The sequence below is a fragment of the Paenibacillus protaetiae genome, from assembly GCF_004135365.1.
Classification (GTDB): Bacteria; Bacillota; Bacilli; order Paenibacillales; family Paenibacillaceae; genus Paenibacillus_AP; species Paenibacillus_AP protaetiae.
Map to the genome: position 1 here is coordinate 3,682,501 of NZ_CP035492.1, position 55,411 is coordinate 3,737,911.

The window sequence follows — 55,411 nt, forward strand, 5'->3', positions numbered from 1 at the left end:
GCGGAGTAACTCTCGTTAAGGAACTCGGCAAAATGACCCCGTAACTTCGGGAGAAGGGGTGCCTCGGTAGGGTGAATAGCCCGAGGGGGCCGCAGTGAAAAGGCCCAAGCGACTGTTTAGCAAAAACACAGGTCTGTGCGAAGCCGCAAGGCGAAGTATACGGGCTGACGCCTGCCCGGTGCTGGAAGGTTAAGGGGAGCGGTTAGGGGTAACCCGAAGCTGTGAACCGAAGCCCCAGTAAACGGCGGCCGTAACTATAACGGTCCTAAGGTAGCGAAATTCCTTGTCAGGTAAATTCTGACCCGCACGAATGGCGTAACGACTTGGGCGCTGTCTCAACGAGAGATCCGGTGAAATTTTAATACCTGTGAAGATGCAGGTTACCCGCGACAAGACGGAAAGACCCCATGGAGCTTTACTGCAGCTTGATATTGGACTTTGGTACGATCTGTACAGGATAGGTGGGAGCCTGGGAAGCATGAGCGCCAGCTTGTGTGGAGGCGACGTTGGGATACCACCCTGATCGTATCGGAGTTCTAACCCGCTACCGTGAATCCGGTAGGGGGACCGTGTCAGGCGGGCAGTTTGACTGGGGCGGTCGCCTCCTAAAAAGTAACGGAGGCGCCCAAAGGTTCCCTCAGAATGGTTGGAAATCATTCGGAGAGTGCAAAGGCATAAGGGAGCTTGACTGCGAGACCAACAAGTCGAGCAGGGACGAAAGTCGGGCTTAGTGATCCGGTGGTACCGCATGGAAGGGCCATCGCTCAACGGATAAAAGCTACCCTGGGGATAACAGGCTTATCTCCCCCAAGAGTCCACATCGACGGGGAGGTTTGGCACCTCGATGTCGGCTCATCGCATCCTGGGGCTGAAGTAGGTCCCAAGGGTTGGGCTGTTCGCCCATTAAAGCGGTACGCGAGCTGGGTTCAGAACGTCGTGAGACAGTTCGGTCCCTATCTGTCGTGGGCGTAGGAAATTTGAGAGGAGCTGTCCTTAGTACGAGAGGACCGGGATGGACGTACCGCTGGTGTACCAGTTGTTCCGCCAGGAGCACCGCTGGGTAGCTATGTACGGACGGGATAAGCGCTGAAAGCATCTAAGCGTGAAGCCCCCCTCAAGATGAGATTTCCCAGTATGTAAGACCCCTTGTAGACGACGAGGTGGATAGGTTCGGGGTGGAAGCGCAGCAATGCGTGCAGCTGACGAATACTAATCGGTCGAGGGCTTATCCTAAATCAAGCTAAAGATTCATTGCATACCCTTTCGCATCCAGTTTTCAAGGCGCAAAACCTTGAAGGTTTACGCTGTAAACCACGTTTGGTGGCGATGGCGGAGGGGAACCACGCGTTCCCATACCGAACACGACCGTTAAGCCCTCCAGCGCCGATGGTACTTGGACCGCAGGGTCCTGGGAGAGTAGGACGTCGCCAAGCACGAAGAACCTGTCACAGTCTTGTGGCAGGTTTTTTTGTGTCCTTAATAATTAATGGATTAAATAATGGTTTAGCATTATGGTTTGTTTCCGGTTGTGAATTGGCAAAGCATCACAAACAGCTTACTGTTGTCCACATCACGCACAATGGGGGGTAACTGGCCCTTGGTGCACCGAAGGATAAGCAGCATTGATTAACCGATGCATTACCTCCTGTGAGCAGGCGCTTTAGCAGCGAAATCGACTCGGGTTATCCCCTTGTTTGCCCACAAGTCTGCATAACTTCATGGTTAGCAGCAGCAGATCATCTAGAATAAACGGGATAACCGGCTGCATCAGCTGAAATTATGCACATGTGAATAGTTGTCTAAATTCCGCAAAAGCCTTCTTATTGAGATTTTACCCCCAGCATGCAGTTCCTCTTATACACACTTTTGTTCACAAGCTGTTTATTTATGTGAATGAACGATGCTTTCACACCACATAATAAATGAATGATCGAATAAGTTCCGGCCGGCGCTGTCTATGGGTATAAATAAGCATGGACCGCATCATGCTAGATCATAACGGCTTTCAAAATAAGGATTTGAAAATCGTCTGAAAATTTAAACTCCATCTCTTGACCTTTTTTGATTTTTGCGTATAATGAATTTAAAGTCAAAGAAAGTCAAAGTCAATTGCAGCTGCTGAATAGAGCTGTTCCGCAGCGGTAATCTTCTTGCTAAACGCAGGCGGATTACAGCCAAATCCAGGCTAAAGTTTCATTCAGCCGGTACAGCGATATTTGCAGCATTTCATGGAGGTTGGTGATATGCGCAACATTTCCGATCTCATTGAGCAGTACTTGAAGCAATTGCTGCAGAACAGTTCGGATGGAGCTGTTGAGATTCAGAGGAACGAGCTTGCTGACCAATTCTCGTGTGTTCCTTCGCAAATTAACTATGTCATCAGCACCCGTTTCACCTTGGAGAAAGGTTACATGGTGGAAAGCAAAAGGGGCGGCGGCGGTTATGTGCGCATTCAGCGGGTTGAGCTGCCGGCATTAAAAAACATTCAGTTCCACATTAATGAAACGATTGGTGATTGTGTGGAACAAAGTGTTGCCGAAGGACTCATTTATCAGCTGGAGGAAGCGGAATTGATTACAAGACGGGAAGCCAATCTGATCCGGGCAGCGATATCCAGAGACACGATTGCAGTCAAGCTTCCGCTTCGCGATGAGATTCGGGCACGCCTTCTGAAATCGATGTTAATTACGCTGCTAATCCGTTAGGCGAGTAGTGTAGCTCGAAAGGAGGGGCAACATTCGTGATTTGTCAGGAATGCGGTAAAAGGCCGGCAACACTCCATTTTACAAAAATCGTTAATGGTGAAAAAACGGAGTTTCATATATGCGAGGCATGCGCGAGGGAAAAAGGCGAAAGTTTACCCGGTGCGCCCAATGGCTTTTCCATCCATAGCTTGCTGTCGGGGCTGCTTGATTTTGAGCCTGCAGGAGCAGCAGGCGGCGGGGTAAAGCCAAAGGCTGCCCGGTGTGATGAATGCGGCCTTACTTATGCGCAGTTCAGCAAAATCGGCCGTTTTGGCTGCAGCTCATGCTATAAGCATTTTGCAGATCATTTGGATCCGTTGTTGAAGAGGGTTCACGGCAACACGGTGCACGTCGGGAAAATACCAAAAAGATACGGCGGGCAAATCCAGTATAAGCGCGAAATTGAGCAGCTTAGACGGGATATGCAAGGCCGTATTGAAAGGGAAGAGTTCGAAAGCGCGGCTTTAATCCGCGACCGGATTCGTGAACTGGAAAAAAAGATCAGCGATTTGTAAAGCAGGAAGGAGGGGCGTATCTGTGGAACAACGCCATTTCTCGCAGCAAGCGTTAAGCGAATGGATGAAGCATGATGGTCCCGATTCCGATATCGTGATCAGCAGCAGAGTTCGGCTGGCCCGCAACTTGCGGCGGCATCCTTTTCCAATGCTTGCGACCAGCAGTCAGTCCGAAGAAGTGATGAAGCAGCTGATTGAAATCGGCAAATCCGATCAGCTCGCCCAAGTGGGCAAGTTCGAGACGATTGTTTTATCGGACTTGAATGAACTGGAGCGCAGAGTGCTGGTGGAAAAACATTTAATCAGCCCGAATTTGGCCAATGATTCACGCGGCGGGGCGGTTATATTAAGCGATAATGAATCCGTCAGCATTATGATTAACGAAGAAGACCATCTGCGCATTCAATGTTTGTATCCGGGATTCCAAGTACAAGAAGCTTGGGGACTGGCTGGCAGAATTGATAATATATTTGAGGAGAAAGCGGAATACGCTTTTGATGAAAAGTTTGGTTATTTGACGACTTGTCCTACGAATGTCGGGACGGGCATTCGGGCTTCGGTCATGATGCATTTGCCGGCGCTGGTGCTGACGCAGCAAATTAACCGGATTTTGTCCGCCATTACGCAGGTAGGCCTTGCCGTTCGCGGTCAATACGGCGAAGGTAGCGAGGCGCTTGGCAATTTGTTTCAAATATCGAACCAGATTACGCTGGGACAATCGGAAACGGAAATTATCGATAACCTGTACGGCGTAGCCAAGCAAATTATCGAGCATGAACGTGCGGCAAGATCAAGGCTGCTGACAGAGTCGCGGCTGAAGGTCGAAGACCGGATCAAACGTTCCTACGGCATATTAAAATATGCGGCGATTATGGACTCGAAAGAGGCTTCGCAGCGGTTATCCGATGTTAGGCTTGGAGTAGATTTAGGATTGTTGCAGGAAGTTACGCCTACGGTGATGAATGAATTAATGGTGATGACTCAGCCAGGCTTTTTGCAGCAAACGTTCAAGGAGAAGATGAATCCGGAAACACGCGATGTAAGACGCGCCGAACTTATCCGCAAGCAATTGCGGGGGCAAACTGAATTTGGGGGTGCTTGAACATGATGTTTGGAAGATTTACGGAACGCGCACAGAAGGTATTGGCTTTAGCGCAAGAGGAAGCGGTCAGACTTGGCCATAATAATATCGGGACAGAGCATATTTTGCTTGGTCTCATTCGGGAGGGCGAAGGCATTGCAGCGAAAGCGCTCATTGGCCTAGGGCTTGGTCTCGAAAAAATACAGGATGAGGTAGAAGCGCTTATCGGCCGCGGACAGGAGCAGCCAACGAATATCGCTTATACGCCGCGGGCGAAAAAAGTGATTGAGCTGTCGATGGACGAAGCCCGCAAGCTGGGCCACACTTACGTGGGCACGGAGCATATTTTGCTTGGCCTCATCCGTGAAGGCGAAGGTGTTGCGGCAAGAGTGCTCAACAACTTGGGCATCAGCCTGAACAAAGCGCGCCAGCAAGTGCTGCAGCTGCTTGGCAGCAGCGAAGCGGTATCGAGCAATCATGGCACGCAAGCCAATGTCAGCACGCCAACGCTGGACGGCTTGGCTCGTGACTTGACTGCAATTGCCCGCGAAGGCAATCTGGATCCGGTTATCGGGCGCAGCAAAGAAATTGAGCGTGTTATTCAAGTGCTCAGCCGCCGCACGAAAAACAATCCGGTGCTGATCGGCGAACCTGGGGTCGGTAAAACCGCCATTGCTGAAGGCCTCGCCCAAAAAATTATTGAAAATGAAATTCCGGAAACATTGCGCGACAAGCGCGTTATGACGCTTGATATGGGCTCTGTTGTAGCCGGAACCAAATATCGCGGCGAATTCGAAGACCGCCTGAAAAAAATTATGGATGAAATCCGCCAAGCCGGGAACATTATCTTGTTCATCGACGAGCTGCACACGCTCATTGGCGCAGGCGGCGCGGAGGGCGCCATTGACGCCTCCAACATCTTGAAACCGGCGCTGGCGCGCGGCGAGCTGCAATGCATCGGCGCCACCACGCTGGACGAATACCGCAAATATATCGAGAAGGATGCTGCGCTTGAACGCCGCTTCCAGCCGATTACGGTCGACCAGCCTTCGCCGGAAGAAGCGATTCAAATTCTGATGGGTCTCCGTGACCGTTACGAAGCGCATCACCGTGTAAAAATTACGGACGAAGCCATTGTGCAGGCGGTGAAGCTGTCTGACCGTTACATTACGGACCGTTTCCTGCCGGACAAAGCGATTGACCTCATCGACGAGGCCAGCTCCAAAGTGAGACTTCACACGTATACGGTACCGCCTAATCTGAAACAGCTGGAAAACCGCCTTGAAGATATCCGCAAGGAAAAAGACGCGGCGGTGCAAAGCCAGGAGTTTGAGAAAGCAGCGGCGCTTCGTGATACGGAGCAAAAAATCCGCGAAGAGCTTGATACAACGAAAAACCAATGGAAAGAAAAACAAGGCCGCACCGATTCCGAAGTGACACCTGAAGATATTGCGCAGGTTGTTGCCAGCTGGACCGGTATTCCGGTCATTAAGCTGAAGGAAGAAGAAACGGAGCGCCTGCTCAAAATGGAATCCATTCTCCATGACCGCGTCATCGGTCAGGACGAAGCGGTTAAAGCGGTATCGAGAGCGATCCGCCGCGCACGCGCGGGGCTGAAAGATCCGAAACGCCCGATGGGCTCGTTCATCTTCCTTGGCCCAACCGGTGTCGGCAAAACGGAGCTCGCAAGAGCGCTGGCAGAAGCGTTGTTTGGCGACGAGAATGCCGTTATCCGCATCGACATGTCGGAATATATGGAGAAACATTCGACGTCCCGTCTGGTCGGTGCTCCTCCGGGATATGTCGGCTACGAGGAAGGCGGCCAGCTGACCGAAAAAGTACGTCGCAAGCCGTATTCGGTCGTCTTGCTGGACGAAATCGAAAAAGCGCATCCGGAAGTATTCAACATTCTGCTGCAGGTGCTTGAGGATGGCCGCTTGACGGACTCCAAAGGCCGTGTGGTCGACTTCCGCAACACGCTGATCATTATGACGTCGAATGTAGGCGCAGACCAAATTAAACGCAATTCGTCGCTTGGATTCACAGCCGTACACGATTCCGGCCGCGAATTTGCGCAAATGAAAGATAAAGTGATGGCGGAACTGAAGAAAAGCTTCCGTCCGGAGTTCCTGAACCGGATCGATGAAACAATCGTGTTCCATTCGCTGGAGCAGGAGCATATTTCGCAGATCGTTTCGCTGATGGCCGACGATCTCCGCAAACGGCTGCGTGAGCAGGAAATCGACTTTGTGCTGACGGACAGCGCGAAGGCGTTCCTTGCCAAAGAAGGCTTCGATCCGGCTTACGGGGCGCGTCCGCTTCGCAGAGCGATCCAGAAGCATATTGAAGACCGCTTGTCGGAAGAGCTGCTCACCGGCAAAATCGTCAAAGGCGATACCTTCACAATTGATGAGAAGGATGGCGAATTGACCGTCACGAAAACGGAAGCTGAAGCTGCGCCTACAGAGCCTGCGGCCCGTTAAAAACGCATAAGCACAAAAAAGCTTTCTCCCGTAAAAGGAGAAAGCTTTTTTGCATGCTGACGCGCTTTGTTTCATTGCAGCGCCTATTGCTGCCCAAAACCGCAGAACAAAGCCAAAAGCCGGAGAAAAGCATAGCTATTGCAGTTTGCGCCAGGAAAGGGAGGGGGTTTATCCCATTCGCATTAAATGGTAAAATTCAAGAGAATACGGGAGTTATGTATGCAACAGGTTGAATCGTTTGAACTGTTCATGTCATGCTCAATGCAGAAGGAGCCGGCTATGGCAAAAATAAAAATGAAATTCGTGTGTACCGAATGCGGCACCGAATCGCCTAAATGGCTCGGGAAATGCCCGGGCTGCGGCTCATGGAATTCTATGGTCGAGGAACGCGAAACGGTTATTAAAACGCAAGGGGTCGGCTTATCAAGCGTTCAGATGAAAGAAAAGCCGAAATCCATCATACATATAGAAAGTGAGCAGGAACCCCGCATTGAAACACGCATGAAGGAGCTGAATCGCGTGCTTGGAGGCGGTGTTGTTCCCGGCTCGCTTATTCTTGTTGGCGGGGACCCCGGCATCGGCAAATCGACTTTGCTGCTGCAAACTTCACATGCTCTTGCATCCAAAGGGCTTAAAGTGCTTTATATTTCGGGCGAGGAATCGGTACGCCAAACACGCATGAGAGCAGACCGGCTGGGCGCTTTGACCGAAAGCTTGTTTGTACTATGCGAGACGAATATGGAGAACATTAATGAAGCGATCGAAACGATTCAGCCGGATTTTCTCGTGATTGATTCCATCCAGACCGTATTTGATCCTAATGTGCAGTCCGCTCCGGGCAGTGTGGCGCAGGTGAGGGAATGTACCGCCCATTTTATGCGGATTGCCAAAATTAAAGGAATCGCTACAGTCCTTGTTGGCCATGTTACGAAGGAAGGGGCAATCGCGGGTCCGCGTTTGCTGGAGCATATGGTTGACTGCGTACTTTATTTTGAAGGAGAACGCCACCATACATACCGGCTGCTGCGTGCAGTGAAAAACCGGTTTGGCTCAACCAATGAGGTCGGCATATTTGAAATGAGCGAAGACGGACTGCGGGAAGTGGATAATCCTTCGGAACTGTTTCTGTCGGAAAGGCCGCTTGGCGTATCGGGTTCGACAGTTGTCGCAAGTATGGAAGGGACGCGCCCGATGCTGGTCGAATTGCAGGCACTTGTTGCAACCACGCATTTTCCTTCGCCGCGGCGGATGTCGGCCGGTCTTGACCATCATCGGATGGCGCTTATTATTGCGGTGCTGGAGAAACGGATCGGATTATTCCTGCAAACCCAGGATGCCTATGTGAACGCCGCAGGAGGAGTCAAACTGGATGAGCCGGCGGTTGATTTGGCCGTTGCAGTAAGCTTGGCTTCCAGCTTTAAGGATGCGCCAACGCGTCCGTATGACGTTATTTTCGGAGAAGTTGGCTTGACGGGCGAGGTAAGGGCTGTATCCAGAGCAGAGCAGCGGGTAAAGGAGGCGGAGAAGCTGGGGTTTAAGCGGGTCATTATGCCGGAAAAAAGCTTAAAGGGCTGGAAGCCGCCTGCAGGTATAGACATTATCGGCGTAAACACGGTTGCGGAAGCACTTTCTGCAGCGCTTGAATAGGGGGCAAATGATGAAAGAGCAGAACCAGATGGAAGTCATGAATCAATTATTGCAATTAGTCGCACCAGGAACCCCATTCCGCGATGGACTTGAGAACGTTCTTCGCGCCAAGACCGGAGCGCTTTTGGTTGTCGGCTACAGCCCGGAAGTAATGGAAGTAGTGGATGGCGGGTTTTCGATCAACTGCGATTTCTCGCCTAACTACTTGTATGAGCTTGCCAAAATGGACGGCGCCATTATTTTGAGCGAGGACTTGCGCCGGATTTTGTACGCCAATACACAACTCATTCCGAACAGCTCCATTCCCTCCATCGAGACGGGAATCCGGCACCGTACGGCTGAACGGGTCGCGAAGCAAACCGGGAAACTTGTTGTATCCATTTCGCAGCGGCGCAATATTATTACGTTGTACCAAGGCAATCTGCGTTACTCGCTGAAAGATATCGGCGTCATATTAACGAAAGCCAATCAGGCTATTCAAACGCTGGAGAAGTACAAAGCGGTATTGAACCAATCGTTCACGAACTTGTCCGCCCTTGAATTCGAAGAGCTGGTGACGCTGCAGGATGTCGCTCACGCGATTCAGCGTGTGGAGATGGTGCTGCGGGTTAAGATGGAAATTAAGCGGTATGTCAATGAGCTGGGGACGGAAGGGCGTCTGATCAGCATGCAGATGGATGAGCTGGTGGACGGCGTCGAGGAAGATGCATGGTTTTTGCTGAAGGATTATGCCAAAGACAACTCGGATGAGAAACTGAAGGAAATCCGGCTGGGGCTGAAGAAACTTGGCGCCGACGAAATGCTCGAAGCATCGCCGATCTTGCGCCTGCTTGGCTATACGCATACCGGTTCGATGGCGGAAGAAGTTGTTTCTCCGCGCGGTTACCGGCTGCTGAACAAAATTCCGCGCCTGCCGCTTGTCATTATGAATAATTTGGTGGAACGTTTTGGGCGTTTGCCGCATATTTTAATGGCAACGATTGAAGAACTGGACGAGGTCGACGGCATCGGCGAGGTGCGTGCCCGGGCGATTAAAGACGGTATGAAACGGATTCAAGAGCAAATGTTCATTGACAGGCATATCTAATCCGCTTACAATGAATGGATTGCTTGCTTGAAGCGTTAGTATACTTGGTTGAAGGCTTTTAGGGCATAGTAGAGAAGAGGTGGAACAGATGATCATTAAATCGATACCGAGCCTTCTCACGGTTGGAAATTTATTTTTAGGCGTTATTTCGATTATTCTGGTGTTTAACGATAAGCCGGAGAATGCCGCGATGATGGTCATTATTGCCATGCTGCTTGATGGCGTGGATGGGCGGGTAGCCCGTGCACTTAATGCTCAAAGCGAGTTTGGCAAAGAGCTTGATTCCCTTGCAGATGTGATTTCATTTGGGGTAGCCCCTGCGTTTTTGATGTATGTAACGGCTTTTCAGGATTTAAATCCAACGCTCGCTTGGATTATTACCGCATTGTTCCCGGTTTGCGGCGCGCTTCGTTTAGCGCGGTTTAATGTCATAACAAGCTCGGCGGGATACTTTATCGGCTTGCCGATTCCAGCAGCAGGCGGAGTGCTTGCAACGCTTGCTTTGTTTGAAGGGGATATCAGTGTTTCCGTATTGGTTGCGACGATGCTTGTGCTTGCCTTGTTAATGGTCAGCACGATTAAATATCCGAATTTTAAAAAGGTCGGCATTTCCAAAAAAGCGCTTTGGGCAGTTCCGGTTATCATTGCGGTAACGGTACTGCTGGGCTTGTTGTTCCCGGACGATTTGTCCAAAATTATTTTTATCCCGCTGTTGCTGTATGCGATTTACGGATTAAAAAAAAACGTTGAACGCCGTGTTTGGAAGCGGGAGCCGCTTGTCAGAACGGACAGTACCGACCGGAACGAAGAGCAGAACCAGTCGGAGCATACAGCTTGATTTGCATTAACATGGTTAATAACCCGGCTGCAGAAGCCAAAAAGGATGTGCCTTGATACGCTGGGATCAGCGTCAAGGCACATCCTTTTTTTTGTACTCGTTCAGGTCATGTTGAAAAGCCCAAGCGTGGAGCATCGGTTATATTCGTCTGCAACAACTTCATCCAGTTTAATATCGAGCAGGTTGCACATCGCTGCCATATAAAACAGATTGCGACCCAGCTCCGATTTGACGACATCCCGGCAGTTTTCGCACAGGTCGCCGTAGAGGTGGCTTTCAAGCGTTATTTTTGCGTTTTCCAAATTTAAATCATTGGAATACTGCTGCTTGCGTGCATGCAATTCAATGCAGCCGCAATCCGTGACAGCCTTGGAGAGGGCACGGTTGACGGATGCACCGGATTGGCCAAACTTAGACATGACATCCATCAAGCTGCGATGTCGGAGCAGCAGCTCAGACACCTGCGTTTGATACTGATCCAGCGTTGGCGTGCTCATCGGTCCACCTCTTTCATCAGTATGTTCAATCAGTTCCCATGACTATATTTACCTTGTCACCTATTATAGACCTCCAGTGGCTGCTTTTCAAAATGAAAAAAAGTTTATTTCTTTCCATACTTTATGCCTGCGCTACGATTAGGCTGCCATTTATTGGACCATAATTGGTAGTGGAGGTGAAAATGAATGATAAAACGAATAATTCAATTTATGGGGTTACTGATAGGCGGATTGTTGGGCAATGAATGGTATGGTTCAATAAATGGTTTAGGAATGTGGTCGGAAAGCGGCCTTATGCAACGGTCGGGAAGCTATTATTTATATGTGGGAGCCGGCGCGATGATCGGTATCATTGTAGCTACGCTATTTGCCGGCACCATTATCCGTCTGCTGGAACGCGGTTCGGAGAAAGCGGCTGCGATGCCGATGCAGGATTTGCTCGCCGGGGCGGGCGGGATGCTTATGGGGCTGCTGCTTGCGGTATTGCTGTATCCGGCTGTGCCGGGGCTTAAAGGCATCGGACAAGCTGTACCCGCGGTTATGGCGCTTGGATTTGGTTATATCGGCATGCGCATCGGCCTGAGGAAAAAGGAAGAGCTCGCAGCCGGTCTGAGCATGCTGCTGGAGCCGCGCAAGGCTGAACGGCCGAACGAAACGGGCAAAGGTTTTGAAGAGCATAAAATTTTGGATACAAGCGTTATTATCGACGGCAGAATTGCGGATATTTGCAAGACCGGATTTATCGAAGGCACACTTGTTATTCCGGAATTTGTGCTGGAAGAGCTGCAGCATATTGCTGACTCTTCGGATTTGCTGAAACGGAACCGCGGCCGCAGGGGCCTGGACATCCTGAACAAGATTCAAAAAGAGCTGGATGTGAAAGTGCTTATATACGAAGGCGATTTCGAGGAAATCGGCGAAGTGGACAGCAAGCTCGTGAAGCTGGCTAAAGTGCTTGGCGGCAAAGTGGTAACGAATGATTTTAACTTGAACAAGGTATGTGAGCTGCAAGGCGTTTCGGTGCTGAACATTAACGATTTGGCAAACGCTGTGAAGCCGGTTGTGCTGCCGGGCGAAGAAATTATTGTTCAAGTGATCAAGGACGGCAAGGAGCACGGGCAAGGCGTCGCTTATTTGGATGACGGGACGATGATTGTCGTCGAAGGCGGCCGGGACTATATCGGTACGACAATGGAAGTTCTGGTGACAAGCGTTCTGCAGACGTCAGCGGGCCGGATGATTTTCGCAAAGCCGAAGCTGTTGGAAAAAGCGCTGTAACGAGGTATGATAATGATATTGTCGCCGTTTGAGATACGGCGGGGAAGTACAGTGCGAGGCAGGTTGATGGCAGCATGGAAGCAAAATGGGGAGTTGTTGTCGTAGCGGCCGGCCGCGGCACGCGTATGGGCACAAGCGAAAGCAAGCAATATTTGCTGCTGGGCAATAAGCCGATATTGGTTCATACGCTTGAACTATTCGAATCAATGGCGGAAATAGCGGAAATTGTTGTCGTGACGGGAAGCGGGGAAATCGGACGCTGCCGGGAGCTGGCGGAGCAATACGGGCTGCACAAAGTGCGGCATGTCGTTGCCGGAGGAAGCGAGCGGCAGCATTCGGTCTATAAAGGTATAGCAGCGCTTGGTAATCGGGCGGACTGGGTCATGGTGCATGACGCTGTCCGTCCGTTTGTGACGTCTGAAGCCGTCCGGGCATGCTGTTCGGCTGCGGAACAGCATGGTGCCGCCGTGCTTGCTGTGCCGGTTAAGGATACCATTAAGCAAGTGAATGAAGCGGGTATCATTACGGCTACGCCTGACCGCAGCCGCTTATGGGCAATCCAGACACCGCAGGCGTTCCGGCGCGAACTGCTGGCGGAAGCGCATGAGCAGGCTGCCGCAGCGTCATTTGTAGGCACGGACGATGCGATGGTGGTGGAACGGATGGGCGTTCCGGTAGCTGTGGCTGCAGGCGACTATACAAACATTAAAATTACAACGCCGGACGATTTGCCCTATGCGGAATTTTTGCTGTCCCAGCGGGACAGGCGGGAAGCCGCGGAATAAAGCCGGCTACAGGAGAGGGGAACAGAAGGATGATACGGGTTGGTCAAGGGTTTGACGTTCATCAGCTGGTGGAAGGAAGGCCGTGTATTATAGGCGGGGTTACGATTCCGTATGAGAAAGGGCTGCTCGGCCATTCCGATGCGGATGTGCTGCTGCATGCCATTTCGGATGCCGTGCTGGGCGCGCTTGGTTTAGGCGACATCGGAAAGCATTTTCCGGATACGGATGAAGCGTTTAAAGACGCCGACAGCTTGAAGCTGCTGGACCATGTATGGGCGCTTGCGAAGGAGCGGGGCTACAAGCTCGGCAACATTGATTCTACCATTATTGCGCAGAAGCCTAAAATGGCGCCGTATATCCCCCAAATGGCGGAAGTGATCGCCAAAGCGCTTGAAGCGGACGTGACGCAGGTGAATGTAAAGGCGACTACAACCGAGCAGCTTGGCTTTACCGGCCGGGGAGAAGGCATTGCCGCTCAATCGGTTGTTTGTTTGGTCCGGGATGTGCTATAGTTACTCACATTAATGAAACAGGCAGGTAAAATTGGAAGGGAGAGCTTTGAAGATGACGCAGGAAGTGCGCGTACGTTATGCTCCGTCTCCGACGGGCCATTTACATATCGGCAATGCAAGAACGGCTTTATTTAATTATTTATTTGCACGAAACTTGGGCGGCAAGCTCATTGTCCGCATCGAGGATACGGACGTGAAGCGCAATGTGGAAGGCGGCGAGCAAAGCCAGCTGACCTATTTGAAATGGCTGGGCATGGACTGGGATGAAAGCGTGGATGTAGGCGGCGGATACGGACCGTATCGCCAGACCGAACGCCTCGATATTTACGAGAAGTATTGGCAGGACCTGCTGGACCGCGGCCTTGCTTACCGCTGCTATTGCACGGAGGAAGAACTGGAGCAGGAGCGCGAGGAGCAGATTGCAAGAGGCGAAACGCCTCGTTATTCCGGCAAGCACCGTGACCTGACGGAAGAGCAGCGCAAGGCGTATGAAGCGGAGGGCCGCGTAGCGAGCATCCGGTTCCGTGTGCCGGAAGGCAAAACATACGCTTGGGACGATATGGTGAAGGGCACGATTTCATTTGATACGGCGGAGACGGGCGATTTTGTCATTGTGAAAAAAGACGGCATCCCGACGTACAACTTTGCGGTTGTGCTGGATGACCATCTGATGCGCATCAGCCACGTGCTGCGCGGGGAAGACCATATTTCCAATACGCCGCGCCAGCTGATGATTTACGAAGCGTTTGGCTGGGAACCGCCGCAATTCGCGCATATGACGCTTATTGTGAATGAGAGCCGCAAAAAGCTGAGCAAACGCGATGAGTCGATTATCCAGTTTATCGAGCAATACGATCAGCTTGGTTATTTGCCGGAAGCGATGTTTAACTTTATCGCCCTGCTTGGCTGGTCGCCGGAAGGCGAGCAGGAGATCTTTACGCGCGAAGAGCTGATCGCCGCGTTTAGTGCCCAGCGCCTGAGCAAAAGCCCGGCTGTTTTTGATACGCACAAGCTGAGCTGGATGAACGGTGAATACATCAAGAAAACGGACTTGAACCGTCTCGTGGATATGTGCCTGCCGCATTTGCGCAAGGCCGGCCGCGCAGCGGATGACCTTGATGCCGAAGGGCGCGAATGGGTAACGAGCCTGGTGGCGCTGTATCAGGATAAGCTTCGTTCGGCAAGCGAAATCGTGCCGCTTACGGAACTGTTCTTCCAGGATGAAGTGACAGATGAAGCGGAAGCGGCGGAGGTGCTGGCGGAAGAACAGGTGCCGGCGGTGCTGGCCGCATTCCTGGCCCGTCTCGAAGCAGAGGCTTCTTCTTTTACGGTTGACGGCATTAAAGATTCGATCAAGGCGGTACAGAAGGAAACCGGGTTTAAAGGAAAACAGCTGTTTATGCCGATTCGTGCTGCCTTGACCGGACAGACGCATGGACCGGACCTGAACCAGTCGATCGTGCTGCTGGGCAGGGACAAAGTGATCTCCCGCTTGAAAAGCCGCTTGGCTTAAATGAACTTGGGCGGCCTTAACGATATGGGCGGGAAGCGGGCAATTGTTTCCAATACCCTTGTCACTTTGGATTGTATTGGCGTATACTGTATTTGAAATTGCGAGAACGTTCGTTTTCTTTACTTACAAACTTAACAGCTGTGAACAGGATAGTACGTTTATGCTGGATTTGCAGAGAGGACAACCGTCATCCAAACCGGCGCTGCTTTGCGGTGTAAGTGCAAGATGTAGGCTGTAAGTTGTCTATTCCGTATAAACCGAAATGCACCTGGGAGCTCTGTTCCGATACGTTATTCCGATGACAGCAGCCGCAGCGGACACTGCGGGGCGCGGTTGGCCCGCACGGCAACTGTCTGGCGGAAGCGGGGTAGGAAGCAGCGTCTAGCCTTCGTTACAGGCGGATAAGATGGATGGCCCGCATAGCGCCGCAGCAGGTTGTGCTGCTAGCGCTGTACGCCGGAGTGATGGGGACGGCCTATCCAAGCAGAGTGGAACCGCGTAATGTTACGCCTCTGCAGCCTATGGCTGCGGAGGCTTTTATTTTTTGTACACGCGGATGGAGAGGAGCAATGAATCATGTTTCGCCGTATCCGGTCGGATATTGAGACAGTATTTGAGAACGACCCCGCTGCCCGGAGCCGCTTCGAAGTCATTTTTACGTATTCCGGCCTTCATGCCTTGTGGGCGCACCGAATCGCTCACGCTTTTTTCCGCAAGCGCTTGTTTACTATCGCACGTATTATTTCCCAAATCAGCCGCTTTATGACCGGGATCGAAATCCATCCGGGCGCCCGCATCGGCGAGCGGTTTTTCATTGACCACGGCATGGGCGTTGTGATAGGCGAAACATGTGAAATCGGGAACGATGTTGTCATTTATCAGGGGGTTACGCTGGGCGGTACAGGTAAAGAGAAAGGGAAACGGCATCCCACTATCGGCAATAATGTGGTTATCGGTTCCGGAGCAAAGATACTAGGTTCGTTTACAGTTGGCGATAATTGCAATGTAGGTTCCAATGCGGTTGTTCTTCGTGAAGTGCCTCCCAATTGTACGGTTGTAGGCAATCCCGGACGGATCGTAAAAAGAAACGGAGAGCGGGTCAGCAGGCTTGATCATAATCAGCTGCCGGACCCGGTGGTAGAAATGTTTCGCGAGATGCAAACCCAAATCGACAGGCTTCATCAAGAGCTTGAGCTGCTGAAGAAGCAGCCTGTTCCAGGAGGAGAATTCAAACAATGACGGTTTCGATTTACAACACGATGACCCGTTCGAAGGAAGCGTTCAAATCGCTCGAACCGGGAAAAGTGAATATGTACGTATGCGGCCCAACCGTTTATGACTATATCCATATCGGCAATGCGCGCCCTGCCATCTTTTTTGATGTGGTGCGCCGGTATTTGGAGTTTACAGGCTATGATGTGAATTATGTCGTGAACTTCACGGATGTGGACGACAAGCTGATCCGCAAAGCGGAGCAGCTGGGCGAGACCGTACCGGAAGTGGCGGAGCGGTTTATTGCAGCGTTCCGGGAAGACATCGCAGGGCTGGGCATCCGCCCGGCGACTCTTAATCCGCGGGTTACAGAGCAGATTCCGGAAATTATCGCTTTCATCAAAGGGCTGGTCGACACGGATTACGCTTATGCCAGCGATGGCGATGTTTATTTCCGCACTTCCAAATTTGAGGAATACGGCAAGTTGTCCCATCAAAATTTGGAGGAGCTGCAGTTCGGCATCCGGATTGAAGTAGGCGAGCGGAAAGAGAACCCGGCCGACTTTGTGTTATGGAAAGGCGCTAAGCCCGGGGAAATCAATTGGGAAAGCCCTTGGGGGCCGGGCCGTCCAGGCTGGCATATCGAATGCTCCGCAATGGCCCGCAAGTTTTTGGGGGATACGCTGGATATTCACGGCGGCGGCCACGACTTGCAGTTCCCGCATCATGAATGCGAGGTGGCACAGTCGGAAGCGTTGACCGGCAAACCGCTGGCGAATTATTGGATGCATAACGGGTACATTCATATTAATAATGAGAAAATGTCCAAGTCGCTGGGCAACGGCATTACGGTGCATGAGCTGCTGAAGCGGATTAAGCCGCAGGCAATTCGTTACTTCATGCTGTCGGCGCATTACCGCAGCCCAATCAATTTCAGCGACGATACGATCGCACAAGCGGAAAAAAGCGTGGAGCGCATCGCCAACAGCGCTTCGAACTTGAAGCATCGTCTGGCCGCGCTGGGCGAGCAGCCGGCGGCCGCAGCTGAAGCGGGAACGATTTTGCCTTCCGGCGAAGCGGAACTGGATGCGAAGCTTGCGGCTATTCTGGAGCAGTTCCAGGCGAAAATGGACGACGACTTTAATACGCCGGATGCGATTACCGCTTTGTTCGACCTGGTAGCAGAAGCGAATCAGTACATGAACCGCAGTGAGGCTTCGGCTGCAGGACTCAAGTCGCTGCTGCACTTGCTGGAAACGCTGGACCGGGTGCTCGGCCTGCTGCCAGGCAGCGCCGATGATGAACTGCTTGACGGCGAGATCGAGCAGCTCATTGTGGAGCGCACGGAAGCGCGCGCCAGCAGAAACTGGTCAAGAGCCGATGAGATCCGTGATTTGCTGACGGCCAAAGGCATCGTTCTGGAGGATACCCCGCAAGGGATCCGCTGGCGGCGCAAATGAGCGGTAACGATCATAAGCTGACGCAGCACAAAGCGTCAGACGGAGAAGCGAAGCGGAGTGCCGCTTCGCTTTTGCCGGAGAGCGGAGTAGACCATGCGGGCGCAAGCCCGCTTCTGTTCTATCCGCCTTCGAAGCAGGTGAACCTGATGAACCCGGTAGTGCTCGCTTATGTCGGGGACGCGGTATTCGAACTGCTGGTCCGGCAATATCTCGTCGCCGGGCCTAACCATAAGTCGCATATTTTGCACAAGGATGCAACGGCGATTGTGTCGGCCAAAGCCCAGCGCGCCATGCTGGAGCGGCTGCAGCCGCTGCTGACCGAAGAAGAAGCGGAGATCGTCCGCCGCGGACGCAACTCCAAATCGGGAGCGCCGCCGAAAAACGCCGACCCTGCCGATTATCGACAGGCGACGGCGCTGGAATGCTTATGCGGCCATTTATTTTATCAAGGGAAAACGGAACGGTTGCAGGAACTGTTTGCAGCGGGATTGCCGGACTAGGACATCCCGTTATGGAGGAGGAAGAACAATGTCGAACCACGACACCGATACGCAGGAACTAATTGCGGGTAAACACCCGGTTATGGAAGCTTTGCGCTCCGGCCGGGAAATCAATAAAATTTGGATTGCGGAAAATGCGCAAAAGCATTTGACCATTCCGATCATGACCGAGGCGAAAAAGCTGGGCATCGTCGTTCAGCATGTGGACAAGCGCAAGCTGGACAGCATGGTGCAGGACGTGCCGCATCAGGGAATCGTTGCCCAGGCGGCTGCTTATCAATATGCCGAGATTGAGGATATTCTGGCTGTGGCCAAAGAGCGGGGAGAGACGCCGTTTCTGCTGCTGCTTGATGAGATCGAGGATCCCCATAACCTGGGCTCCATTCTCCGCACGGCGGAATGCACCGGCGTTCACGGCGTCATTATTCCAAAGCGGCGTTCCGCAGGCTTGACCGCAACAGTGCTTAAGACGTCGGCAGGCGCTGCCGAACACGTGCCGGTTGCCCGGGTAACCAACCTGGCCCAAACCATTGACCGCCTGAAGGAAGAAGGCGTCTGGATCGCCGGTACGGATGTTGCTGCGAAACAGGATGTATACGATACCGGTTTTGATCTGCCGCTTGCCGTAGTCATTGGCAATGAAAGCAAAGGAATGGGGCGCTTAATTAAAGAAAAATGCGATTTCCTCGTCAAGCTTCCGATGCTGGGCCAGCTGAACTCGCTTAACGCTTCCGTTGCAGCAGGTGTGCTGATGTATGAGGTTGTAAGGCAGCGGCGGCAAGGTTAGCGCATGAGCCGTCGCGACGATATTATTCTTGTTGACGGCTACAATATGATCGGGGCTTGGCCCGTTCTCGCCAAACTGAAGGACAAAGGACTGGAGGAGGCAAGGGACAAGCTTCTCGACATGCTGGCCGACTATCAGGGCTTCACCGGCAGGAAAGTTTACGTTATTTTTGACGCCCATCAAGTTCCCGGACTTGGAGCCTCCTACTCCCAGCATAAGCTGAACATTGTTTTTACAAAAGAGAAAGAAACGGCGGATGAATGCATTGAACGGCTCGTATCTGAGCTGGCGCTTCGCCGCCGTGACATCTATGTTGCCACCTCCGACCTGGTTGAGCAGCATGTCACCTTCGGAAGAGGAGCGCTCCGGATATCGGCCAGGGAACTGTTAATCGAAATTGTGCAAAACCGGAAAAACATCGAACGGCGGTTGAGCGAAGACAACAGCCAGATCAAACGCAATACGCTGCAGGGCAATGTGAAGCCGGATGTGCTGTCGCAGCTGGAGAAATGGCGGCGGGGAGATTCCTAGCAACAAAATTACCGTTTTGTTACAAAATTAGGCATAGTTTTATAGTTTATACAGCCAAATCGGTTGACGGTAAAAGGTTACATAATGTATACTGACTCTATATTTGCTAGATGCTAGCCCATCTGGCAGTGTACGCCTTGCAGGCCGGAGGGATAGTTCGTGAGCATCGACCTCAGAGAGTGGAGTACGCTGGAATACGGTTGCAGTACGGACGAGGAGATCGTCGAAGCGGTACGCAATGGCGACAGCTTAGCACTGGAATACTTGATTAATAAGTATAAAAATTTTGTTCGTGCCAAGGCTCGTTCCTACTTTCTCATCGGCGCCGACCGTGAAGATATTGTGCAGGAAGGCATGATAGGCTTGTATAAGTCTATTCGTGATTTTCGCGGGGACAAGCTTGCGAGCTTCAAAGCGTTTGCGGAGCTGTGCATAACGAGGCAGATCATTACGGCCATTAAGACGGCAACAAGGCAGAAGCATATTCCGCTGAACTCGTACGTGTCGCTGGACAAGCCGATTTATGATGAGGATTCGGACCGGACGCTTCTTGATGTCATTTGCGGCACTCGCGTTTCTGACCCCGAGGAGCTCATTATTAACCGTGAAGAGTTTACCGGACTCGAGGACAAAATGTCCGAAATTTTAAGCGATCTGGAGCGCAAAGTTCTGATGCTTTATTTGGATGGGCGATCATACCAGGAAATCGCCGTTGATCTTGACCGGCATGTGAAGTCGATCGACAATGCTTTGCAGCGCGTGAAACGGAAGCTGGAGCGTTATTTGGAAGTCCGCGATATTAGCGGTTAATGAGTTGAAATGTATAGGAATGGATCATCCAGGCTGTCTGACCATCCGCCACATGCGGAGCGGGAGGGCGGCCTTTTGTAGTTTATGATGTTGGGATTGTGACTATACTGCTAGAGAATCCCGATGTTGCCGCCGCTTCCAATAAATAGCGGGCGGTTCATTTGCATTGACAGTGAAAATGCCATGTGATAAAGTGTTTAGGTAGGCCTGAAAATCAAGGTTTTTTTTGGTTAGGCCCCAATGAGTCGAAGGTGTTATAGCAGCATCATGATTCATATTTAGTAGCAGTTCGGGAGGTGTACTTCAATGCGGGTAATTATCACGTTGGCTTGCACAAACTGCAAACAAAGAAACTATACGAGCAATAAAAACAAGCGCAACCACCCCGACCGCATCGAGTTGAAGAAGTTTTGCAAGTTCTGTAACGAGCAGACTCCTCATCGCGAGACGCGATAGTCAAATGGAGGTGTGAGCGTGGCGTTTTTTGCTAATGTGAAGCGTAGCTTCGGCAAAACGTTTGGTTTCTTTACCGACAGCTGGGCAGAGCTCAAGAAAGTCCGCTGGCCAAATCGTAAAGAGTTGACAAGCTATTCGATCGTTGTACTCTTGACGGTCCTGTTTGTGACGATTTACTTTTGGGTTCTTGACATCGGGATCTCAAGTTTGGTTGAACTGATTGTTTAAGAAGGGTCCAAAGGTGGATTGTGATGGAAAAAAGATGGTATGTCGTGCACACTTACTCTGGCTATGAGAACAAGGTGAAAGCCAATCTCGAGCGTCGCGTTGAATCAATGGGTATGGAAGACAAAATCTTCCGCGTACTCGTCCCTATGGAAGAGGAACTGGTAGACAAGGATGGCAAGAAGAAAACGGTCATGCGTAAAGTCTACCCGGGTTACGTCCTTGTGGAAATGATTCAGACGGATGATTCTTGGTATGTTGTTCGTAATACGCCGGGCGTAACGGGATTTGTTGGTTCGACAGGTTCCGGTTCCAAGCCGACTCCGCTCATGCCTGAAGAAGTGGAACAAATTCTGAAGCACATGGGTATGGATGAGCCAAAACCGAAAATCGAATTCGAATTGAAAGAAACCGTCCGCGTCAAAGTAGGCCCTTTTGCAGACTTTGTTGGCTCCGTAGAAGAAATTCTGCTCGACAAAGCGAAGCTTAAGGTACATGTGAACATGTTTGGCAGGGAAACCCCGCTTGAGCTGGATTACACTCAAGTGGAGAAGATATAAACATCCGGTTTCCGGAATACCGCTTGGATATCAAGGCAAGGAGGTGTAAGTCATGGCAAAGAAAGTCATCAAGCTCGTTAAATTGCAAGTGCCAGCTGGTAAAGCGAATCCTGCTCCTCCAATTGGTCCTGCACTTGGTCAAGCAGGCGTTAACATTATGGCATTCTGTAAAGAATTTAATGCTCGTACTGCAGATCAAGCTGGTTTGATCATTCCGGTCGTTATCACGGTGTTTGAGGATCGTTCGTTTACGTTCGAAACTAAAACTCCGCCGGCAGCTGTCCTTCTTCGCGTAGCAGCAGGAATCGAGAAAGGTTCCGGCGAGCCTAACAAAAAGAAAGTCGCTACGGTTAAACGTGATAAAGTCCGTGAAATCGCTGAACAAAAAATGCCTGACCTTAACGCAGCGTCCGTCGAAGCAGCTATGCTGATGATCGAAGGTACTGCTCGCAGCATGGGCATCACGATCGCTGACTAATGGCGTAATGCGCTGCTTTCGTCTTGGAAGCAAGCGCTCCGGGCCGAGCCGCAAGGCGCAGCCCAAACCGGCCAAGCGGATGCTTGGAAGGGTGGGAGGATTTTCCCTAGGAGGATTTTCCGCTATACCACATAAGGAGGAGAATGTATAATGGCTAAGCACGGTAAGAAATATCTTGAAGCTGCTAAGCTGATTGACAGCGAAGCAACTTACGAGCCGCAAGAAGCAATCGAGCTCGTGAAAAAAGCTGCAACTGCCAAATTCGACGAGTCCGTTGAAGTAGCAGTTCGCCTGGGTGTTGACCCTCGTAAACAAGACCAAGCCGTTCGCGGTGTAGTTGTACTTCCGCACGGTACTGGTAAAACAAAACGCGTCCTCGTATTCGCTAAAGGCGACAAAGCGAAGGAAGCGGAAGCTGCTGGCGCTGACTTTGTTGGCGATGCAGACATGATCAACAAAATCCAACAAGGCTGGTTCGAATTCGACGTCTGCGTAGCAACGCCGGATATGATGGCTGAAGTTGGTAAACTCGGTCGTATTCTCGGTGGTAAAGGCCTCATGCCTAACCCTAAAGCCGGCACTGTAACGTTTGACGTTACAAAAGCTGTGCAAGAGATTAAAGCCGGTAAAATCGAGTACCGTCTCGATAAAGCAGGTCAAATCCATGCTCCAATCGGTAAAGTATCCTTCGACGCAGAGAAGCTGAACGAAAACCTTCGTACGCTTGTTGACGCGCTGAACCGTGCTAAACCGGCTGCTGCTAAAGGGGTTTACCTGAAAAACATTTCCGTATCTTCGACAATGGGTCCTGGCGCTCGTGTTTCCACGGCTTCCTTCCGTTAAGAAATCCGGAACTGAATATCGAATATGCATACCGTAGACAGTAGGTGCCGCGAGGCTTAATTTCCTACCGAGGTGTTATGATAAAATGTTTGTGTACGGCATTGGCTAATAAGCCGATGCCGGGAAACGGACGATCATGGCCTTCGCGAGTTTGCGAGGGCCTTTCTCATGCACCCTAGTCAATCGACTTGTCATGAACGGCATGTACAACTGACCTTATAGGAGGTGTACAATTTGGCTAACGCTAAGATTATTCAAGGCAAACAACAAGCAGTTGAAGAAATCACTTCGAAACTGCGCGAAAGCTCCAGCACGGTCGTTGCTGACTACCGCGGTCTGAACGTAGCGCAAGTAACAGAACTTCGCAAACAGCTTCGTGAAGCTGGCGTTGAGTTCCAAGTTCTGAAAAACTCGCTCGTTCGCCGTGCATCGGAAGCAGCTGAGTTGTCGGGTCTGAACGAAATTCTGACAGGTCCTACAGCTATCGCATTCAGCAAAGAGGATGCTGTCGCTCCAGCGAAAATCTTGAACGATTTCGCGAAGAAGAACGAAGCGCTCAAGCTGAAAGGCGGCGTCGTTGAAGGTCAAGTCGTTGACCTCGCTCAAATCAAAGCACTGGCAGAACTTCCTTCCCGCGAAGGTTTGCTCTCCATGCTCCTCAGCGTCCTGCAAGCGCCTATGCGCAACTTCGCCCTTGCGGTTAAAGCAGTTGCTGAAAAACAAGAACAACAAGCGTAAGCTTGACGTTCCGGTTTACCTTTCTGCCGGCTAGCGCCGGACAGACCAACAAAAAACTATAAACAATTATTTGGAGGTTTATCTAATGAGCAAAGAGCAAATCTTGGAAGCCATTAAAGGCATGAACGTTCTCGAACTGAACGATCTCGTTAAAGCAATCGAAGAAGAATTCGGCGTAACAGCTGCTGCACCAGTAGCAGTAGTTGCTGGCGGCGGCGCTGCTGAAGCTGCTGCACAAACTGAATTCGACGTAATCCTGACTAACGCAGGCGCTTCGAAAATCAACGTAATCAAAGTGGTTCGCGAAATCACGGGTCTTGGCCTGAAAGAAGCAAAAGACCTGGTTGACGGCGCTCCAAAACCAATCAAAGAAAAAGTGGCTAAAGAAGAAGCTGACGCTGTTAAAGCTAAGCTCGAAGAAGCTGGCGCTACTGTAGAAGTGAAATAATAAAAGCTAACAAGCTTTGGTTTCACCATATGAACCCCTTGGAACGCTAAGTTTCAAGGGGTTCATTGTATATTACTAAGCGGGGGGTCCACGATGGCTGGCCATTATTATTCGGCAAAACCGGACGTGAAGTCGGACCGGCAAACGGTTGAAACGAAAATTCGGGATTTTTCGTTTCGTTTTGTGACGGATGCGGGCGTATTCTCAAAGTCTGCTGTAGATTACGGAAGCAGAGTGCTGCTTGAAACATTAACGATTAATCCGGACGCCAAGGTGCTGGATGTCGGCTGCGGTTACGGCCCGATTGGACTAACGGCAGCAAAACTGGCGCCGCAAGGCCATGTTACGATGATCGACATTAACGAGCGAGCTGTCGAGCTGGCCCGTCATAACGCCAAGCTGAACGGCATCGCCAATGTGACGATTGTTCAAAGCGATCTATATGAGAAAGTAAAAGATGCAGCATTTGATACTATTTTGACTAATCCGCCGATTCGTGCGGGCAAAGCCGTTGTCCACCGGATTTTCGAAGAAGGTTATGAACGGCTTGTGCCGGGCGGCCGCATGTGGGTCGTTATTCAGAAGAAGCAGGGCGCGCCTTCTGCGGAAGCTAAATTGCTGTCGCTTTTTGGCCAAGTGGATGAAATAACAAAGGATAAAGGCTACCGCATCTTTTGTGCCGTTAAATCCGGCGAGTGAAGCAGGAAAATGCGTAAATGGATCTTTTTGGGAATGAATTTAAAATCTTGACTTGACATTTGCGATGTGATAGTATTATAAAATGTCAGCATTAAATTGGGCTCAATATCTTTAGTCAGTTAAAATGTCAAGCGCGATTTTTTTGAGGCGAATGCATATTTGGCCGGCGTATGACGTATAATGTTTACATTTTGGGCAAAATTACTTGATATGAGGCCGTGGCGCCTTCGTTCGCGCGTGGCCGGCTCCCGGAACATGCTCTTTTTTCGAAGCTATTCGATAAGGGCTTTTCTTTATTTGAAAGAAGAACATGTGTCGGGAGTAAAATATCGATGCTGTGAGACAGACATGAGGGGTGAGGTAAAGTTGGCAGGACAACTTGTTCAGTATGGTCGGCGCACGCGTAGAAGCTATGCCCGAATCAACGAGGTGCTGGAAGTCCCAAACCTAATTGAGATCCAACAAAAATCGTACGAGAAGTTTCTGGAAAGCGATCTGCTAGAACTGTTCCAGGATATCTCGCCGATTCAGGACTTTACGGGGAATCTATCACTTGAGTTTATCGATTATAGCTTGGGGGAACCTAAGTATTCGGTTGACGATTCGAAAGAGCGCGATGTGACGTATGCTGCTCCATTACGCGTTAAGGTGCGGCTGTTCAATAAGGAAACCGGCGAAGTGAAGGAACAAGAAGTGTTCATGGGTGACTTCCCGCTGATGACCGAGACCGGCACGTTTATTATTAACGGGGCGGAACGGGTTATCGTCAGTCAATTGGTTCGATCCCCAAGTGTATATTTCAGCACGAAGGTTGATAAGAACGGGAAGAAGACATACACGGCTACTGTCATTCCTAACCGCGGCGCATGGCTCGAGCTTGAAACGGACGCCAAAGATATCATTTACGTTCGGATCGACCGCACGCGCAAAATCCCGGTAACGGTTCTTTTGCGTGCGCTTGGTTTCGGCACCGATGCCGAAATTTTGGAGCTGCTTGGCAATGACGAGTATATCCGCAATACGCTCGACAAGGATAACACCGACTCGACGGAAAAAGCATTGATCGAAATTTATGAACGTCTTCGTCCAGGCGAGCCGCCGACATTGGACAACGCAAGAAGCCTGCTCGTTGCGCGCTTCTTTGATCCAAAACGGTATGACCTTGCAAACGTAGGCCGTTACAAAATAAACAAAAAGCTTCACATCAAAAATCGCTTGTTCAACCAACGTCTTGCTGAGACGCTGTTTGATCCGGACACAGGCGAAATTATCGCTGAAGCTGGTCAAGTGATTGACCGCAGACTGCTTGACGAAATTTTGGACCGTCTTGAAACCAACGTAGGTTTCAAAACCTACCATGTTGCAGGCGGCGTTCTGGAATCCGACAGCATTCCGCTTCAAGCCGTTAACGTATTCTCGCCGCTGGATGAGACGAAGGTGATCAAAGTCATCTCGAACGGTATTATCGACAAAGCGGTGAAGCATATTACGCCGGCCGATATTATCGCATCCATCAACTATTTCATCAACCTGTTGCATGGCGTAGGCAACACGGACGATATTGACCATTTGGGCAACCGCCGCCTTCGTTCCGTTGGCGAACTGCTGCAAAACCAGTTCCGTATCGGTTTGTCCCGTATGGAACGCGTTGTCCGCGAAAGAATGTCCATTCAGGACGCGAATGCGATTACGCCGCAGGCTCTTATTAATATACGCCCGGTCATTGCGTCCATTAAGGAATTTTTTGGCTCTTCGCAGCTGTCGCAGTTTATGGACCAGACGAACCCGCTTGCCGAGCTTACGCATAAACGCCGTTTGTCCGCTCTTGGACCTGGCGGTTTGACGCGTGAACGGGCTGGCATGGAAGTCCGCGACGTCCATCCGTCCCACTATGGACGGATGTGCCCGATCGAGACGCCGGAAGGTCCGAACATCGGTCTGATCAACTCCTTGTCGACGTTTGCCCGGATCAATGAGTATGGCTTTATTGAAGCGCCATACCGTTGGATCGATCCGAAGACAGGTCGGGTAACGGATCAAGTTACCTATATGACTGCCGATGAAGAAGACAACTACGTTGTAGGCCAAGCGAACGCTTTGCTGAACGAAGACGGTTCATTTGTGGAAGAGACCAACATTGTCCGTTACAATAAGCAAGCCGATAACATTTTGACGATGCCGTCCAGCCGGATTGACTATATGGACGTATCGCCGAAACAGGTTGTTTCCGTGGCGACGGCTCTTATTCCGTTCCTTGAGAACGATGACTCGAACCGCGCCTTGATGGGATCGAACATGCAACGCCAAGCTGTACCGCTTCTTATTCCGAAAGCTCCGTTCGTCGGAACGGGCATGGAGCATAAAGCGGCGAAAGACTCGGGTGTATGTATTGTATCCAAGTACGACGGTATTATTGAACGGGTTACGGCAAATGAAATTTGGCTGCGTCGTGTTGAGACAATCGACGGCCGCGAAGTTCACGGTGACCTGATTAAACATAAAGTTCATAAATTTATGCGTTCCAACCAAGGTACCTGCATCAACCAGCGCCCAATCGTCCGCAAAGGCGAAGTAATCAAAAAAGGCGACATTCTGGCTGACGGCCCTTCGACGGAACAAGGCGAATTGGCGCTTGGCCGCAACGTAGTCGTTGCCTTCATGACTTGGGAAGGTTACAACTACGAGGATGCCATCCTGCTTAGCGAAAAACTTGTGAAAGAAGACGTGTACACGTCCATTCACATTGAGGAATATGAATCCGAAGCCCGCGATACGAAGCTGGGGCCGGAAGAAATTACACGCGACATCCCGAACGTTGGGGAAGAAGCGCTCAAAAACCTCGACGAACGCGGTATTATCCGTGTCGGCGCCGAAATTGGCGCGGGCGACATTCTGGTCGGCAAAGTAACGCCTAAAGGCGTAACGGAGCTTACGGCAGAAGAACGCTTGCTGCATGCCATCTTTGGCGAAAAGGCACGCGAAGTTCGCGATACGTCGCTCCGTGTACCGCATGGTACGGACGGCATCGTTGTAGACGTGAAAGTATTTACGCGCGAGAACGGCGACGAGCTGCCTCCGGGCGTTAATCAGCTTGTCCGTGTTTACATCGCTCAGAAGCGTAAAATTTCGCAAGGCGATAAAATGGCAGGACGCCACGGTAACAAAGGGGTTATCGCGCGCATCATGCCGGAAGAAGATATGCCGTTCCTGCCGGACGGCACGCCGGTTGAGGTCGTTCTGAACCCGCTGGGCGTACCTTCCCGGATGAACATCGGTCAAGCGTTTGAAGTCCATCTTGGCATGGCCTGCAAGCTGCTCGGCATTCATGCGGCAACGCCGGTATTTGACGGCGCGCGTGAAAATGACGTATTTGACACCCTTGTAGAAGCCGGCATGCAGCGCAACGGTAAAACCGTTCTGTACGACGGCCGCACAGGCGAAACGTTTGAACGTGAAGTAACTGTAGGCGTCATGTACATGATCAAACTGGCGCACATGGTCGATGATAAAATCCATGCCCGCTCGACAGGCCCTTACTCGCTTGTTACCCAGCAGCCGCTGGGTGGTAAAGCGCAGTTCGGCGGCCAGCGTTTCGGGGAGATGGAAGTATGGGCGCTTGAAGCTTACGGTGCCGCTCATACGCTGCAAGAAATCCTCACGGTTAAGTCTGACGACGTGGTTGGCCGCGTGAAGACGTACGAATCGATCGTGAAGGGCGAGAACGTACCGGAGCCAGGCGTTCCGGAATCGTTTAAGGTATTGATCAAAGAGCTTCAAAGCCTTGGCATGGACGTAAAAATCCTGTCCGAGAATGAAGAGGAAATCGAGATGAAAGAATCGGACGATGAAGATGATGCAGCGGGCGATAAACTGAATCTCAACCTTGAAGGCGCAGAAGTTGGCGCGGAATAAATAACGATTTCAGGCACGGCTCCCGACGGCAATGGTTCTCATCGGGAGTCAGCCTATGACTACAGCTATACATGACGAAGGAGGGTTGCTCCTTGTTGGACGTGAACAACTTCGAGTATATGAAAATTGGTCTGGCATCGCCGGATAAAATTCGTTCTTGGTCCCGCGGAGAAGTGAAAAAACCGGAAACAATCAACTACAGAACGTTGAAGCCGGAAAAGGAAGGGCTCTTCTGCGAGAAAATTTTTGGACCGCAGAAAGACTGGGAATGTCACTGCGGCAAATATAAACGGGTTCGTTATAAAGGCGTCGTGTGCGACCGCTGCGGCGTTGAAGTAACCCGCGCGAAAGTTCGCCGCGAACGGATGGGCCATATCGAATTGGCTGCTCCTGTATCGCATATTTGGTACTTTAAAGGGATTCCAAGCCGCATGGGTCTTGCTTTGGATATGTCTCCTCGTTCGCTTGAGGAAATTATCTACTTTGCATCCTATGTCGTAACCGACCCTGGAGATACGCCGCTCGAGAAAAAACAACTGCTGTCCGAAAAAGAATACCGCAGCTACCGTGAAAAATACGGCTACGGATTCCAAGCCGGCATGGGCGCTGAAGCGGTTAAAAAGCTTTTGCAGGACATTGATGTGGAAAAAGAGCTTGAGACGCTGAAAGAAGAGCTTCGTACGGCGCAAGGCCAACGCCGCAACCGTGCGATCAAACGTCTGGAAGTCATCGAGGCATTCCGTAATTCCGGCAACCAGCCGGATTGGATGATTCTTGATGTGCTGCCGGTTATTCCGCCGGAGCTTCGCCCGATGGTTCAGCTCGACGGCGGACGTTTTGCAACGTCTGACCTGAACGATCTGTACCGCCGCGTTATTAACCGCAACAACCGTCTGAAACGCCTTCTGGATCTTGGCGCACCGGACATTATCGTGCAAAACGAGAAACGGATGCTGCAAGAAGCCGTTGACGCTTTGATCGATAACGGCCGCCGCGGCCGTCCGGTAACTGGCCCGGGCAACCGTCCTTTGAAATCGCTCAGCCATATGCTGAAAGGTAAACAAGGCCGTTTCCGCCAAAACTTGCTCGGTAAACGCGTTGACTATTCCGGCCGTTCCGTTATCGTCGTAGGTCCGGACCTGAAAATGTTCCAATGCGGCCTGCCGAAAGAGATGGCTTTGGAGCTGTTTAAGCCTTTCGTCATGAAAGAGCTTGTTAATAAAGGTCTTGCTCATAACATCAAAAGCGCAAAACGCAAAGTAGAACGCGTAAGCGCAGAAGTGTGGGACGTTCTGGAGGAAGTTATCAAAGAACATCCGGTTCTGCTGAACCGTGCCCCTACGCTTCACAGACTCGGTATTCAAGCGTTTGAACCGATTTTGGTGGAAGGCCGCGCTATCCGCCTCCATCCGCTCGTATGTACGGCGTACAACGCCGACTTCGACGGCGACCAAATGGCCGTTCACGTTCCGCTGTCCGCAGAAGCCCAAACGGAAGCACGTCTTCTGATGCTTGCTGCAGGCAACATTTTGAACCCGAAAGACGGCAAGCCTGTCGTTACGCCTTCGCAGGATATGGTTCTTGGCAGCTACTATCTGACGATGGACAATAACGAAGCCAAAGGCGCCGGATCGGTATTCGCAACCGTAAATGAAGCAGTATCGGCTTATCAGCGCGAGATTGTCTCGCTGCATGCCCGTATCTTCATCCCTGCGCGCGTGTTGAACAAAACAGGCTTTACCAAAGAGCAGAACGAATCGCTTATCTCGACTACGGTCGGCAAGGTGATCTTTAACGAGATTTTCCCTGCAGACTTCCCGTATATTAACGAGGCAACGAAAGTTAATCTGCTTCAAGGTACACCTGATAAATATTTCGTGCATGAAAAAGGTACTGACCTGAAAAAATTTGCAGAAGCGCTGCCGATTGCCGGCGGTGTCGGCAAAGAGTACCTCGGTACGATTATCGCCGAGTGTTTCCGCAAATACCATACGACACAAACGTCGATTACGCTTGACCGCATCAAGCAGCTCGGTTTCACGTATTCCACGCGTGCCGGCGTTTCGATCGCCGTATCCGACGTTGTCGTGCCGAAAGAAAAAGCGGATATCCTGAGCGAAGCGGAAAATCAAGCGAAAGTTGTTACGAATCAATACCGTCGCGGTTTGATTACGAATGACGAACGTTATGACCGTGTTATCGATATTTGGGGTAAAGCGAAAGATCGCATTACCGACGTGCTGATGAAATCAATGGACCGCTACAACAACATCATGCTTATGGTTGATTCCAAAGCGCGCGGTAACAAATCGCAGATCACGCAGCTTGGCGGCATGCGCGGCCTGATGGCCAACCCGGCCGGCCGCATCATCGAGTTGCCGATCAAATCGAACTTCCGCGAAGGCCTGACCGTCCTCGAGTACTTCATCTCGACGCACGGTGCGCGTAAAGGTCTCGCCGATACGGCTCTTCGTACAGCCGACTCGGGTTACTTGACCCGCCGTCTGGTTGACGTTGCGCAAGACGTTATCGTTCGTGAAGACGATTGCGGTACGGACAAAGGCTTTACCGTTCATAAAATCCAGGACGGCAAAGAAGTTATCGAGGATCTGTACGACCGTATTGAAGGCCGTTACTCCTTCGAGACGGTTCGTCATCCAGTGACGAAAGAAATTATTGTGAACCGCAACGAATTGATTGATTCGGACAAAGCAGAAGCTATCGTAGATGCTGGTATCGAAAAGATCCAAATTCGTTCGATCTTGAGCTGCCGCGCCCGCCATGGCGTGTGCAAAATTTGCTACGGCCGCAACCTGGCAACAGGCAAGCACGTAGAGATCGGCGAAGCTGTCGGCATCATCGCTGCCCAATCGATCGGCGAGCCGGGAACCCAGCTCACCATGCGTACATTCCATACCGGCGGCGTTGCCGGCGACGATATTACGCAAGGTTTGCCGCGTATCCAGGAGCTTTTCGAAGCGCGTAACCCGAAAGGCCAAGCGATCATTACGGAGCTTGACGGCGTAATCAAAGAGATTCGCGAAGCGAAAGACCGCCGCGAAATCGAAGTGCAAGGCGAAGCGGAAACGAAGGTCTATGCCGTTACTTACGGCTCCCGTATCCGTGTAACCGAAGGGCAGCATGTAGAAGCCGGCGATGAGCTGACCGATGGTTCCATTGACCCGAAAGACATGCTGCGCATTAAAGGTATCCGTGGCGTTCAGAACTACATCCTTCAGGAAGTTCAACGCGTATACCGGAATCAGGGCGTAGAAATCAACGACAAGCATATCGAAGTCATGGTTAAGCAAATGCTTCGCAAAATCCGTATCGTTGATGCGGGCGATACGACGCTGCTGCCAGGCGCTTTTGTTGATATGCATGAATACGAAGAAGCAAACCGCGATGCAATCTTGGCCGGCAAAGAACCTGCCGTTGCAAAACCGGTATTGCTCGGTATTACCAAAGCTTCCCTCGAAACGGATTCCTTCTTGTCCGCTGCGTCGTTCCAAGAAACGACCCGCGTGCTTACCGACGCTGCCATCAAAGGCAAAGTCGATCAGCTGCTCGGCCTGAAAGAAAACGTCATTATCGGCAAGCTGATTCCGGCAGGTACGGGGATGACCCGCTACCGGAATATCCGTTTTGCCGGTATCGAAGAAGAGCAAGAAGCAGCGCAAGGCGAGCTGGAGTCCGAAGCGGTTACGGTTGATTAATCGACCGCTTGCTCCCTTCCTTGTAAAGCATGGCGAACGCAGCGCGGCAGCCGGATGTCTCTGACAATCGGCTGCCCGCTTTTCGCTTGCTGTGCGAAAAGTTACAAATGTTAGCAATGAGCATTTTGCAATGCCGCCTTGACATAGCAGGGCATTAGGTGATAATATATCGAAGTGTGCCTAGTGGCTAAGCCTTCTTTTTTGATAGAGGATGGTGATACCATGCAATTTAAAGTTGGCGCAAAACAGACGACGAAGATGCTCGAGCAAGGTCGTGCAATCGAAGTCTACATTGCCCGTGATGCAGATCCGAAGATGAGAGACAAGATCGCTCATCTGTGTGAACGTTTAGAGGTGCCGATCAGATGGATCGATACCATGAAGCTGCTTGGCGAAACCTGCGGAATTGACGTAGGGGCTGCAACAGCTGCACTCGTACATGCGGAACAATAAAGATGACACCTTTTTTGCTGGCTCTACAACATGAATGTGGTGTTCGGCAGAAATTTTTATTTGCTCTTTTATGAACCGCCTGGATCTGTGGGCTTAACAATTGGGTTTAATGTCTACCATTGATACAAAAAGACATCAAGATATTGGAAGGGGGTGGCACAAAATGCCAACAATTAACCAACTCGTTCGTAAAGGACGTCAAGCAAAAGTGGTAAAGTCGAAATCTCCAGCCCTGCAAAGAGGTTTTAACGCTCTGAAACGGGAAGCTACGGATATTAGCGCTCCACAAAAACGTGGTGTCTGCACTCGTGTAGGTACTATGACTCCTAAGAAACCGAACTCCGCACTTCGTAAATATGCGCGTGTACGTTTGACGAACCGCATCGAGGTGACAGCTTACATTCCAGGTATCGGTCACAACTTGCAAGAGCACAGCGTTGTACTGATCCGCGGGGGCCGCGTAAAAGACCTTCCGGGTGTACGTTACCACATCGTTCGTGGTGCGCTTGATACTGCAGGTGTGAACAACCGTATGCAATCTCGTTCGAAATACGGCACGAAACGTCCTAAAGCTAAAAAATAATATCCGCATAATATATGCAGATTATCCGATTACTAAAGAAAGGGGGACTTTATCATGCCACGCAAAGGTCCTGTAACAAAACGCGATGTGCTGCCGGATCCGGTTTACAACAGCAAACTGGTAACGCGCCTCATCAACCGCATCATGCTTGACGGCAAACGCGGTGTTGCACAAACGATTCTGTATGATGCATTCAAGCTGGTTCAAGAGCGCACGGGTAAAGATCCGATGGAAGTTTATGAAGCTGCTTTGAAAAACATCATGCCAGTACTTGAGGTTAAAGCTCGCCGTGTCGGCGGTGCCAACTACCAAGTACCGATCGAAGTTAAACCAGAACGCCGTACGTCGCTTGGTCTCCGTTGGCTCGTGAACTACTCGCGCAACCGCGGTGAGAAAACGATGGAAGAACGTTTGGCTGCTGAGATCATCGATGCATCCAACAACACTGGCGCTTCTGTTAAGAAACGTGAAGATACGCACAAAATGGCGGAAGCAAACAAAGCATTCGCTCACTACCGTTGGTAGGATAACGAAGGGAGACTATATTCATGGCAAGAGAGTTCTCCTTGAAAAATACGCGTAATATCGGGATTATGGCGCATATTGACGCTGGTAAAACCACAACGACTGAACGGATCTTGTTCTATACGGGCCGTACCCACAAAATCGGCGAAGTGCATGAAGGCGCTGCGACGATGGACTGGATGGAACAAGAACAAGAGCGCGGCATCACGATTACGTCTGCCGCAACGACCGCTCAGTGGAAGGGTCACCGCATTAATATCATTGACACCCCGGGACACGTTGACTTCACAGTAGAAGTTGAACGCTCCCTGCGCGTATTGGACGGGGCCGTTGGGGTTTTCAGTGCAAAAGAAGGCGTTGAGCCGCAGTCCGAGACTGTATGGCGTCAAGCTGACCGTTACGGCGTACCTCGTATCGCTTACATCAACAAAATGGACATTATCGGCGCGGACTTCCTGAATGTTGTTAAAGACATGCGTGAACGTCTGCAAGCCAATGCGGTAGCTATCCAGCTTCCAATTGGTGCTGAAAGTGACTTTGTTGGCGTAGTCGACATTGTTGAGCGCGTAGCGTACAAATACAAAGACGACCTCGGCAAAGAGCCTGAGCAAGTCGAAATTCCTGCTGAGCTTGTAGACCAAGTCGAAGAGCTCCGTATGGAACTGGTTGAGAAAGTAGCAGAACTCGACGAAGAGCTGATGATGAAGTACCTGGAAGGCGAAGAAATTTCGATTCCGGAACTGAAAGCAGCACTCCGCAAAGGCGTTTGCGAAGTTAAAATCTTCCCGGTTATCGCTGGTTCCTCGTACCGCAACAAAGGCGTTCAAATGATGCTTGACGCGGTTGTTGACTACCTGCCATCCCCGCTTGACGTACCAGCTATTAAAGGTACGCTCGAAGACGGCGAAGAGTCGGTACGCCATTCTTCCGATGAAGAGCCGTTCGCGGCTTTGGCGTTCAAGATCATGACTGACCCTTATGTTGGTAAATTGACGTTCTTCCGTGTATACTCGGGTATCCTGAAATCCGGTTCCTATGTTCTGAACTCGACGAAGAACAAACGTGAACGTATCGGACGGATTCTCCAAATGCACGCGAACAGCCGTCAAGAAATCACGGAAGTTTACGCGGGTGACATCGCTGCTGCGGTTGGTCTGAAAGACACGATCACAGGCGACACGCTTTGCGACGAAAAGAATGTTATCATTCTTGAATCGATGAACTTCCCTGAACCGGTTATCGAAGTTGCTATCGAGCCTAAAACGAAAGCTGACCAAGATAAACTCGGTATCGCGATTTCCAAGCTTGCTGAAGAAGATCCAACCTTCCGCGCTTACACCGACGAAGAAACGAACCAAACGATCATCGCAGGTATGGGTGAGCTTCACCTTGAAATCCTCGTTGACCGTATGCTTCGCGAATTTAAGGTTGAGACGAATGTTGGTCAACCTCAGGTTGCTTATCGCGAAACGTTCCGTCAAGCAGCAAAAGTTGAAGGTAAATTCGTTCGTCAGTCCGGCGGTAAAGGTCAATACGGCCATTGCTGGGTTGAGTTTACTCCACTGGAGCCAGGCGAAGGCTTTATCTTCGAAAACAAAGTCGTTGGTGGCGCAATTCCTCGTGAATTCATCGCTCCTATCCAAGCGGGTATTGAAGAGTCGATGAAAAACGGCGTAATTGCCGGCTTCCCAATGGTTGATATTAAAGCTACCGTATTCGACGGTTCGTACCATGACGTCGACTCTTCGGAAATGGCGTTTAAAATCGCTGGTTCCATGGCGCTGAAAGCAGCGAAGGAGAAATGTGCTCCTGTACTGCTTGAGCCAATCATGAAGGTCGAAGTTACCGTTCCTGAAGAATACATGGGCGACGTAATGGGTATGCTGAACTCCCGTCGCGGTCGCATCGAAGGTATGGATACGCGTTCCGGCGCACAAATTATCCGTGCTAAGGTGCCTCTTGCAGAGATGTTCGGTTACTCGACTACGCTTCGTTCCGGTACGCAAGGCCGTGGCGTATTCTCCATGGAGCTTTCGCACTATGAAGAAGTACCACGTTCGATTTCCGAAGCGATCATCGCTAAGAAAAGCTCTTAATAGCAGCTTTTAAGGTTGCGCTTGGCCGGCAATATTGCTTGAAGCGTTAGTGCCGGCCTACACATATAACTTTATGTATATTGAGGAGGATTAAGTTCAATGGCAAAGGCTAAATTTGAACGTACAAAACCACACGTTAACATTGGTACGATCGGTCACGTCGACCATGGTAAAACAACTTTGACAGCAGCAATCACGACTGTTCTGTCCAAAAAATACGGCGGTGCGGCAATCGCATTCGACCAAATCGACAAAGCTCCAGAAGAGCGCGAACGCGGTATCACGATCTCGACTGCACACGTTGAGTACGAGACTCCTAACCGTCACTACGCACACGTTGACTGCCCAGGACACGCCGACTATGTTAAAAACATGATCACGGGTGCTGCACAAATGGACGGCGCTATCCTCGTCGTATCCGCTGCAGACGGTCCTATGCCGCAAACTCGCGAGCACATCCTGCTCTCGAAACAAGTAGGCGTACCTTACATCGTTGTATTCCTGAACAAATGCGACATGGTTGAAGACGAAGAGCTTCTTGAACTGGTTGAAATGGAAGTTCGCGACCTTCTGTCCGAGTATGAGTTCCCAGGCGACGACACTCCAATTATCCGTGGCGCTGCTCGTGAAGCTCTGCAAAACCCAGACGGTCCTTGGGCTGACAAAATCGTTGAGCTGTTCGAACAAATCGACACTTACATCCCAACTCCAGAACGCGACACAGCTAAGCCTTTCCTTATGCCAGTCGAAGACGTGTTCACGATCACTGGTCGTGGTACCGTTGCAACTGGTCGTATCGAGCGCGGCGTAGTTAAAGTTGGCGACGAGATCGAAATTATCGGTCTGAACGAAGAATCCCGCAAATCCGTTGTTACGGGCGTTGAAATGTTCCGTAAACTGATGGACAGCGCTCAAGCTGGCGACAACATCGGCGCACTGCTTCGTGGTGTTGATCGTAAAGAAATCGAACGCGGCCAAGTACTTGCTAAACCAGGTTCCGTTAAACCGCACACGAACTTCACGGCTCAAATCTACGTTCTGACGAAAGAAGAAGGCGGCCGTCATAAGCCTTTCTTCACGGGCTACCGTCCACAGTTCTACTTCCGTACAACTGACGTTACGGGCATCATCAACCTGCCAGAAGGTACTGAAATGGTTATGCCTGGCGACAACATCACGGTTACAGTTGAACTGATCGCTCCAATCGCGGTTGAAGAAGGTACTCGCTTCTCCATCCGTGAAGGCGGCCGTACTGTAGGCGCTGGCGCTGTAGCAACAATTCAAAAATAATTCCGCGCGGCAATAGCCGCAAAGGAATTGCGAGCTATCCCGGCTTCGGTCGGGATAGCTTTTTTTTGTTAAAGCTGAAGAGGACAGCGATGGGTTAAGTGTATGTATAATGAAGGATTGAAACCGATGATTGGATGAAACAGGTATTTATGTGCAGACGCCGCTTAGCGTTTTAAGAGCGGCTGTGTAAACAGCACGATGACGAGGGATGTTACTGCTCGAAGCGGATCTTATCCGTTTAGCGAATGGTTTTAGTTTTAACTGCTGCTTAATCGGTTATTCGGGACAGCTGCTGGCATATTATCGCTCCTGCAGCCGCATGATCAGCTTTGAGGCAATCGGGAAAATAAAGTTACATTATAATAGAAGAAACCGTGCGGAACCGGCCAAAAGACAGCATTATTGCTACATAAAGGGATAGCAAGAAGCACCACTATACCTGCGGCTTATTGTGTATTAAGATATATACCTGTGGGCGTAAAACGCCGATCGAACGGTAAATGTTTTGAAACGATGCAAGGCTAAACTTTATGTTGCATTTGCCTAGCTATTTCGGTATAATATTGACTGTTGGTCTGTGACGTTGCGATGATGCGAGAGGTTGCCGACACACCCGGCCCCTTTGCCATGGGTTGTGTGACGGGTTTTCCCGCGGAGTATGTCCGATAATAAATTGGGCGATAAAAGGAGGGACTTATATGGCAAAGCAAAAGATTCGTATTCGCTTGAAAGCATACGATCATAGAATTCTTGACCAGTCCGCAGAGAAAATCGTGGAAACTGCAAAACGTTCCGGTGCTGGCGTATCCGGACCGATTCCGCTTCCAACGGAAAAGCAAATTATCACTATCCTGCGCGCTGTGCATAAGTACAAGGATTCCCGTGAGCAATTCGAAATGCGTACGCACAAACGCTTGATCGATATCGTGAATCCAACGCCGCAAACGGTTGATGCGTTGATGCGTCTGGATCTGCCATCCGGTGTGGATATCGAAATCAAACTGTAATAAGCATATCTGATTTTAGAAGGGAAATGAGGTGTCAACATGAAAGGTATCTTAGGTAAAAAACTTGGTATGACTCAAGTGTTTACTGCTGAAGGTAATGTCGTTCCAGTAACGGTTATCGAAGCTGGTCCTTGTGTCGTAATCCAAAAGAAAGACCAAGAAAACGATGGCTATGAAGCTGTTCAGCTTGGTTTCGCTGATAAGAAAGAGAAAAACGCAATTAAGCCTGAAATTGGCCATGCCAAAAAGGCTAACACTGCTCCTAAGCGCTACGTTCGTGAAATTCGCGGTATTAACTTGGGCGAATATGAAGTTGGCCAAGAAGTGAAGGCTGACCTGTTTGCAGAGGGCGAATTCGTTGACGTAACGGGTATTTCGAAAGGTAAAGGCTTTGCCGGCGTTATCAAACGTTGGGGACAAAGCACTGGCCCTATGAGCCACGGTTCCCGCTACCACCGCGGTCCAGGTTCGATGGGTTCGATTCAAGCGAACCGCGTACCTAAAGGCAAACACCTTCCAGGTCACATGGGTCATGAAACAGTTACGATCCAAAAACTCGAAATCGTTAAAGTTGACGCAGAACGCAACGTGCTTCTCGTTAAAGGTTCGATTCCAGGACCGAAAAACGGTTTTGTTAAAATCAAACAAACGGTTAAGAACTAATTGCTCATAAAGAAAGGAGGAACAACAAATGCCTAAAGTTACTGTATATAACGTGAGCGGATCGCAAGTTGGCGAGCTGGAACTGGCTGACAACGTGTTCGGTATTGAACCCAATGCTCATGTTTTGCACAGCGCTGTAGTATTGCAGCAAGCTTCCCAACGTCAAGGAACGCACAAAGTTAAAGGACGCTCCGAAGTACGCGGCGGCGGCCGTAAACCTTGGAAACAAAAAGGTACGGGTCGCGCTCGTCAAGGTAGCATTCGTTCGCCACAATGGGTAGGCGGCGGTACGGTATTCGGACCGACTCCACGCTCTTACGGCTTCAAACTTCCACGGAAGGTTCGTCGTCTGGCGATTAAATCCGCGCTTTCGTCCAAGGTGATCAACAACGAAATTATCGTTCTGGATCAACTGGCGCTGGCTCAGCCGAAAACGAAAGAATTTGCAGCAATTTTGAATAACCTCAAAGTTGAACGCAAAGCACTTGTTGTAACGGCTAACTATGAAGATAATGTAGCTCTTTCGGCTCGCAACATCCCAGGTGTTAAATTCGTTGCTGCTAACGGCATTAATGTTCTGGATGTATTGGTTCACGATAAGCTCATCATCACGAAAGATGCAGTAGAGAAAGTACAGGAGGTGCTTGCGTAATGAAAAATCCTCGCGATATTATCAAGCGCCCGGTTATTACGGAACGCACGAGCGATTACATGGCGAACAAACGTTATGTTTTCGAAGTCGATCTTCGCGCTAGTAAAACCGAAATTAAAGCAGCTGTAGAAGAAATTTTCAAAGTGAAAGTAACGGGCGTTAACACGATGCGCGTTCCTGGCAAATTGAAACGCTATGGCCGCTACAGCGGATATACTTCCGAATGGAAAAAAGCAATCGTTCAATTGAGCGAAGACAGCAAAGAACTCGAGTTCTTTGAATCGGTATAAAGAAGGAGGGAATCGAAGTGCCAATTAAGAAGTACAAACCGACATCTCCGGCCCGCCGTGCCATGTCCGTATCGACTTTTGAAGAGATTACGACAAGCACGCCGGAGAAATCGTTGCTTGCCCCTCTTTATAATAAAGCGGGCCGCAACAACCAAGGTAAAATTACGGTTCGTCACCAAGGCGGCGGACACAAACGTAAATACCGCATTATCGACTTCAAACGTACGAAAGACGGCATCCCTGGTAAAGTGGCTACGATCGAATACGATCCAAACCGCACATCCAACATTGCTTTGATTCATTACGTTGATGGTGAGAAAGCTTACATCATCGCGCCTAAAGGCCTGAAAGTCGGAGATCAAATCATGTCCGGCGCTGAAGCCGACATTAAAATTGGTAACGCACTTCCGCTGGTTAACATCCCGGTTGGTACCGTTATCCACAACATTGAGCTGAAACCAGGCAAAGGCGGACAATTGGTTCGTGCTGCTGGTACAGAAGCTCAATTGCTTGGTAAAGAAGAAGGCTACGCAATCGTACGTCTGACTTCTGGCGAAACTCGTCGCATTCTGAACACTTGCCGTGCAACGATCGGTTCTGTGGGCAACGAAGACCACGAACTCGTTAAAATCGGTAAAGCTGGTCGCTCTCGCTGGCTCGGCAAACGTCCTGAAGTTCGCGGCGTAGTTATGAACCCTAACGATCACCCACACGGTGGTGGTGAAGGCCGTGCTCCAATCGGACGCAAGTCGCCTATGTCTCCTTGGGGCAAACCAACCCTTGGTTACAAAACTCGCAAAAAGAAAAAAGCATCGAGCCAATACATTATTCGTCGTCGCACGAAATAATAGCTGCTTGATCAAAGCCGCGTGATCTTACCGGCTCGCGCGAGCTTTATTGAAGGGAGGACAACAAATGGGTCGCAGTTTGAAGAAAGGTCCGTTTATCGACGGTTACCTGCTGAAAAAAGTCGAGGATATGAACGAGTCCAGTAAAAAAGCTGTTATTAAGACTTGGTCCCGCCGTTCGACCATTTTCCCGCAATTCGTCGGCCACACTTTTGGCGTATACGATGGTCGCAAGCACGTTCCAGTTTATGTTACGGAAGACATGGTTGGACACAAGCTTGGTGAGTTCGCACCAACTCGTACGTACAAAGGCCATGACGACGACAAAAAAACGGGCAGACGTTAATTTGCCCTTTAATACCTTTATGTTATGAGAGGAGGTTCATCCATGCCAGAAGCTAAAGCGCATGCTAACCATGTCCGCATTGCTCCTCGTAAAGCACAGCTCGTTGTGGATCTTATCCGCGGCAAGCAAGTGGGCGAAGCGATTGCAATTTTGCGCCATACGCCGAAAGCTGCTTCTCCAATCGTTGAAAAGCTGCTTAACTCGGCGATCGCTAATGCTGAGCATAACTACCAACTGGACGTGAACAAGTTGGTTGTATCGCAAGTATTCGTGAACCAAGGTCCTACGATGAAACGTTTCCGTCCCCGTGCTATGGGACGCGCAAGCCGTATCAATAAAAGAACCAGCCACATCACTTTGGTGGTATCTGAAAAATAAGGAGGGATAACGTGTGGGTCAAAAGGTAAATCCGGTCGGTCTCCGCATCGGGATCATCCGTGACTGGGAATCGAAATGGTACGCAGGCAAAGATTTCGGCGATCTTCTTTTGGAAGACGTTAAAATCCGTGAGTACCTGAAAAACAAGCTGAAAGACGCTGCTGTATCTCGCATTGAAATCGAGCGTGCAGCTAACCGCGTTAACGTAACGATTAACACAGGCAAACCTGGTATGGTAATCGGTAAAGGCGGTTCTGAAGTGGAAAACCTTCGTACGGAACTTGGTAAAATCACGAAGGGCAAAAAAGTCCACATCAACATCGCTGAAATCAAACAACTCGATCTGGACGCTATTCTCGTAGCTGAAAGCATCGCACAACAACTTGAGCGCCGCGTATCTTTCCGTCGTGCTCTGAAACAAGCTATTCAACGTACTATCCGCGCAGGTGCTAAAGGGATTAAGACTTCGGTAAGCGGTCGTCTCGGCGGTGCTGAAATCGCGCGTACGGAAGGATACAGCGAAGGTACAGTTCCACTTCATACGCTGCGTGCAGACATTGACTACGGAACTGCTGAAGCTCATACTACTTATGGCCGTATCGGCGTAAAAGTATGGATTTATCGCGGTGAAATCCTTCCAACTAAGAAGAAAGCTCCACAGGAAGGAGGCAACTAATCATGTTGGTGCCTAAACGTGTCAAACACCGCAAACAACAACGCGGTCATATGAGAGGTCGCGCTAAAGGTGGTACCGAAGTAGCTTTCGGCGAATACGGTCTTCAAGCGCTTGAACCGGCATGGATCACAAACCGTCAGATCGAGTCCGCTCGTATCGCGATGACCCGTTACATTAAACGTGGCGGTAAAGTTTGGATCAAAATTTTCCCTGACAAACCGATTACTCAAAAGCCTCTTGAGGTTCGTATGGGTAGCGGTAAAGGTAACGTAGAGAAATGGGTTGCTGTTGTTAAACCAGGCAAAGTTCTGTTTGAACTGGCTGGCGTATCCGAAGAGATCGCTCGTGAGGCTATGCGTCTTGCATCCCATAAACTGCCTATCAAAACGAAGTTCGTGAAACGCGAAGAAGTGGGTGGTGAAGCAAATGAAAGCTAGTGAATTTCGCAACCTAACCTCTGCTGAGATTGAGCAAAAAGTCGCTGGTTTTAAAGAAGAGCTTTTCAACCTGCGTTTCCAACTGGCTACAGGCCAATTGGATAACCCAACCCGGATTCGTGACGTGCGGAAGGAAATAGCTCGTGCTAAGACCGTTCTGCGTGAAAGAGAACTCGGAATCAGCAGCTAAGCAGATGATCCTGTCTTTGATTGGTTCATAGGCCTTCAGGAAGGAGGAAGAAGATGAGCGAACGCAACGCACGTAAAGTCCAAATCGGCAAAGTCGTTAGCGATAAAATGGATAAAACAATCGTGGTAGCTGTAGAAACCTACAAAAAACATGATTTGTACCATAAACGCATCAAATACACGAAGAAATTCAAAGCTCATGACGAAAACAACCAAGCTAAAATCGGCGATGTTGTTAAAATCATGGAAACTCGTCCGCTTTCCAAAGACAAACGCTTTAGACTCGTAGAAATCGTGGAGTCTGCGATTGTTCTTTAAGAAGCGTCAGGAATGTAAAGCTCGATCTGAAAGGAGGACATTCAGATGATTCAACCATTTACACGTTTGGCTGTTGCTGACAACTCCGGCGCTAAAGAACTGATGTGCATTCGCGTGCTTGGCGGTACTGGACGTCGTGTTGGTCACATCGGCGACTTGATCGTATGCTCCGTCAAACAAGCAACACCAGGCGGCGTTGTCAAAAAAGGTGACGTTGTTAAAGCGGTAATCGTTCGTACGAAACGTTCGGTTCGTCGTAAAGACGGTTCCTACATCGCATTCGACGAGAATGCAGCTGTAGTTGTGAAAGAAGACAAGAGCCCTCGCGGCACTCGTATCTTTGGACCAGTAGCCCGTGAGCTTCGCGATAAAGACTTCATGAAGATCGTATCGCTTGCACCGGAAGTTATCTAATACCTTCCCCAACAGGAGAGGGCCTGAAGCTATATAGCAGGAGGTGTAACAAATGCCAAAGCTGAAAAAAGTGCTTGAATCCCATAACCATAAACTGCACGTCAAAAAAGACGACACAGTTATCGTTATTTCCGGCAAAGATAAAGGTAAAAAAGGTCGCGTAATTGAATCGTACCCACGTGAAAATCGCGTCCTGGTCGAAGGTGTTAACATGGTGAAGAAGCATACGCGTCCTTCGCAGGTTAATCCGCAAGGCGGAATCATTGAGCAAGAAGCTCCGATTCATGCTTCCAACGTGATGCACATCGATCCGAAGAGCGGCCAAGTAACCCGTATCGGTTACAAAGTGCTCGATAACGGCAAAAAAGTCCGGTACGCTAAACGTTCCGGCGAAGTAATCGACTAAACGATACGTTAGAAAGGAGGACTATCGAACATGGCAGCAAGATTGAAAGATCGTTACCTTAATGAAATTACTCCTGCTCTGATGCAGAAGTTTAACTATACGACAGTCATGCAAGTGCCGAAGATTGAAAAAGTGGTTATCAACATGGGCGTAGGCGAAGCAGTCGCTAACTCCAAAGTGCTTGATGTCGCTGTAGAAGATCTTCGTCTCATTTCCGGTCAAAAACCGGTCGTAACACGTGCGAAGAAGTCTATTGCAGGCTTCAAACTCCGCGAAAACATGCCAATCGGGGTTAAAGTAACACTGCGCGGTGAGCGTATGTACTACTTCCTTGACAAGCTGTTTAACGTCTCGCTTCCTCGCGTTCGCGACTTCCGCGGCGTATCGACGAAAGCATTTGACGGCCGCGGTAACTACACGCTTGGCTTGAAAGAGCAATTGATCTTCCCGGAGATCGAATACGACAAGGTTGATAAAGTACGCGGCATGGACGTCGTTATCGTCACGACGGCAAAAACGGACGAAGAGTCCCGTGAACTGCTGACCCAACTGGGCATGCCGTTTGCGAAGTAATCCACTTACAGGGAGGTGTAATACCCAGTGGCAAAAACTTCGATGAAAGTGAAGCAACAACGTGCACCAAAATTCAAAGTGCGTGCTTATACACGCTGTGAACGTTGTGGCCGTCCGCACTCAGTTTTGCAAAAGTTTAAAATTTGCCGGATTTGTTTCCGCGAATTAGCATATAAAGGCCAGATTCCTGGCGTCAAAAAAGCAAGCTGGTAATTAGCTTAGTTCGGGAAGGAGGTTAACAAGAATGGTTATGTCTGATCCGATTGCAGATATGTTGACTCGCATCCGTAATGCGAATGTCGTTCGGCATGAGACAGTGGAAATGCCTGCTTCGAAAGTGAAGAAGCAAATCGCTGACATTCTGAAGCGTGAGGGCTTTATCCGCGATGCTGAATTTATCGAGGACAACAAACAAGGGATTATCCGTATTTTCCTGAAATACGGCCCGAACCAAGAACGCGTTATTACCGGTTTGAAACGTATTTCGAAACCAGGTCTTCGCGTTTACACAAAATCGACTGAAATCCCACGCGTATTGGGTGGTCTGGGTATTGCGATCATCTCTACGTCCAAAGGGATTATGACAGATAAAGAAGCGCGCCAAGTGAAATCCGGCGGCGAAGTTGTCTGCTACGTTTGGTAATAACAAGTCACAAAGATTGGAGGTGTAACAATGTCCCGTATTGGCCGCAAACCGATTCAAGTACCTAACGGCGTTAACGTTAGCTTGGATAACGGCGTAATTACTGTAAAAGGACCTAAAGGCTCGCTGTCCCGCCCTGTTCATAAAGATATGAAAGTGAACATCGAAGCTGACACGATCGTCATTGAACGTCCGTCTGATAATAAACTGCATCGTTCTTTGCACGGCACAACTCGCAGCATCATCGCGAACATGGTTAATGGCGTAACTGAAGGTTACTCCAAAAGCCTGGAGCTTGTTGGCGTAGGTTACCGTGCAAACAAAGCCGGCGACAAAGTTGTTCTGAACGTTGGCTACTCGCACCCTGTGGAGATTGTTCCCGATCAAGGTATCGAGTTTGAAGTTCCAGCTGTAACGAAAATTATCGTAAAAGGCATCGACAAAGAACTTGTCGGCGCTACGGCTGCTAAAATCCGTTCTGTACGCGAACCAGAGCCTTACAAAGGCAAAGGTATCAAATACGAAGGCGAACGCATTATTCGCAAAGAAGGTAAAGCTGGTAAGAAGAAATAAGCAGCTCGTTAAAGCTGCTTAATCTCACGGCTTGATCTACTCAGGAAAGGAGTGTACCTGGCGATGATTACAAAAGGCGATAAAAACAAGGCACGTCTGAAAAGACACCTTCGTGTTCGTAAAAAAATCAACGGTTCGGCAGCACGTCCGCGTCTGTCCGTATTCCGTTCTTCCAAGCATATCTATGCACAACTGATCGATGACGTTCAAGGCGTAACGCTTGCATCCGCTTCGACAGCAGACAAGGAATTGGCTGCTCAAATCGGCAACGGCGGCAACGTGGAGTCGGCTCGTAAAGTAGGTCAGCTGATTGCTGAACGTGCAAAAGCAAAAGGCGTAACTGAGGTCGTATTCGACCGCGGCGGTTACTTGTATCACGGCAGAATTCAGGCGCTTGCTGACGCAGCTCGCGAAGCTGGCCTCGAATTCTAATCATTTTTCAAAAAGGGAGGTAAAATGACTTGCGTATAGATCCGAATACGTTAGAACTGACTGAAAAAGTAGTTCACATCAACCGTGTCGCAAAAGTTGTAAAAGGCGGTCGCCGTTTCAGCTTTAGCGCACTTGTAGTTGTCGGTGACGGCAATGGCCACGTCGGCGCAGGGATCGGTAAAGCGGGCGAAGTACCTGATGCAATTCGCAAAGGTATCGAAGACGCTAAGAAAAACCTGATCCAAGTTCCTCTCGTTGGAACAACGATTCCTCACCTTGTACTGGGACATTTCGGCGCTGGCGAAGTTCTTCTGAAACCAGCTTCCAAAGGTACCGGTGTTATCGCCGGCGGTCCGGTTCGTGCCGTTCTTGAACTTGCTGGTGTAGGTGACATCTTGACGAAATCGCTTGGTTCTTCCAACTCCATGAACATGGTAAACGCAACGCTGGAAGGTCTTTCCCGCCTGAAACGCGCGGAGGATGTTGCTAAACTGCGTGGAAAAACCGTCGAAGAGCTTTTAGGTTAAGGAGGGGTATACGATGGCAAAATTGCAAATCACCCTCGTCCGCAGTCTGATTGGCCGTAACGAAAAGCAACGTGCAACTGTAAAGTCGCTCGGTTTGACTAAAATTCGTCAATCGGTTGTTCATGAGGACAGCCCGGCCATTCGCGGCATGATTAACGCAGTTAACCACATGGTTAAAGTCGAAGAAGTGTAACATAGATCGAACAGAAATCATTAAGGAGGTGCACGAACGATGAAATTGCATGAGCTCGCTCCAGCACCGGGTTCCAAAAAGGAACGTAACCGCGTTGGACGTGGTATCGGTTCCGGCAACGGTAAAACTGCGGGACGCGGTCACAAAGGTCAAAATGCTCGTTCCGGCGGTGGTGTTCGTCCAGGCTTTGAAGGCGGTCAAAACCCTCTTTACCGTCGTGTTCCAAAGCGTGGATTTAACAACCGTTTCCGTACGGAATATGCCGTTGTGAACATTGAGGATCTTAACAACTTTGCAGCAGGCACCGAAGTCACACCAGAAGTTCTTCTTGAACAAGGCATTGTCAAAAATGCTCTGGACGGCATCAAGATTTTGGGTAACGGCGAAATCAAGGTACAGCTGACTGTAAAAGCGAATAAGTTCTCTCAATCTGCGGTAGAGAAAATCCAGGCTGCCGGCGGTAAAACCGAGGTGATCTAATTGTTCAAAACCGTGTCAAACATTTGGAAAGTGTCGGATTTGAGAAATCGAATCTTGTTCACCCTTTTCATTCTTTTGATTTATCGCATCGGCTCCTTCATACCGGTTCCGGGCGTAGATAAAGACGTATTTAAGCAAGTTGACCAAGCTGGAACAGACCTGTTTGGTTTGCTGAACACGTTCTCCGGCGGTGCGCTGTTCCATTTTTCCATCTTCGCACTAGGAATTACGCCTTACATTACAGCTTCGATCATCGTACAGTTGTTGTCGATGGATGTAATTCCGCGTTTCGCTCAATGGGCGAAAGAGGGCGAGATCGGTAAAAAGAAACTCGCGCAAATTACGAGATATGGCACGGTTATCCTTGGTTTGGTTCAAGGCTTTGCTACAGCGATCGGTTTCAATCGTCAGTATAACTACGATATGGTTCCGGGAGCTGGCTTCGGAGACTACTTGCTCATCGCCATCATTTTGACGGCAGGCGTTGCCTTCATGATGTGGCTTGGCGAGCAGATTACGGAGCGCGGTATCGGCAACGGGATCTCGATCCTGATCTTTGCCGGTATTACCGCAAGCTTGCCTGGCCATATTCGTACGCTTTACCAAGATCAGTTTGTCGGCAAATCCGACCAGCTGTTCTGGAATATCGGCAAAATGGCTTTGATCGTGATCGCGGTCATTTTCATCTTTGTTGGTGTTATCTTTGTTCAACAAGGCATCCGGAAAATTCCGGTTCAATACGCCAAACGCGTAGTGGGTCGGAAAATGTACGGTGGTCAATCGACACATATCCCGATGAAAGTGAATGGCGCAGGCGTTATTCCTGTTATCTTCGCTGTATCGCTGCTTATGTTCCCGATTACGATCGCACAATTCTGGGCTGGACATGATTGGGCGAACTGGATTATCAACAACCTGTACTACGACAAGCCACTTGGCATGGTATTGTACGTGCTGCTGATTATCGGTTTCACCTTCTTCTATACCTTCGTTCAAATTAATCCGGTTCAAATGGCCGATCAAATGAAAAAGAATGGCGGATATATCCCGGGCATTCGCCCTGGTAAACCGACTTCTAATTATCTGACGCGTGTCATGTCGCGTATTACGCTTGCAGGCGCGCTATTCTTGGCGGTTATCTCCATCCTGCCGGTTCTGTTCGGTGCGGTGGCTGGTTTGCCAAGAACGGTTATGCTGGGCGGCACTTCGCTTCTGATTATCGTCGGTGTAGCACTCGACACGATGAAACAAATCGAGAGCCAATTGATCAAACGCCATTACAAAGGGTTTATCAATAAATAACAATAGGTTCTGACCGGGTTGCCGCTCTCGTCCGAAGGCTGGTGCGGGGCCCGCCCGAGCCTATTGTGCTTAAAGCGAGGAACATGCCAATGAACATTTTATTCATGGGTCCTCCGGGAGCCGGTAAAGGTACGCAAGCCGAGCGAATCGTCGATACTTTCGGCGTGCCGCATATTTCGACTGGCGATGCATTCCGCCTTGCGATGAAGCAAGGAACACCGCTCGGTCTCAAAGCGAAAGAGTATGTCGATCAAGGGCTGCTTGTACCTGATGAGATCACGAACGGCATTGTTAAAGAACGCCTTGAACAGGAAGATTGCAACAAAGGTTTCTTGCTTGACGGTTTCCCTCGCACGCTGCAGCAAGCCGAAGCGCTTGACGGTATGCTGAAGGAACTTGGCCGCAGCATCGACCATGTGATCAACCTGAAAGTAGACCGCAGCTTGCTGCTTGCCAGACTAACTGGAAGACGCATCTGCAAATCTTGCGGTTCAACGTACCATGTGCTGTTCAATCCGCCAAAGCAGGAAGGCGTATGCGATAAATGCGGCGGTGAATTGTATCAGCGTTCGGATGATACGGAAGAGAAAGTCGGAACACGCCTCGACGAATATATTTCGAAGACGGCTCCGCTTTTGAACTACTACAGCGAGAAAGGTCTTCTCCGCGAAGTCGATGGCGAGAAGGAAATCGATACGGTAACAGCCGATATTGAGTCCTACTTGCGTGGTTCATTGTAATGATCGTTTGCAAATCCGAATCGGAGCTGCGACATATGAGGGAAGCCGGCCGAATCGTTGCGGATACGCACCGCATAATGGCGCAAGCGGTGAAGCCGGGCATTACGACGGCTGAGCTTGATGAAATTGCCGAAGCGTATATTCGCAGCCAAGGCGCCGTTCCATCCTTCAAAGGTTACAATGGTTTTCCTGCCAGCATTTGCGCTTCTGTTAACGACGAGCTGGTTCATGGTTTCCCGGGATCTCGCAAGCTGAACGAAGGCGATATTATCAGCATCGATATCGGCGCCCAATACGAAGGCTACCACGGAGATTCCGCATGGACCTACGCGGTTGGCTCGGTATCCGGTGAGGTTAGACGGCTGCTGGAAGTATCGGAGCAATCGCTTTATGCGGGCCTTGCGCTCATAAGGCCGGATGTTCGGCTGTCTACCGTATCGCATGAGATTCAGCGCGTTGTCGAAGCGGCGGGTTTCTCCATCGTACGGGAGTTTGTAGGACACGGAATTGGTAAAGACCTTCATGAGGAGCCGCAAATTCCGAACTACGGATTGCCAAACCAAGGACCGTTGCTGAAGCCTGGAATGGTTCTTTGCATCGAGCCGATGGTCAATATCGGCGAGCGGTATGTCCGCACGCTCGAGGACAATTGGACGGTCGTCACGGAGGATAGTTCCTGGTGCGCTCATTTTGAGCACACAGTAGCTGTAACGGAGAACGGTTTTGAAATTTTGACAGCATTGCCGGTTGAGGTGTAGATTCTATGGAGATACGTCCGCAGATCGGTCAAATCGTCAAAGTGCTTCGGGGTAAAGAAGAGGAAAGCCTGGCTGTCATTATCCGCATTGAGGATGAGCGGTTCGTATGGATCGCCGACGGGCATAAGCGCCGCTTTGACCGCCCGAAGAAAAAGAACGTTCTGCATCTTGAGTTGCAGGAGACCGTCAGCAGCGAAGTTGTAAACAGCATAAACGAAACAGGCCGGGTAACCAATGCCAAGTTGCGTTATGCTATTCAGAAGTTTGCGTATGCGAAAGGAGATTGACTGTGGCTAAAGAAGACGTCATTGAGGTCGAAGGCACGGTGCTAGAGCCATTGCCGAATGCCATGTTCAAGGTGGAACTGGAGAACGGTCATCAGATCCTCGCACACGTTTCCGGTAAACTCAGAATGCATTTTATCCGTATTCTGACTGGAGACAAAGTGGTCGTACAGTTATCGCCTTATGATTTATCAAGAGGGCGCATCACCTATCGGAAGTAGGCTTAGGCCTGCTCTGATAAGATTCGGGAGGTAATCACAATGAAAGTTAGACCTTCGGTTAAACCGATTTGCGAAAAATGCAAAGTCATTCGCCGTAAAGGTAATGTTATGGTGATTTGTGAAAATCCGAAACACAAACAAAAACAAGGATAAGGAGGTAAACCATATATGGCACGTATAGCTGGTGTTGACTTGCCGCGTGACAAACGCGTCGAAATCGCCCTGACGTACATTTTCGGGATCGGCAAAACGACTTCCCAAAAAATCCTGAGCACAACTGGGATTAACGCTGACACTCGTGTTCGCGATTTGACGGAAGACGAAGTAAGCCGTTTGCGCGAAACGATCGACAAAACCGTTAAAGTGGAAGGCGACCTGCGTCGTGAAATTTCCCTTAACATCAAACGTCTGATCGAGATCGGATGCTACCGTGGTGTTCGCCATCGTCGTGGTCTGCCGGTTCGCGGACAACGCACGAAAACGAATGCTCGTACTCGGAAAGGTCCTCGTCGGACTGTAGCGAATAAGAAAAAATAAGAAGGGAGGATAACTGATTATGGCTAAACCTAAAAAAGTCGTACGTACGAAACGCCGCGACCGTAAAAATATTGAATCGGGCGTAGCTCATATCCGCTCGACTTTCAATAACACGATCGTTACGATCACGGATCCGCATGGCAATGCGATTTCTTGGGCAAGCTCCGGCAACCTTGGTTTCAAAGGTTCCCGTAAAAGCACGCCTTATGCTGCTCAAATGGCAGCTGAATCCGCAGCTAAAGCAGCTATGGAACATGGCATGAAAGCCGTTGAAGTTATGGTTAAAGGCCCAGGCGCTGGTCGTGAAGCGGCAATCCGCTCGCTGCAAGCAGCAGGTCTGGAAGTTAACCTGATTAAAGACGTAACGCCAATTCCTCACAACGGATGCCGTCCGCCGAAACGTCGTCGCGTATAACCTAGCTTCTGTGGTATCAAATTAATGCAACTTGTGAATAATGGTTGTGAAGGTTTGGCATACTACAAGTTTAGACTAGATTACGGTACGGTAACGGAGCGACGTTTGAAGGAGGGTACTATTAGTGATTGAGATCGAAAAGCCGAAAATCGAGACCGTAGAATTGAACGAAGAAGGAACATACGGACGTTTCGTTGTAGAACCGTTGGAACGCGGATATGGCACAACGCTCGGAAACTCGCTTCGTCGCATTCTGTTGTCGTCTCTGCCGGGCGCGGCAGTGACATCTGTACAGATCGATGGAGTTCTTCATGAGTTCTCTACGGTTCCGGGAGTGATCGAGGACGTAACAGAGATCATTCTTAACCTGAAAGGCCTCTCGTTGAAAATCCATTCCGATGAAGAAAAGGTGCTGGAAATTGACGCGGAGGGCGAAGGGAACGTTACGGCGGGCGATATTCGAGCCGACAGCGATGTCGAGATTTTAAGCCCTGATCTTCACATCGCAACCTTGGCCTCCGGCGCGCGGCTCCATATGCGGGTTTTCGCCAATCGTGGTCGCGGTTACGTGCAAGCGGACCGCAACAAGAAAGAAGACCAGCCGATTGGTGTTATTCCTGTAGATTCGATTTACACGCCAATTACACGTGTCAACTATAGCGTTGAAAATACCCGTGTGGGTCAAGTGACCAACTACGACAAGCTGACGCTTGAAGTATGGACAGACGGCAGTATTAGACCGGAAGAGGCTGTAAGCCTCGGCGCTAAAATTTTGACCGAGCATTTGGACCTGTTCGTTGGATTGACCGATGAAGCCAAAGACGCGGAAATTATGGTCGAGAAGGAAGAAGATAAGAAAGAGAAAGTTCTGGAGATGACAATCGAAGAACTGGATCTTTCCGTACGTTCTTACAACTGTTTGAAACGTGCAGGCATCAACACTGTGCAAGAGCTGATTACGAAATCCGAAGAGGACATGATGAAGGTCCGCAACCTGGGCCGCAAATCGCTCGAGGAAGTGCAAGAGAAACTCGAAGAACTGGGCCTCGGCCTTCGGACGGAAGAGTAAAGAGCTTGCAAGTTAGACTTGGGCAAGGGAGGGGAAATATAGATGGCATACTCTAAATTGGGCCGTGACGCAAGTGCACGTAAAGCATTGTTCCGTGACCTCGTTACTGACCTGTTCCTTTATGAACGCATTCAAACGACTGAAGCGAAAGCGAAAGAAGTTCGTTCGATCGCTGAAAAGCTGATCACGAAAGCGAAGAAAGGCGATCTGGCTGCTCGTCGCCAAGTTGCTGCTTACGTTCGTCGTGAAAGCGTAGATGGAGAGCAAGACGCAATCCAAAAGCTGTTCTCCGAGCTGGCCACCCGTTACTCGGAACGTGCGGGCGGATACACGCGGATTTTGAAGCTGGGACCCCGCCGTGGCGATTCTGCGCCAATGGTATATCTGGAACTGGTTGACCGCGCGTAATTGAGAAAGGGTGGCCCTTGAGGCCACCTTTTTTTATTCAAGCGAATGCGATGCTGGGAGAGTTCTTTTAGTGAAAGGTTTGGTTTGCCATGCGCAACATCTGTATGAAAGTAAGTTATGACGGCTCCGGCTATAACGGTTTTCAGTCGCAGCCCGACGGTAACACGGTCCAGGATAAGATCGAGAAAGCGCTCCTTATGCTTACGGGAGAGGAGATTCTTATTATCGGTTCCGGCAGAACGGATGCAGGCGTACATGCGAGGGGACAGATGTTCAACTTTCATACAGCTTCTGCGATACCGATCGAAAGATGGCCGGTTGCGATTAATTCCCGTTTGCCGGACGATATTGTTATTCTGGAAGCGTATGAGGTTCCGGAAAACTTTCATGCGAGGCGATCCGCTAAACGGAAAACCTATCGCTACACCATTGACACCGGCAAATACCCGGATGTGTTTGGGCGGCAATACCGGTTTCACCATTACCGGCCGCTGGATGTCGCTGCGATGCGTCAAGCCATCGTTCATTTGATTGGAACTCATGATTATACGTCCTTTACTTCTACGCGTTCTACGAAACCTAGCCATGTCCGGACGATCTACGAGGCTTACATCGAAGAAGAAGGTCCGTTTGTCCATGTTTACGTAACAGGCAACGGCTTCTTGTACAACATGGTGCGGATCATCGTAGGAACTTTAATAAAGGTTGGGATTGGCGCCATACCGCCGGAGCGTTTTCCGGCGATATTGCAAGCATGCGATCGTTCCAAAGCCGGACCGACGGCGATTCCGCAAGGGCTGATGCTGTGGGATGTCCATTATGCTGAGATAAAGCCTGGATCGTAAGGGGAGTCAGCCTCCAATATGGTTTAAAAGATTGGAAATACGCCAAATTCGCTTGCACATGCCTAATCTTTATAGTAGAATATAACTTGTGCTTTCTTAGTGGCTCTCCCACAGCCCCGACTAAGAATACACCACCAAATGTAATATCAAAGCAACATCTAACTGAACGAAATAAGTTGAGAATTTAATGACATAAACGTTTAGAAACGTGAACATTGAAGGAGGACCATCCATGCGTACGACCTTTATGGCTAAGACGAATGAAGTTGATCGCAAATGGCATGTAATCGATGCTACTGGCAAAACTCTTGGTCGTCTGGCTAGCGAAGCTGCAAGCCTGATCCGTGGCAAGCACAAACCTGAATTTACTCCACATGTGGATTGCGGCGATTTCGTCATCGTAATCAATGCAGAGAAAATTCACCTGACTGGTAAAAAACTGACGGACAAAATGTACTACCGTCACTCCTTGCATCCAGGCGGTCTGAAAGTAACTCCAGCTCAAGAAATGATTCAGAACAAACCTGAACGTGTTATCGAGCTGGCTGTACATGGCATGTTGCCTAAAAACCGTCTCGGTGACAAAATGAAGCTTAAACTGAAAGTATACGCTGGTTCGGAGCATCCACACCAAGCACAAAACCCTGAAGTTTACGAACTTCGCGGCTAATAAAAGAGGAGGACAGTTTCATGGCTCAAGTACAATACTATGGAACCGGTCGTCGTAAACACTCTGTTGCACGCGTACGTCTTGTGCCGGGTGAAGGACGAATCATCGTTAACAAACGCGACCTGAATGAATATTTTGGTCTGGAGACGCTTAAGCTGATTGTTAAACAACCGCTGGCTCTTACAGAAACTCTTAACAACTACGACGTTATCGTAATCGCTAACGGCGGTGGCATGTCCGGTCAAGCCGGCGCTATCCGTCACGGGATCTCCCGTGCGCTTCTGAAAGCTGACCCTGAATTCCGTCCAGCTCTGAAACGTGCAGGCTTCCTGACTCGCGACCCACGCATGAAAGAACGTAAAAAATACGGTCTCAAAGCTGCACGTCGCGCTCCACAGTTCTCGAAACGTTAAGACAAGATTATACAAGAAGGCATTTCCGGTTTCCGGAGATGCCTTCTTTTTGTTTTCCGTAAAAGCTTGCCGATGCTTATATGTTCAAAAGACCTCCAGAAGCGGCTAATTGAGAGATAATTTCAATATGAAATAAACACCCTGGATAAATGGGAACAATTCTCAATTATTGGGCCTAAATAGGCATGTTCTTCAGGGACTTTTTATCAAATAAGCATTGAATTAACGATTCGCTCGGATTATAATACTTATTAATACAGATGATTTTACTTGGGATTAAAATGGAGGGATAAGCAAATGAACTTGTTTGAAAAGGAAGCGCTCGTGAAGCAAAAAGCGGAAGAGCTTGAAACCGCAACTCCCGAGGAGATTTTGGCTTATGCAGTAGAAACTTTCCCGAAT

69 protein-coding genes, 2 rRNA genes and 1 other annotated feature (2 of these 72 running past the window's edge) are annotated in these 55,411 nt (G+C 50.0%); of the genes, 70 read left to right on the top strand and 1 reads right to left on the bottom strand.

Features of this window, described 5'->3' with window-relative positions:
* The 9 genes from ET464_RS16940 to pssA all read left to right on the top strand — a co-directional run.
* A 23S ribosomal RNA gene (locus ET464_RS16940) occupies positions 1-1,233 on the top strand; it begins 1,724 nt to the left of the window's first position.
* 83 nt (positions 1,234-1,316) lie between these two features.
* Positions 1,317-1,433: ribosomal RNA gene (gene rrf / locus ET464_RS16945) — 5S ribosomal RNA — on the top strand.
* Between the two features lie 810 nt (positions 1,434-2,243).
* Positions 2,244-2,705, top strand: coding sequence for a CtsR family transcriptional regulator (locus tag ET464_RS16950; RefSeq protein WP_129443000.1), 462 nt, complete (start codon positions 2,244-2,246; stop codon positions 2,703-2,705).
* 35 nt (positions 2,706-2,740) lie between these two features.
* A complete protein-coding gene (mcsA, locus tag ET464_RS16955) occupies positions 2,741-3,259 on the top strand; it encodes a protein-arginine kinase activator protein McsA (protein ID WP_129443002.1) in 519 nt (172 codons plus the stop codon).
* 64 nt (positions 3,260-3,323) lie between these two features.
* A complete protein-coding gene (gene mcsB / locus ET464_RS16960) occupies positions 3,324-4,361 on the top strand; it encodes a protein-arginine kinase McsB (protein WP_425271777.1) in 1,038 nt (345 codons plus the stop codon).
* A gap of 2 nt (positions 4,362-4,363) precedes the next feature.
* Entirely contained in the window at positions 4,364-6,823 is a 2,460-nt protein-coding gene (gene clpC, locus ET464_RS16965; RefSeq protein WP_129443007.1) for an ATP-dependent protease ATP-binding subunit ClpC, read from the top strand.
* 279 nt (positions 6,824-7,102) lie between these two features.
* Positions 7,103-8,470 (top strand): DNA repair protein RadA, encoded by a 1,368-nt coding sequence (radA, locus tag ET464_RS16970; RefSeq protein ID WP_129443009.1) that lies wholly within the window; start codon positions 7,103-7,105, stop codon positions 8,468-8,470.
* 10 nt (positions 8,471-8,480) lie between these two features.
* Positions 8,481-9,557: a DNA integrity scanning diadenylate cyclase DisA gene (gene disA, locus ET464_RS16975; RefSeq protein ID WP_129444529.1), complete on the top strand. Its 1,077-nt coding sequence runs from the start codon at positions 8,481-8,483 to the stop codon at positions 9,555-9,557.
* Between the two features lie 88 nt (positions 9,558-9,645).
* Positions 9,646-10,395: a CDP-diacylglycerol--serine O-phosphatidyltransferase gene (gene pssA / locus ET464_RS16980; protein ID WP_129443011.1), complete on the top strand. Its 750-nt coding sequence runs from the start codon at positions 9,646-9,648 to the stop codon at positions 10,393-10,395.
* A gap of 101 nt (positions 10,396-10,496) precedes the next feature.
* Here the strand turns inward: pssA and ET464_RS16985 are convergent, their stop codons facing one another.
* The gene (locus ET464_RS16985; RefSeq protein WP_129443013.1) at positions 10,497-10,892 is read right to left on the bottom strand and encodes a nucleoside triphosphate pyrophosphohydrolase family protein; all 396 of its coding nucleotides are present in this window, start codon (positions 10,890-10,892) and stop codon (positions 10,497-10,499) included.
* 186 nt (positions 10,893-11,078) lie between these two features.
* Here ET464_RS16985 and ET464_RS16990 point away from each other — a divergent pair, with 186 nt between their 5' ends.
* The 61 genes from ET464_RS16990 to ET464_RS17290 all read left to right on the top strand — a co-directional run.
* Positions 11,079-12,170 carry a PIN/TRAM domain-containing protein gene (locus ET464_RS16990; RefSeq protein ID WP_129443015.1) on the top strand — a complete coding sequence of 364 codons (1,092 nt, stop codon included), beginning with the start codon at positions 11,079-11,081 and terminating at the stop codon, positions 12,168-12,170.
* A gap of 74 nt (positions 12,171-12,244) precedes the next feature.
* Complete coding sequence (ispD, locus tag ET464_RS16995; protein ID WP_129443017.1) at positions 12,245-12,955, top strand: 2-C-methyl-D-erythritol 4-phosphate cytidylyltransferase; 711 nt, start codon at positions 12,245-12,247, stop codon at positions 12,953-12,955.
* 29 nt (positions 12,956-12,984) lie between these two features.
* Positions 12,985-13,467 carry a 2-C-methyl-D-erythritol 2,4-cyclodiphosphate synthase gene (ispF, locus tag ET464_RS17000; RefSeq protein WP_129443019.1) on the top strand — a complete coding sequence of 161 codons (483 nt, stop codon included), beginning with the start codon at positions 12,985-12,987 and terminating at the stop codon, positions 13,465-13,467.
* A 52-nt stretch (positions 13,468-13,519) separates the two neighbouring features.
* Complete coding sequence (gene gltX / locus ET464_RS17005) at positions 13,520-14,980, top strand: glutamate--tRNA ligase (protein WP_129443021.1); 1,461 nt, start codon at positions 13,520-13,522, stop codon at positions 14,978-14,980.
* Positions 14,981-15,390: 410 nt separating this feature from the next.
* Positions 15,391-15,585: a hypothetical protein gene (locus ET464_RS17010; protein WP_129443023.1), complete on the top strand. Its 195-nt coding sequence runs from the start codon at positions 15,391-15,393 to the stop codon at positions 15,583-15,585.
* Positions 15,557-16,219, top strand: coding sequence for a serine O-acetyltransferase (gene cysE, locus ET464_RS17015; protein ID WP_129443025.1), 663 nt, complete (start codon positions 15,557-15,559; stop codon positions 16,217-16,219). The genes ET464_RS17010 and cysE overlap by 29 nt, the downstream gene beginning before the upstream one ends.
* Positions 16,216-17,652 (top strand): cysteine--tRNA ligase, encoded by a 1,437-nt coding sequence (gene cysS, locus ET464_RS17020; RefSeq protein WP_129443027.1) that lies wholly within the window; start codon positions 16,216-16,218, stop codon positions 17,650-17,652. The genes cysE and cysS overlap by 4 nt, the downstream gene beginning before the upstream one ends.
* Positions 17,649-18,152 carry a Mini-ribonuclease 3 gene (locus ET464_RS17025; RefSeq protein ID WP_129443029.1) on the top strand — a complete coding sequence of 168 codons (504 nt, stop codon included), beginning with the start codon at positions 17,649-17,651 and terminating at the stop codon, positions 18,150-18,152. The genes cysS and ET464_RS17025 overlap by 4 nt, the downstream gene beginning before the upstream one ends.
* Before the next feature lie 28 nt (positions 18,153-18,180).
* Positions 18,181-18,939, top strand: coding sequence for a 23S rRNA (guanosine(2251)-2'-O)-methyltransferase RlmB (gene rlmB, locus ET464_RS17030; protein ID WP_129443031.1), 759 nt, complete (start codon positions 18,181-18,183; stop codon positions 18,937-18,939).
* 3 nt (positions 18,940-18,942) lie between these two features.
* Complete coding sequence (locus tag ET464_RS17035) at positions 18,943-19,470, top strand: NYN domain-containing protein (RefSeq protein WP_129443033.1); 528 nt, start codon at positions 18,943-18,945, stop codon at positions 19,468-19,470.
* Positions 19,471-19,629: 159 nt separating this feature from the next.
* Positions 19,630-20,280 carry an RNA polymerase sporulation sigma factor SigH gene (gene sigH / locus ET464_RS17040; protein ID WP_129443035.1) on the top strand — a complete coding sequence of 217 codons (651 nt, stop codon included), beginning with the start codon at positions 19,630-19,632 and terminating at the stop codon, positions 20,278-20,280.
* 306 nt (positions 20,281-20,586) lie between these two features.
* Entirely contained in the window at positions 20,587-20,736 is a 150-nt protein-coding gene (gene rpmG, locus ET464_RS17045; protein WP_129443037.1) for a 50S ribosomal protein L33, read from the top strand.
* 18 nt (positions 20,737-20,754) lie between these two features.
* Positions 20,755-20,964, top strand: coding sequence for a preprotein translocase subunit SecE (gene secE / locus ET464_RS17050; RefSeq protein ID WP_129443039.1), 210 nt, complete (start codon positions 20,755-20,757; stop codon positions 20,962-20,964).
* A gap of 23 nt (positions 20,965-20,987) precedes the next feature.
* A complete protein-coding gene (gene nusG / locus ET464_RS17055) occupies positions 20,988-21,521 on the top strand; it encodes a transcription termination/antitermination protein NusG (protein ID WP_129443041.1) in 534 nt (177 codons plus the stop codon).
* Between the two features lie 52 nt (positions 21,522-21,573).
* Positions 21,574-21,999: a 50S ribosomal protein L11 gene (gene rplK / locus ET464_RS17060; RefSeq protein WP_129443043.1), complete on the top strand. Its 426-nt coding sequence runs from the start codon at positions 21,574-21,576 to the stop codon at positions 21,997-21,999.
* Positions 22,000-22,149: 150 nt separating this feature from the next.
* Complete coding sequence (gene rplA / locus ET464_RS17065) at positions 22,150-22,842, top strand: 50S ribosomal protein L1 (protein ID WP_129443045.1); 693 nt, start codon at positions 22,150-22,152, stop codon at positions 22,840-22,842.
* A 13-nt stretch (positions 22,843-22,855) separates the two neighbouring features.
* Positions 22,856-23,018 (top strand) — a sequence feature (ribosomal protein L10 leader region).
* 58 nt (positions 23,019-23,076) lie between these two features.
* Entirely contained in the window at positions 23,077-23,580 is a 504-nt protein-coding gene (gene rplJ / locus ET464_RS17070) for a 50S ribosomal protein L10 (RefSeq protein ID WP_129443047.1), read from the top strand.
* A gap of 85 nt (positions 23,581-23,665) precedes the next feature.
* Positions 23,666-24,028, top strand: a complete 363-nt coding sequence (rplL, locus tag ET464_RS17075; RefSeq protein WP_129443049.1) for a 50S ribosomal protein L7/L12 — start codon at positions 23,666-23,668, stop codon at positions 24,026-24,028.
* Positions 24,029-24,121: 93 nt separating this feature from the next.
* A complete protein-coding gene (locus ET464_RS17080) occupies positions 24,122-24,727 on the top strand; it encodes a class I SAM-dependent methyltransferase (RefSeq protein ID WP_129443051.1) in 606 nt (201 codons plus the stop codon).
* Positions 24,728-25,075: 348 nt separating this feature from the next.
* Positions 25,076-28,639: a DNA-directed RNA polymerase subunit beta gene (rpoB, locus tag ET464_RS17085; RefSeq protein ID WP_129443053.1), complete on the top strand. Its 3,564-nt coding sequence runs from the start codon at positions 25,076-25,078 to the stop codon at positions 28,637-28,639.
* Positions 28,640-28,731: 92 nt separating this feature from the next.
* Entirely contained in the window at positions 28,732-32,355 is a 3,624-nt protein-coding gene (rpoC, locus tag ET464_RS17090) for a DNA-directed RNA polymerase subunit beta' (RefSeq protein ID WP_129443055.1), read from the top strand.
* A gap of 222 nt (positions 32,356-32,577) precedes the next feature.
* Positions 32,578-32,808 (top strand): ribosomal L7Ae/L30e/S12e/Gadd45 family protein, encoded by a 231-nt coding sequence (locus ET464_RS17095; protein WP_129444531.1) that lies wholly within the window; start codon positions 32,578-32,580, stop codon positions 32,806-32,808.
* Positions 32,809-32,971: 163 nt separating this feature from the next.
* Positions 32,972-33,391 carry a 30S ribosomal protein S12 gene (rpsL, locus tag ET464_RS17100; RefSeq protein ID WP_129443057.1) on the top strand — a complete coding sequence of 140 codons (420 nt, stop codon included), beginning with the start codon at positions 32,972-32,974 and terminating at the stop codon, positions 33,389-33,391.
* Between the two features lie 54 nt (positions 33,392-33,445).
* On the top strand, positions 33,446-33,916 hold the full coding sequence (gene rpsG, locus ET464_RS17105; RefSeq protein ID WP_129443059.1) for a 30S ribosomal protein S7: 471 nt from the start codon (positions 33,446-33,448) through the stop codon (positions 33,914-33,916).
* A gap of 23 nt (positions 33,917-33,939) precedes the next feature.
* Entirely contained in the window at positions 33,940-36,012 is a 2,073-nt protein-coding gene (gene fusA, locus ET464_RS17110) for an elongation factor G (protein ID WP_129443061.1), read from the top strand.
* A gap of 99 nt (positions 36,013-36,111) precedes the next feature.
* A complete protein-coding gene (gene tuf, locus ET464_RS17115) occupies positions 36,112-37,302 on the top strand; it encodes an elongation factor Tu (protein ID WP_129443063.1) in 1,191 nt (396 codons plus the stop codon).
* A gap of 698 nt (positions 37,303-38,000) precedes the next feature.
* A complete protein-coding gene (gene rpsJ, locus ET464_RS17120) occupies positions 38,001-38,309 on the top strand; it encodes a 30S ribosomal protein S10 (RefSeq protein WP_005544556.1) in 309 nt (102 codons plus the stop codon).
* A gap of 39 nt (positions 38,310-38,348) precedes the next feature.
* Positions 38,349-38,972 (top strand): 50S ribosomal protein L3, encoded by a 624-nt coding sequence (rplC, locus tag ET464_RS17125; protein ID WP_129443065.1) that lies wholly within the window; start codon positions 38,349-38,351, stop codon positions 38,970-38,972.
* Positions 38,973-39,000: 28 nt separating this feature from the next.
* On the top strand, positions 39,001-39,624 hold the full coding sequence (gene rplD / locus ET464_RS17130) for a 50S ribosomal protein L4 (protein WP_129443067.1): 624 nt from the start codon (positions 39,001-39,003) through the stop codon (positions 39,622-39,624).
* Complete coding sequence (rplW, locus tag ET464_RS17135; RefSeq protein WP_129443069.1) at positions 39,624-39,914, top strand: 50S ribosomal protein L23; 291 nt, start codon at positions 39,624-39,626, stop codon at positions 39,912-39,914. The genes rplD and rplW overlap by 1 nt, the downstream gene beginning before the upstream one ends.
* 17 nt (positions 39,915-39,931) lie before the next feature.
* Entirely contained in the window at positions 39,932-40,762 is an 831-nt protein-coding gene (rplB, locus tag ET464_RS17140) for a 50S ribosomal protein L2 (protein WP_129443071.1), read from the top strand.
* Positions 40,763-40,829: 67 nt separating this feature from the next.
* Entirely contained in the window at positions 40,830-41,108 is a 279-nt protein-coding gene (gene rpsS, locus ET464_RS17145; RefSeq protein WP_129443073.1) for a 30S ribosomal protein S19, read from the top strand.
* A gap of 42 nt (positions 41,109-41,150) precedes the next feature.
* Positions 41,151-41,486, top strand: coding sequence for a 50S ribosomal protein L22 (gene rplV, locus ET464_RS17150; protein WP_129443075.1), 336 nt, complete (start codon positions 41,151-41,153; stop codon positions 41,484-41,486).
* Between the two features lie 13 nt (positions 41,487-41,499).
* The gene (rpsC, locus tag ET464_RS17155) at positions 41,500-42,162 is read left to right on the top strand and encodes a 30S ribosomal protein S3 (RefSeq protein ID WP_129443077.1); all 663 of its coding nucleotides are present in this window, start codon (positions 41,500-41,502) and stop codon (positions 42,160-42,162) included.
* Positions 42,163-42,164: 2 nt separating this feature from the next.
* Entirely contained in the window at positions 42,165-42,599 is a 435-nt protein-coding gene (gene rplP / locus ET464_RS17160; RefSeq protein ID WP_129443079.1) for a 50S ribosomal protein L16, read from the top strand.
* Entirely contained in the window at positions 42,589-42,789 is a 201-nt protein-coding gene (gene rpmC, locus ET464_RS17165; RefSeq protein WP_006037938.1) for a 50S ribosomal protein L29, read from the top strand. Before rplP ends, rpmC begins: the two co-directional genes overlap by 11 nt.
* Positions 42,790-42,842: 53 nt before the next feature.
* On the top strand, positions 42,843-43,106 hold the full coding sequence (rpsQ, locus tag ET464_RS17170) for a 30S ribosomal protein S17 (protein ID WP_129443081.1): 264 nt from the start codon (positions 42,843-42,845) through the stop codon (positions 43,104-43,106).
* A gap of 45 nt (positions 43,107-43,151) precedes the next feature.
* Positions 43,152-43,520: a 50S ribosomal protein L14 gene (gene rplN / locus ET464_RS17175; protein ID WP_129443083.1), complete on the top strand. Its 369-nt coding sequence runs from the start codon at positions 43,152-43,154 to the stop codon at positions 43,518-43,520.
* Positions 43,521-43,572: 52 nt separating this feature from the next.
* A complete protein-coding gene (rplX, locus tag ET464_RS17180; RefSeq protein ID WP_208543864.1) occupies positions 43,573-43,926 on the top strand; it encodes a 50S ribosomal protein L24 in 354 nt (117 codons plus the stop codon).
* A 30-nt stretch (positions 43,927-43,956) separates the two neighbouring features.
* Positions 43,957-44,499, top strand: a complete 543-nt coding sequence (gene rplE, locus ET464_RS17185) for a 50S ribosomal protein L5 (RefSeq protein ID WP_129443085.1) — start codon at positions 43,957-43,959, stop codon at positions 44,497-44,499.
* A 27-nt stretch (positions 44,500-44,526) separates the two neighbouring features.
* Positions 44,527-44,712 (top strand): type Z 30S ribosomal protein S14, encoded by a 186-nt coding sequence (locus ET464_RS17190; RefSeq protein ID WP_010348808.1) that lies wholly within the window; start codon positions 44,527-44,529, stop codon positions 44,710-44,712.
* 31 nt (positions 44,713-44,743) lie between these two features.
* Entirely contained in the window at positions 44,744-45,142 is a 399-nt protein-coding gene (rpsH, locus tag ET464_RS17195) for a 30S ribosomal protein S8 (protein ID WP_129443087.1), read from the top strand.
* 30 nt (positions 45,143-45,172) lie between these two features.
* Complete coding sequence (gene rplF / locus ET464_RS17200) at positions 45,173-45,715, top strand: 50S ribosomal protein L6 (RefSeq protein WP_129443089.1); 543 nt, start codon at positions 45,173-45,175, stop codon at positions 45,713-45,715.
* Between the two features lie 63 nt (positions 45,716-45,778).
* Entirely contained in the window at positions 45,779-46,147 is a 369-nt protein-coding gene (gene rplR, locus ET464_RS17205) for a 50S ribosomal protein L18 (RefSeq protein WP_129443091.1), read from the top strand.
* Positions 46,148-46,176: 29 nt separating this feature from the next.
* Complete coding sequence (gene rpsE / locus ET464_RS17210; protein WP_129443094.1) at positions 46,177-46,674, top strand: 30S ribosomal protein S5; 498 nt, start codon at positions 46,177-46,179, stop codon at positions 46,672-46,674.
* A 13-nt stretch (positions 46,675-46,687) separates the two neighbouring features.
* Positions 46,688-46,867 (top strand): 50S ribosomal protein L30, encoded by a 180-nt coding sequence (gene rpmD / locus ET464_RS17215; RefSeq protein ID WP_129443096.1) that lies wholly within the window; start codon positions 46,688-46,690, stop codon positions 46,865-46,867.
* 39 nt (positions 46,868-46,906) lie between these two features.
* On the top strand, positions 46,907-47,347 hold the full coding sequence (rplO, locus tag ET464_RS17220; protein ID WP_129443098.1) for a 50S ribosomal protein L15: 441 nt from the start codon (positions 46,907-46,909) through the stop codon (positions 47,345-47,347).
* Positions 47,348-48,649, top strand: a complete 1,302-nt coding sequence (gene secY / locus ET464_RS17225; RefSeq protein WP_129443100.1) for a preprotein translocase subunit SecY — start codon at positions 47,348-47,350, stop codon at positions 48,647-48,649.
* 89 nt (positions 48,650-48,738) lie between these two features.
* Positions 48,739-49,389, top strand: a complete 651-nt coding sequence (locus ET464_RS17230) for an adenylate kinase (protein ID WP_129443102.1) — start codon at positions 48,739-48,741, stop codon at positions 49,387-49,389.
* A complete protein-coding gene (gene map, locus ET464_RS17235) occupies positions 49,389-50,147 on the top strand; it encodes a type I methionyl aminopeptidase (protein ID WP_129443104.1) in 759 nt (252 codons plus the stop codon). The genes ET464_RS17230 and map overlap by 1 nt, the downstream gene beginning before the upstream one ends.
* A gap of 5 nt (positions 50,148-50,152) precedes the next feature.
* Positions 50,153-50,434 (top strand): KOW domain-containing RNA-binding protein, encoded by a 282-nt coding sequence (locus ET464_RS17240; RefSeq protein ID WP_129443106.1) that lies wholly within the window; start codon positions 50,153-50,155, stop codon positions 50,432-50,434.
* A gap of 2 nt (positions 50,435-50,436) precedes the next feature.
* A complete protein-coding gene (gene infA / locus ET464_RS17245) occupies positions 50,437-50,652 on the top strand; it encodes a translation initiation factor IF-1 (RefSeq protein WP_129443108.1) in 216 nt (71 codons plus the stop codon).
* Positions 50,653-50,691: 39 nt separating this feature from the next.
* On the top strand, positions 50,692-50,805 hold the full coding sequence (gene rpmJ, locus ET464_RS17250) for a 50S ribosomal protein L36 (RefSeq protein WP_003333770.1): 114 nt from the start codon (positions 50,692-50,694) through the stop codon (positions 50,803-50,805).
* A 15-nt stretch (positions 50,806-50,820) separates the two neighbouring features.
* The gene (gene rpsM, locus ET464_RS17255; protein ID WP_129443110.1) at positions 50,821-51,189 is read left to right on the top strand and encodes a 30S ribosomal protein S13; all 369 of its coding nucleotides are present in this window, start codon (positions 50,821-50,823) and stop codon (positions 51,187-51,189) included.
* Positions 51,190-51,208: 19 nt separating this feature from the next.
* The gene (gene rpsK, locus ET464_RS17260) at positions 51,209-51,604 is read left to right on the top strand and encodes a 30S ribosomal protein S11 (RefSeq protein ID WP_129443112.1); all 396 of its coding nucleotides are present in this window, start codon (positions 51,209-51,211) and stop codon (positions 51,602-51,604) included.
* Between the two features lie 124 nt (positions 51,605-51,728).
* Entirely contained in the window at positions 51,729-52,673 is a 945-nt protein-coding gene (locus ET464_RS17265; RefSeq protein ID WP_129443114.1) for a DNA-directed RNA polymerase subunit alpha, read from the top strand.
* Between the two features lie 42 nt (positions 52,674-52,715).
* Positions 52,716-53,081, top strand: a complete 366-nt coding sequence (gene rplQ, locus ET464_RS17270) for a 50S ribosomal protein L17 (RefSeq protein ID WP_129443116.1) — start codon at positions 52,716-52,718, stop codon at positions 53,079-53,081.
* Positions 53,082-53,170: 89 nt separating this feature from the next.
* Entirely contained in the window at positions 53,171-53,926 is a 756-nt protein-coding gene (truA, locus tag ET464_RS17275) for a tRNA pseudouridine(38-40) synthase TruA (protein ID WP_129443118.1), read from the top strand.
* A 232-nt stretch (positions 53,927-54,158) separates the two neighbouring features.
* Positions 54,159-54,596, top strand: coding sequence for a 50S ribosomal protein L13 (rplM, locus tag ET464_RS17280; RefSeq protein WP_129443120.1), 438 nt, complete (start codon positions 54,159-54,161; stop codon positions 54,594-54,596).
* Positions 54,597-54,616: 20 nt separating this feature from the next.
* Positions 54,617-55,009: a 30S ribosomal protein S9 gene (gene rpsI / locus ET464_RS17285; RefSeq protein WP_129443122.1), complete on the top strand. Its 393-nt coding sequence runs from the start codon at positions 54,617-54,619 to the stop codon at positions 55,007-55,009.
* A gap of 297 nt (positions 55,010-55,306) precedes the next feature.
* Positions 55,307-55,411, top strand: partial view of a phosphoadenylyl-sulfate reductase gene (locus tag ET464_RS17290; protein WP_129443124.1) — the beginning only. 591 nt of this gene lie beyond the right edge of the window; 105 of the gene's 696 nt are visible here — the first part of the coding sequence; its start codon is at positions 55,307-55,309; the stop codon falls past the right edge of the window.

Excerpts from the sequence above, each read along its gene's own strand:
- ET464_RS16950 (WP_129443000.1), top strand. The coding sequence starts at position 2,244 with ATGCGCAACATTTCCGATCTCATTGAGCAGTACTTGAAGCAATTGCTG.
- mcsB (WP_425271777.1), top strand. The coding sequence starts at position 3,324 with ATGAAGCATGATGGTCCCGATTCCGATATCGTGATCAGCAGCAGAGTT.
- clpC (WP_129443007.1), top strand. The coding sequence starts at position 4,364 with ATGATGTTTGGAAGATTTACGGAACGCGCACAGAAGGTATTGGCTTTA.
- radA (WP_129443009.1), top strand. The coding sequence starts at position 7,103 with ATGGCAAAAATAAAAATGAAATTCGTGTGTACCGAATGCGGCACCGAA.
- disA (WP_129444529.1), top strand. The coding sequence starts at position 8,481 with ATGAAAGAGCAGAACCAGATGGAAGTCATGAATCAATTATTGCAATTA.
- pssA (WP_129443011.1), top strand. The coding sequence starts at position 9,646 with ATGATCATTAAATCGATACCGAGCCTTCTCACGGTTGGAAATTTATTT.
- ET464_RS16985 (WP_129443013.1), bottom strand. The coding sequence starts at position 10,892 with ATGAGCACGCCAACGCTGGATCAGTATCAAACGCAGGTGTCTGAGCTG.
- ET464_RS16990 (WP_129443015.1), top strand. The coding sequence starts at position 11,079 with ATGATAAAACGAATAATTCAATTTATGGGGTTACTGATAGGCGGATTG.
- ispD (WP_129443017.1), top strand. The coding sequence starts at position 12,245 with ATGGAAGCAAAATGGGGAGTTGTTGTCGTAGCGGCCGGCCGCGGCACG.
- ispF (WP_129443019.1), top strand. The coding sequence starts at position 12,985 with ATGATACGGGTTGGTCAAGGGTTTGACGTTCATCAGCTGGTGGAAGGA.
- gltX (WP_129443021.1), top strand. The coding sequence starts at position 13,520 with ATGACGCAGGAAGTGCGCGTACGTTATGCTCCGTCTCCGACGGGCCAT.
- ET464_RS17010 (WP_129443023.1), top strand. The coding sequence starts at position 15,391 with ATGGCCCGCATAGCGCCGCAGCAGGTTGTGCTGCTAGCGCTGTACGCC.
- cysE (WP_129443025.1), top strand. The coding sequence starts at position 15,557 with ATGTTTCGCCGTATCCGGTCGGATATTGAGACAGTATTTGAGAACGAC.
- cysS (WP_129443027.1), top strand. The coding sequence starts at position 16,216 with ATGACGGTTTCGATTTACAACACGATGACCCGTTCGAAGGAAGCGTTC.
- ET464_RS17025 (WP_129443029.1), top strand. The coding sequence starts at position 17,649 with ATGAGCGGTAACGATCATAAGCTGACGCAGCACAAAGCGTCAGACGGA.
- rlmB (WP_129443031.1), top strand. The coding sequence starts at position 18,181 with ATGTCGAACCACGACACCGATACGCAGGAACTAATTGCGGGTAAACAC.
- ET464_RS17035 (WP_129443033.1), top strand. The coding sequence starts at position 18,943 with ATGAGCCGTCGCGACGATATTATTCTTGTTGACGGCTACAATATGATC.
- rpmG (WP_129443037.1), top strand. The coding sequence starts at position 20,587 with ATGCGGGTAATTATCACGTTGGCTTGCACAAACTGCAAACAAAGAAAC.
- nusG (WP_129443041.1), top strand. The coding sequence starts at position 20,988 with ATGGAAAAAAGATGGTATGTCGTGCACACTTACTCTGGCTATGAGAAC.
- rplK (WP_129443043.1), top strand. The coding sequence starts at position 21,574 with ATGGCAAAGAAAGTCATCAAGCTCGTTAAATTGCAAGTGCCAGCTGGT.
- rplA (WP_129443045.1), top strand. The coding sequence starts at position 22,150 with ATGGCTAAGCACGGTAAGAAATATCTTGAAGCTGCTAAGCTGATTGAC.
- rplL (WP_129443049.1), top strand. The coding sequence starts at position 23,666 with ATGAGCAAAGAGCAAATCTTGGAAGCCATTAAAGGCATGAACGTTCTC.
- ET464_RS17080 (WP_129443051.1), top strand. The coding sequence starts at position 24,122 with ATGGCTGGCCATTATTATTCGGCAAAACCGGACGTGAAGTCGGACCGG.
- rpoB (WP_129443053.1), top strand. The coding sequence starts at position 25,076 with ATGAGGGGTGAGGTAAAGTTGGCAGGACAACTTGTTCAGTATGGTCGG.
- ET464_RS17095 (WP_129444531.1), top strand. The coding sequence starts at position 32,578 with ATGCAATTTAAAGTTGGCGCAAAACAGACGACGAAGATGCTCGAGCAA.
- rpsL (WP_129443057.1), top strand. The coding sequence starts at position 32,972 with ATGCCAACAATTAACCAACTCGTTCGTAAAGGACGTCAAGCAAAAGTG.
- rpsG (WP_129443059.1), top strand. The coding sequence starts at position 33,446 with ATGCCACGCAAAGGTCCTGTAACAAAACGCGATGTGCTGCCGGATCCG.
- fusA (WP_129443061.1), top strand. The coding sequence starts at position 33,940 with ATGGCAAGAGAGTTCTCCTTGAAAAATACGCGTAATATCGGGATTATG.
- tuf (WP_129443063.1), top strand. The coding sequence starts at position 36,112 with ATGGCAAAGGCTAAATTTGAACGTACAAAACCACACGTTAACATTGGT.
- rpsJ (WP_005544556.1), top strand. The coding sequence starts at position 38,001 with ATGGCAAAGCAAAAGATTCGTATTCGCTTGAAAGCATACGATCATAGA.
- rplC (WP_129443065.1), top strand. The coding sequence starts at position 38,349 with ATGAAAGGTATCTTAGGTAAAAAACTTGGTATGACTCAAGTGTTTACT.
- rplD (WP_129443067.1), top strand. The coding sequence starts at position 39,001 with ATGCCTAAAGTTACTGTATATAACGTGAGCGGATCGCAAGTTGGCGAG.
- rplW (WP_129443069.1), top strand. The coding sequence starts at position 39,624 with ATGAAAAATCCTCGCGATATTATCAAGCGCCCGGTTATTACGGAACGC.
- rpsS (WP_129443073.1), top strand. The coding sequence starts at position 40,830 with ATGGGTCGCAGTTTGAAGAAAGGTCCGTTTATCGACGGTTACCTGCTG.
- rplV (WP_129443075.1), top strand. The coding sequence starts at position 41,151 with ATGCCAGAAGCTAAAGCGCATGCTAACCATGTCCGCATTGCTCCTCGT.
- rplP (WP_129443079.1), top strand. The coding sequence starts at position 42,165 with ATGTTGGTGCCTAAACGTGTCAAACACCGCAAACAACAACGCGGTCAT.
- rpmC (WP_006037938.1), top strand. The coding sequence starts at position 42,589 with ATGAAAGCTAGTGAATTTCGCAACCTAACCTCTGCTGAGATTGAGCAA.
- rpsQ (WP_129443081.1), top strand. The coding sequence starts at position 42,843 with ATGAGCGAACGCAACGCACGTAAAGTCCAAATCGGCAAAGTCGTTAGC.
- rplN (WP_129443083.1), top strand. The coding sequence starts at position 43,152 with ATGATTCAACCATTTACACGTTTGGCTGTTGCTGACAACTCCGGCGCT.
- rplX (WP_208543864.1), top strand. The coding sequence starts at position 43,573 with ATGCCAAAGCTGAAAAAAGTGCTTGAATCCCATAACCATAAACTGCAC.
- rplE (WP_129443085.1), top strand. The coding sequence starts at position 43,957 with ATGGCAGCAAGATTGAAAGATCGTTACCTTAATGAAATTACTCCTGCT.
- rpsH (WP_129443087.1), top strand. The coding sequence starts at position 44,744 with ATGGTTATGTCTGATCCGATTGCAGATATGTTGACTCGCATCCGTAAT.
- rplF (WP_129443089.1), top strand. The coding sequence starts at position 45,173 with ATGTCCCGTATTGGCCGCAAACCGATTCAAGTACCTAACGGCGTTAAC.
- rplR (WP_129443091.1), top strand. The coding sequence starts at position 45,779 with ATGATTACAAAAGGCGATAAAAACAAGGCACGTCTGAAAAGACACCTT.
- rpmD (WP_129443096.1), top strand. The coding sequence starts at position 46,688 with ATGGCAAAATTGCAAATCACCCTCGTCCGCAGTCTGATTGGCCGTAAC.
- rplO (WP_129443098.1), top strand. The coding sequence starts at position 46,907 with ATGAAATTGCATGAGCTCGCTCCAGCACCGGGTTCCAAAAAGGAACGT.
- ET464_RS17230 (WP_129443102.1), top strand. The coding sequence starts at position 48,739 with ATGAACATTTTATTCATGGGTCCTCCGGGAGCCGGTAAAGGTACGCAA.
- map (WP_129443104.1), top strand. The coding sequence starts at position 49,389 with ATGATCGTTTGCAAATCCGAATCGGAGCTGCGACATATGAGGGAAGCC.
- ET464_RS17240 (WP_129443106.1), top strand. The coding sequence starts at position 50,153 with ATGGAGATACGTCCGCAGATCGGTCAAATCGTCAAAGTGCTTCGGGGT.
- rpmJ (WP_003333770.1), top strand. The coding sequence starts at position 50,692 with ATGAAAGTTAGACCTTCGGTTAAACCGATTTGCGAAAAATGCAAAGTC.
- rpsM (WP_129443110.1), top strand. The coding sequence starts at position 50,821 with ATGGCACGTATAGCTGGTGTTGACTTGCCGCGTGACAAACGCGTCGAA.
- rpsK (WP_129443112.1), top strand. The coding sequence starts at position 51,209 with ATGGCTAAACCTAAAAAAGTCGTACGTACGAAACGCCGCGACCGTAAA.
- rplQ (WP_129443116.1), top strand. The coding sequence starts at position 52,716 with ATGGCATACTCTAAATTGGGCCGTGACGCAAGTGCACGTAAAGCATTG.
- truA (WP_129443118.1), top strand. The coding sequence starts at position 53,171 with ATGCGCAACATCTGTATGAAAGTAAGTTATGACGGCTCCGGCTATAAC.
- rplM (WP_129443120.1), top strand. The coding sequence starts at position 54,159 with ATGCGTACGACCTTTATGGCTAAGACGAATGAAGTTGATCGCAAATGG.
- rpsI (WP_129443122.1), top strand. The coding sequence starts at position 54,617 with ATGGCTCAAGTACAATACTATGGAACCGGTCGTCGTAAACACTCTGTT.